The organism is Variovorax sp. VaC1 (assembly GCF_043658315.1).
Classification (GTDB): Bacteria; Pseudomonadota; Gammaproteobacteria; order Burkholderiales; family Burkholderiaceae_C; genus Variovorax.
Window position 1 is genome coordinate 113856 of record NZ_JBIGLT010000006.1, and the last position, 56381, is coordinate 170236.

The 56381-nt window shown below is 66.2% G+C and carries 51 protein-coding genes (2 of these 51 cut by a window edge); 29 read left to right on the forward strand and 22 right to left on the reverse strand.

Translation table 11 applies throughout. The features are described from left to right. The 3 genes in view from ACGLHS_RS23455 to ACGLHS_RS23465 are tightly spaced (each overlapping or abutting the next) and all read left to right on the forward strand, a layout consistent with a single transcriptional unit that may run on beyond the window. A protein-coding gene (locus ACGLHS_RS23455; RefSeq protein ID WP_093239205.1) for an inositol monophosphatase family protein crosses the window boundary here: on the forward strand, nt 1-1005 show its 3' portion. 81 nt of this gene lie to the left of the window's left edge; 1005 of the gene's 1086 nt are visible here — the last part of the coding sequence; its start codon lies off the left edge, out of view; its stop codon occupies nt 1003-1005. After that, nucleotides 1005-3257: an FUSC family membrane protein gene (locus ACGLHS_RS23460; protein WP_394483697.1), complete on the forward strand. Its 2253-nt coding sequence runs from the start codon at nt 1005-1007 to the stop codon at nt 3255-3257. The genes ACGLHS_RS23455 and ACGLHS_RS23460 overlap by 1 nt, the downstream gene beginning before the upstream one ends. Continuing rightward, entirely contained in the window at nt 3257-4342 is a 1086-nt protein-coding gene (locus ACGLHS_RS23465; RefSeq protein ID WP_394483699.1) for a mechanosensitive ion channel family protein, read from the forward strand. The genes ACGLHS_RS23460 and ACGLHS_RS23465 overlap by 1 nt, the downstream gene beginning before the upstream one ends. Before the next feature lie 313 nt (nt 4343-4655). Here the strand turns inward: ACGLHS_RS23465 and ACGLHS_RS23470 are convergent, their stop codons facing one another. Further along, nucleotides 4656-6023 carry an amidohydrolase gene (locus ACGLHS_RS23470; protein ID WP_394483701.1) on the reverse strand — a complete coding sequence of 456 codons (1368 nt, stop codon included), beginning with the start codon at nt 6021-6023 and terminating at the stop codon, nt 4656-4658. A gap of 215 nt (nt 6024-6238) precedes the next feature. On the opposite strand from ACGLHS_RS23470, the gene ACGLHS_RS23475 reads away from it, so the two are divergent. Together ACGLHS_RS23475 and ACGLHS_RS23480 are read left to right on the forward strand one after the other, a co-directional pair. Then, nucleotides 6239-7006, forward strand: coding sequence for a helix-turn-helix transcriptional regulator (locus tag ACGLHS_RS23475; protein WP_394483703.1), 768 nt, complete (start codon nt 6239-6241; stop codon nt 7004-7006). A 38-nt stretch (nt 7007-7044) separates the two neighbouring features. Then, nucleotides 7045-8739, forward strand: a complete 1695-nt coding sequence (locus tag ACGLHS_RS23480; RefSeq protein WP_394483705.1) for an amidohydrolase — start codon at nt 7045-7047, stop codon at nt 8737-8739. 36 nt (nt 8740-8775) lie between these two features. On the opposite strand, the gene ACGLHS_RS23485 is transcribed toward ACGLHS_RS23480, so the two are convergent. Beyond that, complete coding sequence (locus ACGLHS_RS23485; RefSeq protein ID WP_394483707.1) at nt 8776-9276, reverse strand: Lrp/AsnC family transcriptional regulator; 501 nt, start codon at nt 9274-9276, stop codon at nt 8776-8778. 162 nt (nt 9277-9438) lie between these two features. Between ACGLHS_RS23485 and ACGLHS_RS23490 the strand changes: the two genes are divergently transcribed. Together ACGLHS_RS23490 and ACGLHS_RS23495 are read left to right on the forward strand one after the other, a co-directional pair. Continuing rightward, a complete protein-coding gene (locus ACGLHS_RS23490) occupies nt 9439-10059 on the forward strand; it encodes a LysE/ArgO family amino acid transporter (RefSeq protein ID WP_093239198.1) in 621 nt (206 codons plus the stop codon). 50 nt (nt 10060-10109) lie between these two features. Further along, nucleotides 10110-10973, forward strand: coding sequence for a class I SAM-dependent methyltransferase (locus tag ACGLHS_RS23495; protein ID WP_394483709.1), 864 nt, complete (start codon nt 10110-10112; stop codon nt 10971-10973). A 12-nt stretch (nt 10974-10985) separates the two neighbouring features. Here the strand turns inward: ACGLHS_RS23495 and ACGLHS_RS23500 are convergent, their stop codons facing one another. The 4 genes from ACGLHS_RS23500 to ACGLHS_RS23515 form a co-directional block, all read right to left on the reverse strand. After that, nucleotides 10986-12224, reverse strand: coding sequence for a DUF418 domain-containing protein (locus ACGLHS_RS23500; protein ID WP_394484334.1), 1239 nt, complete (start codon nt 12222-12224; stop codon nt 10986-10988). Between the two features lie 38 nt (nt 12225-12262). After that, nucleotides 12263-13129 carry an SDR family oxidoreductase gene (locus ACGLHS_RS23505; protein WP_394483711.1) on the reverse strand — a complete coding sequence of 289 codons (867 nt, stop codon included), beginning with the start codon at nt 13127-13129 and terminating at the stop codon, nt 12263-12265. Continuing rightward, on the reverse strand, nt 13126-13731 hold the full coding sequence (locus ACGLHS_RS23510; protein WP_394483713.1) for a TetR/AcrR family transcriptional regulator: 606 nt from the start codon (nt 13729-13731) through the stop codon (nt 13126-13128). Before ACGLHS_RS23510 ends, ACGLHS_RS23505 begins: the two co-directional genes overlap by 4 nt. 158 nt (nt 13732-13889) lie before the next feature. Continuing rightward, nucleotides 13890-14423 (reverse strand): MarR family winged helix-turn-helix transcriptional regulator, encoded by a 534-nt coding sequence (locus ACGLHS_RS23515; RefSeq protein WP_394483715.1) that lies wholly within the window; start codon nt 14421-14423, stop codon nt 13890-13892. Nucleotides 14424-14563: 140 nt separating this feature from the next. On the opposite strand from ACGLHS_RS23515, the gene ACGLHS_RS23520 reads away from it, so the two are divergent. The 5 genes from ACGLHS_RS23520 (at nt 14564) to ACGLHS_RS23540 (ending at nt 21133) form a co-directional block, all read left to right on the forward strand. Continuing rightward, the gene (locus ACGLHS_RS23520; protein WP_394483717.1) at nt 14564-15562 is read left to right on the forward strand and encodes a Bug family tripartite tricarboxylate transporter substrate binding protein; all 999 of its coding nucleotides are present in this window, start codon (nt 14564-14566) and stop codon (nt 15560-15562) included. A 37-nt stretch (nt 15563-15599) separates the two neighbouring features. Further along, nucleotides 15600-16586, forward strand: coding sequence for a Bug family tripartite tricarboxylate transporter substrate binding protein (locus tag ACGLHS_RS23525; protein ID WP_394483719.1), 987 nt, complete (start codon nt 15600-15602; stop codon nt 16584-16586). Between the two features lie 20 nt (nt 16587-16606). After that, a complete protein-coding gene (locus tag ACGLHS_RS23530) occupies nt 16607-17923 on the forward strand; it encodes a sulfatase (protein WP_394483721.1) in 1317 nt (438 codons plus the stop codon). Nucleotides 17924-18047: 124 nt separating this feature from the next. Next, nucleotides 18048-19076 carry an SLAC1 anion channel family protein gene (locus tag ACGLHS_RS23535; protein WP_394483722.1) on the forward strand — a complete coding sequence of 343 codons (1029 nt, stop codon included), beginning with the start codon at nt 18048-18050 and terminating at the stop codon, nt 19074-19076. Between the two features lie 512 nt (nt 19077-19588). Beyond that, nucleotides 19589-21133 carry a DUF262 domain-containing protein gene (locus ACGLHS_RS23540; protein WP_394483724.1) on the forward strand — a complete coding sequence of 515 codons (1545 nt, stop codon included), beginning with the start codon at nt 19589-19591 and terminating at the stop codon, nt 21131-21133. 61 nt (nt 21134-21194) lie between these two features. Here ACGLHS_RS23540 and ACGLHS_RS23545 read toward each other — a convergent pair whose 3' ends face one another. The 3 genes from ACGLHS_RS23545 to ACGLHS_RS23555 all read right to left on the reverse strand — a co-directional run bounded on the left by ACGLHS_RS23545 (nt 21195) and on the right by ACGLHS_RS23555 (nt 24653). Continuing rightward, nucleotides 21195-21650 (reverse strand): hypothetical protein, encoded by a 456-nt coding sequence (locus ACGLHS_RS23545; RefSeq protein ID WP_394483726.1) that lies wholly within the window; start codon nt 21648-21650, stop codon nt 21195-21197. Next, nucleotides 21647-21880: a hypothetical protein gene (locus tag ACGLHS_RS23550; protein WP_394483728.1), complete on the reverse strand. Its 234-nt coding sequence runs from the start codon at nt 21878-21880 to the stop codon at nt 21647-21649. Before ACGLHS_RS23550 ends, ACGLHS_RS23545 begins: the two co-directional genes overlap by 4 nt. 388 nt (nt 21881-22268) lie before the next feature. Then, on the reverse strand, nt 22269-24653 hold the full coding sequence (locus ACGLHS_RS23555; protein WP_394483730.1) for a DNA polymerase II: 2385 nt from the start codon (nt 24651-24653) through the stop codon (nt 22269-22271). Between the two features lie 310 nt (nt 24654-24963). On the opposite strand from ACGLHS_RS23555, the gene ACGLHS_RS23560 reads away from it, so the two are divergent. Next, on the forward strand, nt 24964-25806 hold the full coding sequence (locus tag ACGLHS_RS23560; protein WP_394483732.1) for a dienelactone hydrolase family protein: 843 nt from the start codon (nt 24964-24966) through the stop codon (nt 25804-25806). 71 nt (nt 25807-25877) lie between these two features. On the opposite strand, the gene ACGLHS_RS23565 is transcribed toward ACGLHS_RS23560, so the two are convergent. Both ACGLHS_RS23565 and ACGLHS_RS23570 read right to left on the reverse strand, forming a co-directional pair. Further along, on the reverse strand, nt 25878-27104 hold the full coding sequence (locus ACGLHS_RS23565) for a PQQ-dependent sugar dehydrogenase (RefSeq protein WP_394483734.1): 1227 nt from the start codon (nt 27102-27104) through the stop codon (nt 25878-25880). 164 nt (nt 27105-27268) lie between these two features. Next, nucleotides 27269-28159, reverse strand: coding sequence for an NAD(P)-dependent oxidoreductase (locus ACGLHS_RS23570; RefSeq protein ID WP_394483736.1), 891 nt, complete (start codon nt 28157-28159; stop codon nt 27269-27271). Between the two features lie 91 nt (nt 28160-28250). Between ACGLHS_RS23570 and ACGLHS_RS23575 the strand changes: the two genes are divergently transcribed. Further along, nucleotides 28251-29132: a LysR family transcriptional regulator gene (locus ACGLHS_RS23575; RefSeq protein ID WP_394483738.1), complete on the forward strand. Its 882-nt coding sequence runs from the start codon at nt 28251-28253 to the stop codon at nt 29130-29132. Nucleotides 29133-29188: 56 nt separating this feature from the next. On the opposite strand, the gene acpA is transcribed toward ACGLHS_RS23575, so the two are convergent. Beyond that, the gene (gene acpA / locus ACGLHS_RS23580) at nt 29189-31327 is read right to left on the reverse strand and encodes an acid phosphatase (RefSeq protein WP_394484336.1); all 2139 of its coding nucleotides are present in this window, start codon (nt 31325-31327) and stop codon (nt 29189-29191) included. A gap of 308 nt (nt 31328-31635) precedes the next feature. Between acpA and ACGLHS_RS23585 the strand changes: the two genes are divergently transcribed. After that, a complete protein-coding gene (locus ACGLHS_RS23585; protein ID WP_394483740.1) occupies nt 31636-32982 on the forward strand; it encodes a cytochrome-c peroxidase in 1347 nt (448 codons plus the stop codon). Nucleotides 32983-32997: 15 nt separating this feature from the next. Here the strand turns inward: ACGLHS_RS23585 and ACGLHS_RS23590 are convergent, their stop codons facing one another. Beyond that, nucleotides 32998-33438 carry a MarR family winged helix-turn-helix transcriptional regulator gene (locus tag ACGLHS_RS23590; protein ID WP_394483741.1) on the reverse strand — a complete coding sequence of 147 codons (441 nt, stop codon included), beginning with the start codon at nt 33436-33438 and terminating at the stop codon, nt 32998-33000. 73 nt (nt 33439-33511) lie between these two features. Here ACGLHS_RS23590 and ACGLHS_RS23595 point away from each other — a divergent pair, with 73 nt between their 5' ends. From ACGLHS_RS23595 to ACGLHS_RS23605, 3 genes are all read left to right on the forward strand, one after another. Continuing rightward, on the forward strand, nt 33512-34669 hold the full coding sequence (locus ACGLHS_RS23595) for an FAD-dependent oxidoreductase (protein ID WP_394483743.1): 1158 nt from the start codon (nt 33512-33514) through the stop codon (nt 34667-34669). A gap of 101 nt (nt 34670-34770) precedes the next feature. Continuing rightward, a complete protein-coding gene (locus ACGLHS_RS23600) occupies nt 34771-35349 on the forward strand; it encodes a PadR family transcriptional regulator (RefSeq protein ID WP_394483745.1) in 579 nt (192 codons plus the stop codon). Nucleotides 35350-35360: 11 nt separating this feature from the next. Further along, the gene (locus ACGLHS_RS23605; RefSeq protein ID WP_394483747.1) at nt 35361-36197 is read left to right on the forward strand and encodes a siderophore-interacting protein; all 837 of its coding nucleotides are present in this window, start codon (nt 35361-35363) and stop codon (nt 36195-36197) included. A 133-nt stretch (nt 36198-36330) separates the two neighbouring features. On the opposite strand, the gene ACGLHS_RS23610 is transcribed toward ACGLHS_RS23605, so the two are convergent. The 4 genes from ACGLHS_RS23610 to ACGLHS_RS23625 all read right to left on the reverse strand — a co-directional run bounded on the left by ACGLHS_RS23610 (nt 36331) and on the right by ACGLHS_RS23625 (nt 40037). After that, entirely contained in the window at nt 36331-37863 is a 1533-nt protein-coding gene (locus tag ACGLHS_RS23610) for a DHA2 family efflux MFS transporter permease subunit (protein WP_093239165.1), read from the reverse strand. Next, on the reverse strand, nt 37860-38327 hold the full coding sequence (locus ACGLHS_RS23615) for a MarR family winged helix-turn-helix transcriptional regulator (RefSeq protein WP_093239164.1): 468 nt from the start codon (nt 38325-38327) through the stop codon (nt 37860-37862). Before ACGLHS_RS23615 ends, ACGLHS_RS23610 begins: the two co-directional genes overlap by 4 nt. Nucleotides 38328-38391: 64 nt before the next feature. Then, a complete protein-coding gene (locus ACGLHS_RS23620; RefSeq protein ID WP_093239162.1) occupies nt 38392-39369 on the reverse strand; it encodes a magnesium and cobalt transport protein CorA in 978 nt (325 codons plus the stop codon). Nucleotides 39370-39401: 32 nt separating this feature from the next. Beyond that, nucleotides 39402-40037 carry a hypothetical protein gene (locus tag ACGLHS_RS23625; RefSeq protein ID WP_394483750.1) on the reverse strand — a complete coding sequence of 212 codons (636 nt, stop codon included), beginning with the start codon at nt 40035-40037 and terminating at the stop codon, nt 39402-39404. 279 nt (nt 40038-40316) lie between these two features. On the opposite strand from ACGLHS_RS23625, the gene ACGLHS_RS23630 reads away from it, so the two are divergent. Genes ACGLHS_RS23630 through ACGLHS_RS23650 form a run of 5 tightly spaced genes read left to right on the forward strand, consistent with a single transcriptional unit; the run spans nt 40317 to nt 45378 of the window. After that, on the forward strand, nt 40317-40658 hold the full coding sequence (locus ACGLHS_RS23630) for a type II toxin-antitoxin system RelE/ParE family toxin (protein WP_394483752.1): 342 nt from the start codon (nt 40317-40319) through the stop codon (nt 40656-40658). Beyond that, nucleotides 40655-40987 (forward strand): helix-turn-helix domain-containing protein, encoded by a 333-nt coding sequence (locus ACGLHS_RS23635; RefSeq protein WP_394483754.1) that lies wholly within the window; start codon nt 40655-40657, stop codon nt 40985-40987. The genes ACGLHS_RS23630 and ACGLHS_RS23635 overlap by 4 nt, the downstream gene beginning before the upstream one ends. 32 nt (nt 40988-41019) lie before the next feature. Next, the gene (gene mutS, locus ACGLHS_RS23640; RefSeq protein ID WP_394483756.1) at nt 41020-43677 is read left to right on the forward strand and encodes a DNA mismatch repair protein MutS; all 2658 of its coding nucleotides are present in this window, start codon (nt 41020-41022) and stop codon (nt 43675-43677) included. A 28-nt stretch (nt 43678-43705) separates the two neighbouring features. Beyond that, complete coding sequence (locus ACGLHS_RS23645) at nt 43706-44545, forward strand: proteasome-type protease (protein ID WP_093239161.1); 840 nt, start codon at nt 43706-43708, stop codon at nt 44543-44545. A gap of 14 nt (nt 44546-44559) precedes the next feature. Next, a complete protein-coding gene (locus ACGLHS_RS23650; RefSeq protein ID WP_176801067.1) occupies nt 44560-45378 on the forward strand; it encodes an alpha/beta fold hydrolase in 819 nt (272 codons plus the stop codon). 48 nt (nt 45379-45426) lie between these two features. Here ACGLHS_RS23650 and ACGLHS_RS23655 read toward each other — a convergent pair whose 3' ends face one another. Continuing rightward, nucleotides 45427-46899 (reverse strand): amidase, encoded by a 1473-nt coding sequence (locus tag ACGLHS_RS23655; RefSeq protein WP_394483758.1) that lies wholly within the window; start codon nt 46897-46899, stop codon nt 45427-45429. A gap of 234 nt (nt 46900-47133) precedes the next feature. Between ACGLHS_RS23655 and ACGLHS_RS23660 the strand changes: the two genes are divergently transcribed. The 4 genes from ACGLHS_RS23660 to ACGLHS_RS23675 all read left to right on the forward strand — a co-directional run bounded on the left by ACGLHS_RS23660 (nt 47134) and on the right by ACGLHS_RS23675 (nt 51048). After that, nucleotides 47134-47514 carry a YciI family protein gene (locus tag ACGLHS_RS23660; protein WP_093239469.1) on the forward strand — a complete coding sequence of 127 codons (381 nt, stop codon included), beginning with the start codon at nt 47134-47136 and terminating at the stop codon, nt 47512-47514. Between the two features lie 109 nt (nt 47515-47623). Beyond that, nucleotides 47624-48223 carry a GNAT family N-acetyltransferase gene (locus tag ACGLHS_RS23665; RefSeq protein ID WP_394483760.1) on the forward strand — a complete coding sequence of 200 codons (600 nt, stop codon included), beginning with the start codon at nt 47624-47626 and terminating at the stop codon, nt 48221-48223. 261 nt (nt 48224-48484) lie between these two features. Beyond that, nucleotides 48485-49210: a response regulator gene (locus tag ACGLHS_RS23670; protein ID WP_394483762.1), complete on the forward strand. Its 726-nt coding sequence runs from the start codon at nt 48485-48487 to the stop codon at nt 49208-49210. Further along, the gene (locus ACGLHS_RS23675) at nt 49120-51048 is read left to right on the forward strand and encodes an ATP-binding protein (protein WP_394483764.1); all 1929 of its coding nucleotides are present in this window, start codon (nt 49120-49122) and stop codon (nt 51046-51048) included. The genes ACGLHS_RS23670 and ACGLHS_RS23675 overlap by 91 nt, the downstream gene beginning before the upstream one ends. Before the next feature lie 79 nt (nt 51049-51127). Here the strand turns inward: ACGLHS_RS23675 and ACGLHS_RS23680 are convergent, their stop codons facing one another. Then, nucleotides 51128-51952 (reverse strand): undecaprenyl-diphosphate phosphatase, encoded by an 825-nt coding sequence (locus ACGLHS_RS23680; RefSeq protein WP_093239153.1) that lies wholly within the window; start codon nt 51950-51952, stop codon nt 51128-51130. Between the two features lie 177 nt (nt 51953-52129). On the opposite strand from ACGLHS_RS23680, the gene ACGLHS_RS23685 reads away from it, so the two are divergent. Next, nucleotides 52130-53020, forward strand: a complete 891-nt coding sequence (locus tag ACGLHS_RS23685; RefSeq protein ID WP_093239151.1) for a hypothetical protein — start codon at nt 52130-52132, stop codon at nt 53018-53020. On the opposite strand, the gene ACGLHS_RS23690 is transcribed toward ACGLHS_RS23685, so the two are convergent. From ACGLHS_RS23690 to ACGLHS_RS23700, 3 genes are all read right to left on the reverse strand, one after another. Further along, a complete protein-coding gene (locus ACGLHS_RS23690) occupies nt 53006-53677 on the reverse strand; it encodes an aspartate/glutamate racemase family protein (protein ID WP_394483766.1) in 672 nt (223 codons plus the stop codon). The genes ACGLHS_RS23685 and ACGLHS_RS23690 overlap by 15 nt on opposite strands. A gap of 12 nt (nt 53678-53689) precedes the next feature. After that, nucleotides 53690-54604, reverse strand: a complete 915-nt coding sequence (locus ACGLHS_RS23695; RefSeq protein ID WP_394483768.1) for a transporter substrate-binding domain-containing protein — start codon at nt 54602-54604, stop codon at nt 53690-53692. Nucleotides 54605-54676: 72 nt separating this feature from the next. Then, nucleotides 54677-56011: an aspartate aminotransferase family protein gene (locus tag ACGLHS_RS23700; RefSeq protein ID WP_394483770.1), complete on the reverse strand. Its 1335-nt coding sequence runs from the start codon at nt 56009-56011 to the stop codon at nt 54677-54679. Nucleotides 56012-56148: 137 nt separating this feature from the next. On the opposite strand from ACGLHS_RS23700, the gene ACGLHS_RS23705 reads away from it, so the two are divergent. Beyond that, a protein-coding gene (locus tag ACGLHS_RS23705) for a MurR/RpiR family transcriptional regulator (protein WP_093239145.1) crosses the window boundary here: on the forward strand, nt 56149-56381 show its 5' end (the start). Its footprint extends 634 nt past the window's final position; only the first 233 of its 867 coding nucleotides appear in the window; it begins with the start codon at nt 56149-56151; its stop codon lies beyond the right edge, outside the window.

Here is a 56381-nt window from a genome sequence, read left to right on the forward strand (position 1 = left end):
GCCCTCGACGTCGAGGCCGTGCGCATCTCGCAAAAGCAGGTCAACGACTTCGTGACCGAAGTCGATCACGCCAGCGAGAAGGTCATCATCGAAACGCTGCTTGGCGCATACCCGGGGCACGGCATCCTGGCCGAAGAATCGGGCACCGAATACGGCGCCAAAGACTCCGATTTCGTCTGGATCATCGATCCGCTCGACGGCACCACCAATTTCATCCACGGCTTTCCGGTCTACTGCGTGTCGATCGCGCTGTCGGTGCGCGGCAAGATCGAGCAGGCGGTCATCTACGACCCGAGCCGCAACGACCTGTTCACCGCCACCAAGGGCCGCGGCGCCTACCTGAACGAGCGCCGCATCCGCGTGTCCAAGCGCACCAAGCTCAGCGAGTGCCTGATCTCCACGGGCTTCCCGTTCCGCACTGGCGACAACTTCAAGCAGTACCTGGCCATCATGGCGGACATGATGCCCCGCATGGCGGGCCTGCGCCGCCCCGGCGCGGCTGCGCTCGACCTGGCCTACGTGGCCGCCGGCTTCACCGACGGCTTTTTTGAAACCGGCCTGAACCCCTGGGACGTGGCTGCCGGCTCGCTACTGGTGACCGAGGCCGGTGGCCTGATCGGCAACTTCACGGGCGAGCCCGAGTTCCTCGATCAGCGCGAATGCCTGGCCGCTGCCCCGCGCGTCTACGGCCAGCTGGTGCCGCTGCTCGCCAAGTACTCGAAGTTCGCCAACGTCGACGACAAGCTGCGCGCCAGCGACCGCGTGCGCGCCGTATCGGCCTCGACCAAGTCGAGCACCGAAGACGCCTCGGTCGACCTCTATGCCCGCAGCACCGTGGTCGACTTCGCGGACGAAGCCGCCGAGGGCGACAAGCCCGCCGTGGCGGCCGCCCCCGCCGCGCCCCGCAAGCTCACGCGCATCCGCCGCGATGCACCTGCGGCACCCGGCGCAACTGGCGCACCCGGCACTGGCAGCCCCTTCGAGGGCGACGCTTCCGCCAAGTGATGGTGCTGGGGCCCCGCGCCGCCGCCCGGGTTCGCGCGGCTTTGCGCATTGCGCTGAGCCACTACGTCGCGAGCGGGCTCACCGTCGCGCTCGGGCTCCTGTTCATTTCGGGCGGGGTGCACCTCTGGCTGGGCACCCTGGCCGCCTCCGCGGCGGCCACCGGCGTGATCGTGACCGCGCCGCCCGACCTGCCCGGCCCGCGCCGCGGCAAGTTCTTCCAGATGCTGCCGGCGCCGCTCATCGGCCTGCCGCTCTTCTTTGCCGTGCAGATGCTGCACACCGCGCCGATCCGCCTCGGCCTGCTGCTGGTGCCGGCCACCTTCGTGGCCTTCCTGGGCATGGCCTGGGGCAAGCGGGGCATCCCGATCGCGATCGCGGTGATGTTCTCGATGATCTTCTCGATGGCCACGCAGGCGCCGCGCGACATGGCCGATGCCATCCAGCGCACCTGGCACTTCGGCCTAGGCGCGGGCCTGTACGTGATCTGGGCCACGCTCGCCAACCTCGCGCTCAACGGGCGCTTTCGCACCCAGTCGGTGGCCGACGTGCTCTATTCGCTGGCTGCGCTGATGCGCACCGAGGCCAGCCAGTTCCTGCCGCAAGACGAAACCCGCGACGTGCGCGACACGCCCGCACCGGTGCTCGGCCAGCTGCTGCGCGAGCAGGCCGCGCTGGCCGACCAGCTGCAGGCCACGCGCGACATCGTGCTCGAATCGCCGCGCACGCCGCGCCGTCAACGGCTGGCCGCGATGCTGGTGATCGTGCTCGAAATGCGCGACCAGCTGCTGGCCAGCGAGCTCGACCTCGACACGCTGCGCGCCCACCCCGCGCATGCCGAGGCGCTGATCGAGATGCGCTGCGTGCTCGAAGAACTCGCCGAAGAAACCATCGCGCTGGCCGATGCGCTGCTGATGCGCCGCACGCCCGCCGTGGTGCCCGACCGGCGTCCGCGGCTGGCGGCCATCCACGTGTCGGCCGACGACAGCGCAAACACCCTGGGCGGTGGCGGCGGCCACATCGGCCCGACCGCCGCGATGCTCGCGCGTGGCCTCGCGAGCCGCATCGGCCACATCAACGACGAAGTGCTGCGCCTGTCGGCCATGGCGCGCGGCGACGCCGAGCCCAACCTGGCCGTGGTGCGCGCCAACTGGCAGCTTTTCGTGAGCCCGACCGACTGGTCGTGGCGCCCCTTCCTCACGCTGTGGCGCTGGGACGCGCCGCCGCTGCGCCACGCGATTCGCGCCGCGCTGGCCATCGCGGCCGGCTACGCCATCGCGGTGTCGATGCCCTGGGGCTCGCACGACTACTGGATTCTTCTGACCATCGTGGTCGTGCTGCGCGGCAGCCTCTCGCAGACGCTGGAGCGGCGCAACGCCCGCGTCGCCGGCACGCTGCTGGGCTGCGTGCTCGCAGTGGGGCTGCTGTCGGCCCACCCGTCGGCGCTGATGCTGCTGGTGATCGTGACGGTGGCGCAGGCCATCGCGCACAGCTTCGCGGTGCGACGCTACCTCATCACCGCCGTGGCCGCCACGGTGCTGGGCCTCGTGCAGGCCCACATGCTGAACGTGGGCGTGGCGCCCATCTTCGCGCTGTTCGAACGCATCGCCGACACGCTGATCGGTGCCGCGCTGGCCTGGGGCTTCTGCTACGTGCTGCCCTCGTGGGAGCGCAGCCAGATTCCCGCGCTGGTGGCGCGCACGCTCACCGCCCAGGCACGCCATGCGCGGCTGGCGCTTGGCCTCGGCCAATTGCAGGCCATCGACAGCAGCCCTGAACTCGAATGGCGCCTCGCGCGCCGCGAGGCCTACGACAGCCTGTCGGCGCTGGTGCAGGCCACGCAGCGTTCGCTCTCCGAACCGCGCGCGGTGCAACCGCCGCTCGAGCCGCTCGAACATCTGCAGGCCCACAGCTACCAGTTGCTCGCGCAGCTCAGCGCCGTGAAATCGATGCTCGTGCTGCGGCGCGACCGCCTCACGCCGGGCGAGGTCGAAGGCCCGATCAGCCGCACCGCGCAAAGAATCGAAGCCGCCATCGGAACTACACCGACCACTGGCCCCTCTCACCCCGAGAGCGCCGGCTCCACCACCGTTGGTGGCCCGATTCCCCTGCCCGACCCGTTCGACAACGACATCAGCCCCTGGCTGCTGCGCCGACTCGATCTGGCAACGGCCCTCGCCACGCAGCTGCGCGACGACGCAGCGCGCATTCTTCAACCGCTGAACGAGACAACACCGCCCGCGACCACCGCTTGATGATCAAAGAGATACTTGCCCACCCCTGGTTCGGCACATGGGTTGCCGCCCTGATCGCAGTTCCCCTCGCCCTTCTCGCCCACCGCATCGGTGGCCTTGTATTGAGGCGGATCACCCGCCCGGCGCCGGCGATCCATGCGATGGTGGTCAACTGCAACGCGGCGGCGCGGCTGGTGCTCCCGCTGGTCGCGTTGCTGCTGGTGTGGCAGGCCGCGCCCGACGACCTTCACTTCATCGGTAACGTGCGGCATTTCAACGGCCTTCTGCTGATCGCCGCGACCACCTGGCTCGCGGTGAAAGCCATCAGCGGTTTCGCCGACGGCGTGCTCGCGCAGCACCCCTCGGACATCGCCGACAACCTGCAGGCGCGCCGCGTGCTCACGCAGACCCGCGTGCTGGCGCGCACCGCCATGACGGTGGTGCTGGTGGCCGGCGGCGCGATGATGCTCATGACCTTTCCGGGCGCGCGCCAGGTCGGCGCCAGCCTGCTGGCCTCGGCCGGCGTCATCGGCATCGTGGCCGGTCTTGCGGCCAAGCCGGTGTTCAGCAACCTCATCGCCGGCCTGCAGATCGCGCTGGCGCAGCCGATTCGCATCGACGACGTGCTGGTGGTCGAAGGCGAATGGGGCCGCGTGGAAGAGATCACCGGCACCTTCGTGGTCATCAAGATCTGGGACGAGCGGCGCCTGATCCTGCCGCTGACCTACTTCATCGAAAAGCCGTTCCAGAACTGGACCCGCCATTCGGCCCAACTGCTGGGCGCGGTCTTCATCTACGCCGACTACGGCATGCCGCTCGCGCCGCTGCGCGAAGAGGTCGAGCGCATCGTGAAGGCGGCGCCCGAATGGGACGGCCGCTTCTTCAACCTGCGCGTGACCGATGCGACCGAACGCACGATGCAGGTTCGCGTGCTCTGCACGGCCGCCACCTCGGGCCTGGCCTTCGACCTTCGCTGCACCGTGCGCGAAGGGCTGATCGACTTCATGCAGCGCGAGTACCCGCAGTTCCTGCCGAAGATGCGGATCGAGAGCGAGAACGGCATGCACGAGAAACGGCAGGAGCCGCAGCAGCAGCCGATGCTGTAGCTGTTTGTTGCCGCTCGATTCAGGGCGCGCTCACGCCGACGGCGTACTCCCCTCCGCGAATGCCCCCCGGGGCTGCGCCCCTCCTCCTTTATTTCGCTGCGGGGAGCACGCCGCCGGCGTGAGCGTTTTCAGAGCAGTCGTTGATCGGCTGCACACCAGCAGCGTGCCCCAGTGCGAATGGCACCGGGTGCTCCCCGCAGCGAAATAAAGGAGGAGCGAAGCGGGGGACATTCGCGGAGGGGAGCACCCGGTGTCATTCGCACGCGTCCTGAACGACAGCGCCCCGAAAAAGAGCGCAAAAAGACCGGCAGCCCTACTTGGCCGAAGCCATCATGTAGTCCACCGTCAGGTTCGCCAGCGCACGCACCCCGTTGACCAACGCCGGCTCGTCCACATAGAACTCCGGCGAATGGTTCGATGCGGCCTTCGTCACGTCCACCCCCTTGGGTGTCACGCCCAGATTGAAGAACAGCCCCGGCACGCGCTCCTGGTAGAACGAGAAGTCTTCCGACGCCGTGGCCTTCGGCCCAAGCATCCAGTTGCCCTCGCCCGCCACGCGCTGCAGCGTCGGTGCCATCTGCGCCGTCAACGCCGGCTGGTTGACCGTTGCGTTGTACAGCTCCACCACCTTGAACGTCGCCTCGGCGCCCGCACTCGCGGCAATCGACTCCGTCGTGCGCTTCATGCGCGCGTGGATGTCCTTCTTCATGCCTTCGTCGTAGGTACGCACCGTGCCCATCATCTCGACCTTCTCGGGCACGATGTTCATGCGGTTGCCGCCATGGATGGTGCCCACGGTGATGACCGACGGCTCCAGCATCGCGTTGACCTGGCGGCTCTGGATGGTCTGCAGCCCCATCACGATCTGCGAGGCCACCACGATCGGGTCGATGCCGCCCCAGGGCCGCGCGCCGTGCGTCTGGCGGCCCTTCACGTCGATCCAGAACTGGTCGGCCGCCGCCATCGCCGCACCGCTGCGCCAGGCCAGCTTGCCCGACTCGATGCCGCTGCTCACATGCAGCCCGAAGATCGCATCGACCTTCGGGTTGTCGAGCACACCCTCGGCCACCATCTGCTTGGCGCCCCACATGTTGCTGCCGTTGGGCTCGAAGTCGGCCGGGCTCTCTTCGGCCGGCTGGAAGATGAACTTGACCGAACCCGGCAGCTGGTCCTTCATGCCCGCCAGCACCTCGGCCGTGGCCATCAGGATGGCGACGTGCGTGTCGTGGCCGCAGGCGTGCATCACGTCGACCTCCTTGCCCAGGTACTGGCCCTTGGCCTTCGAAGCGAAGGGCACGTCGACGCGTTCCTTCACCGGCAGCGCGTCCATGTCGGCGCGCAGCGCCACCACCGGCCCCGGCTTGCCGCCCTTGAGCAGGCCGACCACGCCGGTCTTTGCCACACCCGTCTTGACCTCGAAGCCGAGCTTGCGCAGATGGTCGGCCACCAGCTTTGCCGTGCGGGTTTCGTAGTTGCCGAGTTCGGGGTGCTGGTGAATATCGCGGCGCCATGCGATCAGTTGGGCCTCGACCGCCTTGGCGCGCGTGTCGATCTGCGCCTGCAGCGATGCGGCGCCGCTGGCTTGCTGCGCACCGGCCGAAGCGGCGCACAGCGCCAACGCGGCGGCCAGCACGGGGCGCATCAGGCCCGCACGGTGCAAGGGTCGGGAAGTTTTTTTCATGTCTCTCTGTCTCCTGTTGAATGTTCTTTTGCGAGCCTGTGGCACCGCATGCGATGCACGCGCGGCCAAGGCCCGGGACTCTAGGTTGCGACACCCGCCGTGTATGTCCGCACAGATGGGGACACGGGAACCCGGCCGGCGCGCGCCATGGCATTATTTCGCCGGAGCGCTCGCGGCCATGACACCGACAAGACAAGCGCCGGAGACAACCACACATGACCAACGAATTGACGCTGCCCGTGCAGGACGCATGGCTGGGAGACGCCGTCCAGCACCTGGGCAGCTCCAGCTTTCATTCGCGCCTGCTCGAAGGCCTGAACGCCGCGCTGGGCGCCGACCACGTCAGCTACCTCTGCTACGACGGACACGGCCGCGTGCAGGCGGCGTCGGCGGCCAGCGTGCTCGACCAGCACCTGATCGAGTCGACCACCGAGATCTTCGTCAAGCGCTTCTACGAGCGCGACCCCAATTACCCGCTGATGTGCAGCGACGCACGCGGCGGTGCCTCCGATGGCAGGCCCGAGCTCCAGCTGCTCTGGATGTCGCCCGCCAGCATCGGCGACCCCGAATACCGCCGCCTCCTGTTCGACCGGCCCGGCTTCTCCAGCAAGGTGTCGCTGCTGCGCCGGTGGCGCGACCAGACCTGCTACCTCAACCTGTACTTCTCGCGCACGAAGGTGCAGCGCGACCGCACGGCGCGGCTGATGCGCTCGCACGCCTCGACGCTCATGGCGCTCGCGCATCGCCACGATGAGCTGGTGTCGCTGCACCGGCAGCCCGAAGCCAGCCACGCCCACCTGTGGCCCGAGCTGTCGCAACGCGAACGCGAGACCGCGCGGCTGCTGGTCGAAGGCTGCACCGCGAAAGAAATCGCGCGGCAGCTGTCGCTGTCGCCGGCCACCGTCATCACCTACAAGGAGCGCGTCTACGCCAAGCTGGGCGTGCAGAACCTGCGCGAGTTCCTGACGCTGGCCAGGCACTGAGCCGGCCGCTTTTTTCTTTCTTCTTCCATAACTACTACATGAAGACATCCATGAACAGATCCCTTCTCAAGCTGTGCGGCGCCCTGCCCATGGCCGCCGCCCTCGCGTTCGGACAGGCGCAGGCCGAGCCCACCGTCGTCGCGCCCGTCAAGGGCTACACCTTCGAGGGCGACAAGCTCGTCAGCTTCTCCGCCCTCGCCTTCGACAAGGGCCGCGTGCTGGGCGTGGGCGACGCCGCATCGATCGCCAAACAGTACCCCGATGCGCGCAAGGTCGACGGCCAGGGCCGCACGATGCTGCCGGGCCTGATCGACGCGCACGGCCATGTCTTTCGCATCGGCTTTCGCCAGAGCGAAGTGGTCGTGACCGAGACGCGCACGCTGACCGAGGCCCTGGCCAAGATCAAGGCATACGGACAGGCCAACCCCGCGCGCCAATGGATCATGGGCTCGGGCTGGAACCAGGTGATCTGGAAGCTCGACCGCTTTCCCACTGCGGCCGAACTCGACACCGCCATCGCCGACCGCCCCGTGACCCTGCGCCGCGTCGATGCCCACGCCATCTGGGCCAACACCAAGGCACTGCAGATGGCCGGCATCACGCGCGACACGCCCGACCCCGTGGGTGGGCGCATCGAGCGCGACGCCAAGGGCGAGCCCACCGGCATCCTGGTCGACAAGGCACAGCTGCTGCTGACCAAGGTGATGCCGCCCTACACCGATGCCGAGCGCCGCATCGCGCTCGACTCGGCCATGCGCCACTTCGCCTCGCTCGGCCTCACGGGCGTCGGCGACGCCGGCACCAGCGCGGACGAGGCACGCATCTACCGCGAGTTCGCGGACGCGGGCAAGCTCACGTCGCGCGTGTACGCCATGATCAACGACGTCGGCGACGACTACAAACAGCTCGCGCCCAAGGGCCCCGTCAAGGGCTATGCCGACGACCGCTTCAACCTGAGCGCCGTCAAGCTCTTTGCCGACGGCGCCCTCGGCAGCCGCGGCGCGGCCCTGCTGGAGCCCTACAGCGACGACCACAACAACAAGGGCCTGCTCTTCATGGACGACGCCGTGCTGCGCGGCAAGGTGCGCACCGCGCTCAAGGCCGGCTACCAGGTCAACGTGCACGCCATCGGCGACGCGGCCAACCGGCAGATCCTCGATGCCTTCGAAGCGGCCTACAAGGAAGACCCGAACGGCATGGCCCGGCGCAACCGCATCGAGCACGCGCAGGTGGTGTCGCTGCAGGACATTCCCCGCTTCAAGACCCTGGGCCTGATCGCATCGATGCAACCGACCCACGCCACCAGCGACATGAACATGGCCGAAGACCGCGTGGGCAAGGAGCGCATCAAGGGCGCCTATGCGTGGCAGACCTTCCTGAAGCAAGGCACGGTGATCGCAGGCGGCTCCGACTTTCCGGTCGAATCGGCCAACCCGTTCTACGGCCTGCATGCGGCCGTGACCCGCACCGACCACCAGGGCAAGCCCATCGCCGGCTGGCACCCCGAGGAAGCGATGACGCTGCCGCAGGCCTTCCGCGCCTTCACGCTCGATGCGGCCTACGCCGAACACCAGGAGAAATCCATCGGCTCGCTGGAGCCCGGCAAGTGGGCCGACTTCATCGTCGTCGACCAGGACCCGTTCACGATCGCACCGGGCGAGATCTGGAAGACGCAGGTGCTGGAGACGTGGGTGGCGGGCGAGCAGGTCTATCGGCAGAAGGCTGCGCGCTGAACAGCCGAGTCGGCGCCGACTGAACGGCTGAGCCTTTCAGTTCCGGCGCCCCTTGGCGCCGGCACGCGCCTCGGCATCGGCGGCACCGGCCGCACGACCGGGTGCTTCCACGGCCCGCGCCGGAATCGGCACCGACATCACGATCGAGGTGCGCGTTTCGCCCAGGTGGTTGATGCTGCCCACGAAATCCTCGAGGTGCTCGATGTCGCGCGCGATCACCCTGAGCACGTACGAGTCCTGCCCCGTCACGTGAAAGCATTCGAGCACTTCGCTCTTGCCCTTGAGCAGCTTGATCAGCCGCGCCTTCTCGGGCTGCAGGGTGTGGATGCCGATCAACGCCGTGACGGTGTAGCCCGCCTTGCGCGGCGGCACCACCGCGCGGTAGCCCTCGATCACGCCCGCCTCTTCCAACCGTTTTACCCGTTCCGAGGTCGAAGGCACCGACAGGCCGACCTGCCGCGACAGCGAGGTCAATGAGGTGCGTGCGTCTTCCTGAAGCACGTCGAGGATCTGCCAATTCTTGGGATCGATTTCCATGGATTTAAGGCAAGGGTTGGATATTTGCTTCCGATCTCAGGCAAACAGCGCGATCTGCCTGAGCTTCGCCATTTTCACCAACGAAACGTCTCGAGACAATTCGATGCCAGCCCGATCACCTCGGCCACCTCGACTGCTTCGATCACCTCTCGAACAACGCACATGGATCTCGCCCTCTTCCTCAAGTCCCTCGTCATCGGGCTGTCGATTGCCGCGCCCGTGGGGCCCATCGGCCTGCTCTGCATCCAGCGCACGCTGGCGCACGGCCGCACCATCGGCTTTCTGAGCGGGCTGGGCGCGGCGCTGGCCGACGCGTGCTACGGCGCCATCGGTGCGCTGGGCGTGTCGGCCGTCATCGCGTCGATGGTGGCGGCGCGCGTGCCGCTGGCGCTGGGCGGCGCGGCCTTCCTGGCGTGGATGGGCATTCAGCTTCTGCGCGCGCCGGTCGCCACGCAGGCGCGGTCGGCGCAAGACGCCACCACGCCGCTGAAGGCGATGCTGTCGGTGTTCGCGCTGACGCTGGCCAACCCGATGACGATCCTGTCCTTCATTGCGGTGTTCGCATCGGTCGCGACCGGGCACGTGGGCGGCACCGGCACCGCGACGTCGATGGTGCTCGGCGTGTTCCTGGGCTCGGCGCTGTGGTGGCTCGGGCTGTCGACCGGCGTGTCGATGGTCCGGCACAAGCTGAGCGCGCGAGCCATGCAGTCCATCAACAGGCTGTCGGGTGCACTGCTGCTTTGCTTCGCGGCGTACCAGCTCTCGACGCTGCTGACATCCTGAGCGCTCCCGGCGCAGAATCCGGCGAAGACCAACGCACCGGATTGGAAGCCATGACCGACCAGCAAGATGCAGCACCAGACAGCACGGCAGCACGCGTTGCCCTGTGGCGGGCCCTTCATCTGGAGGCCGACCCCGCGCCGCATGTGCTCGAAGACAGGATCGGCCTCGAACTCCTCGCCCCCGGCGCCGACTGGCGCAGCCGCGGCGACATGGACCCGCAGTTCACGCGGCCCTTTCGCGCGTCCATCGTGGCGCGGGCGCGCTTCATCGAAGACCTGGTGGTCGAACAGGCCGGGCGCGGGCTGGGCCAGTACGTGATCCTGGGTGCCGGCCTCGACAGCTTCGCGCAGCGCAGACCCGACCTTGCATCGCAACTCAAGGTGTTCGAAGTCGATCAGCCAGGCCCTCAGGCCTGGAAGCGGCAACGGCTGGTCGAGTTGGGTTTCGGCATTCCGGACTGGCTGCGCTTCGTGCCTGTCGACTTCGAGGCCGGAGACAACTGGAAAGACGGGCTCGTGGCCGCCGGCTTCGACGACAGCAAGCCGGCCATCGTGGTCTCGACGGGCGTCAGCATGTACCTCACCAAAGAGGCGAATGCGGCCGCATTGCGCCAGGTCGTCGCGGCCCTGGCTCCGGGCTCGACGCTTGCCATGACCTTCCTGCTCCCGCTGGAGATGGCAGACCCGGAAGTGCGCCCCGGGCTCGAGATGGCGCAGAAGGGTGCACGCGCGAGCGGGACGCCGTTCATCAGCTTCTTCACGCCGCCGGAAATTTTGGCGCTGGCCCGCGAGGCCGGCTTTGCGCAGGCACGGCACATCTCGGCGACCGATCTTGCGCAGCGCTACTTTGCTGGCAGGGCGGATGGCCTGCGCCCGCCCAGCAATGCAGAAGAGCTGCTGCTGGCGCACACGTAGGCGCGGCGCGACTCAGGATCGCGAAGGCGACGGGAGCCGCTCCCTGCGCCGCATCGCGGGCAGCTCCAGGTTCGTCAAGGCCCGCAGCAGCCACTCCACCGGCCCATAGGCAAAGCGCCCCATCCACCAGCGGCTGAGCGCCAGTTGCGCTCCAAAGATCGCGAAGGCGAATGCGAAGGTCGCCAGCGGCCCGACGGTGCCCATCAAGCGAAGGCCGTACGCCAGGAAGATCCAGGCACACACCAGCGACTGCAACAGGTAGTTCGACAGCGCCATGCGTCCGGCCGGCGCCAGCAGATTGGCCAATGCGTGGCCGTGCGGCGTCTGGAACAGCAACAGCATTCCCGCGCCATAGGCAGCGGTAAGGAACGGCGCCGTCAACAGCCCGAGCGACAGGCTGTAGATCTCGCGCACCGAGTCGTTCAGCCGCACCGATGGCCACGCATAGAACACCGCGCCCGGCACACCCACGATCGCGCCCCAGAGCAGCAGCCGCTTGAACAGCGCCCGATGGGCTTCGACGTGCGCAAGCAGCCCACGCCGGCCGGCGATGAAGCCCGCGAAGAACATCGCCAGCGCGGTGGGCGCCTGCACCAGCCCGATCACCACCCAGACCTGCGACAGCTCGCGCAGATGCCGTGCGATGACCGTGGCCGGCGTTCCACGGTAGGCCGCAAGGGCCGACACGGCTTCGGCGATCGCACCCCGGGTGTCTTGCGGAGCGCCCGAGAGCACCAGCAGATAGCCCACGCCGGCCCATACCAGCGAGGTCGTCAGCACGAGGCCGATGGCGCATCGCATCAGGAACACATCGCCCCGCCGCCGCAACACCAGCAGCACTGCGCCCAGCACCGCATAGGTGGTGAGGATGTCGCCGTGGTACAGCACCACCGCGTGCAGGATGCCGATGACCCACAGCCCCACCAGCCGCCGCAGCAGGCGCGGCACGAAGGGTTTGCCATCGCGCTCGGCCGACTGCATCTGCAAGGTGAAGCTGTAGCCGAAGAGGAACGAGAACAGCAGGTAGAACTTGGTCTCGAACAGCAGGCTGCGAACGTACAGGGCCGCGCGCTCGGCCACGGACTGCGCCATCGGATCGGGCACGCCCACGCCGTAATAGGACGAGGCAAAGCTCGCGATGTTGACGACAAGAATGCCCAGCAGCGCGAAGCCGCGCAGGGCATCGACCAGTTGCTGGCGATGGTTGGCAGACGCGCGCACGGGCGGCGCGGAAAGGTTCTGGGGCGACATGGTGTCTTCGGTCGAATGCGTCATGGAGGTCGTGTGGCTCATGCGGCGGTCAGGCCGCCGTCGATGACGAGCTCGCTGCCCGTCACGTAGCGCGATTCATCGCTGGCGAGGTACAGAATGCCGTTGGCCACGTCGACGGCCGTGCCCGCGTGGCCGAGCGGTGCGCCGGCCCGCCCCGCCATGCCGAGGACCGCGCGGCGCCAGAGCCGCTTCAGGCCAGCCACCATGCCCCCGCCGCCCGTCGGCTGCACGCGCGCATTCGTGCGCCAGATCGGCGTGTCGATGATGCCGGGGTGCAGCGAGTTGACGCGCACGCCATTGCGCGCGCGAGCGCACTCCAGCGCCACCGATTTCGAGAACAGGCGCACGCCGCCCTTGCTGGCCGAATAACCCGCAAGGCCCGGCGTACCGACGAGCCCGGCAACGGACGACACATTGACCACCGAGCCGCCACCCGAGCGCGACATCAGCGGCACGCCGTGCTTCACGCCCAGGAAAACGCCATCGAGGTTGACCGCGAGCTGTCGGCGCCATTCTTCGTGGCTCATCGCGAAGGTGTCGCCGGCCAGCGCGATGCCGGCGTTGTTGACCAGCACATGCAGCGCGCCGTGGGCCGCGATGACGGTGTCGATCACGTCGCGCCAGTCGGCCTCGCTCGCCACGTCGTGCGCCATGAACATGGCACGCCCGCCGGTGGCACGCGCCAGCCGCGCCGTTTCTTCACCGCCCAGGGTGTCGATGTCGGTGGCGACGACCGTCGCGCCTTCGGCGGCCAGCCGCAGCACTGTGGCGCGGCCGATGCCCGAAGCCGCCCCCGTCACCAGCGCCACCTTGCCGAACACGCGGCCGCTGGCGCGGTCCCAGACCGGACGTTCGGGCGGTGGCATGCAGACCACGGCGTTCATGCGGCGCTCCCAGGCTTGAGGAAGCGGCTCACGATCAGGCGCAGCATCGGCGCCTCGCGCTCGGGCTCGAAGCTCGCGTCGATGGCCAGCCGCGAGAACACGCCATCGATCAGTGCGGCGATCCAGCTCGCGGCCTGCGCCGGATCGAGTTGCGCATCGACCTGCCCGCGTGCCACCGCGCGACGCAACAGCGCGGCGATGGCGGCGCGCGTTTCTGCGTCGCTCGCGGCCGTCATGGCGCCGACGGTCGGGTTGCGCGCGGCCTCGGCGGCGATCTCCAGCGCCAGGCGCGCGTAGGCCTTGTCGGCCGCAAAGGCCATGACCACGTCGAGAAAGCCGAGCAGCGCCTCGAAGAGATCGGGCGCGTCTTCGAGCGTGGCGAAGTAGTCGGCGGCATCGCGCCGCTCTTCGTCGACGATGGCTTCGATGATCGCGCTCTTGCTGTCGAAGTAATGGAAGAGATTGCCCGGGCTCATGCCGGCCGCGGCGCAGATTTCTGCGGTGGTCGTGGCGTGGAAGCCGCGACGGGCGAAGCAGTCGCCGGCTGCTTCCATGATCTGGCGGCGCTTGGCCTGCTGGCGCTCGGGGTCAACTTTTCGCACGGGGTTGCTCGGGCTGGTGGGGCATGCCTCGATTATTAGACCAAGCGCTCGATCTATTATTAAGAAAACCTTCAGGCAGGACGGACACGGGGGTGGCGGCCGGCCGTTGCGCAGGCACGCGGTGTCGACTCACCCCGGGGCCCGCAATGGGCCTACCGTCAAGGCGACGGGGTCGAACGCGGATTGCCCGCGCCCCTGGCTGCGGCGCGCCGCCCCCGGTCTGCCTTGGGCAACACCGCCTCTTCGACCAAGCGCTCGGCGCGCGCCTGCAGGCGATGCAGCGAATCGTCGAAGCGCGCGGCATCGTCGGCGTCCAGCGCGCCCAGCAGCGCCGTATTGATCTGCGTGACCAGCGGAAAAAGCGCGTCGTACAGCGCCCTGCCCGCTTCGGTCAGGCCCAGCGCCACCTGGCGGCGGTCGCCCGCGCGGGCCACGCGCGAGACCAGTTGCTTGGCCACCAGCGAACCCACCGCCTTCGACGTGCGCGCCCGGTCGAGTTGGGCGTGCTCGGCCAGTTGCGACGAGCTCAGTTCGCCCCGGCTGGCCAGCACCGCGATCAGCCGCCATTCGCGCCGGGTGATGCCGAAGCGCCCCTCGCACAACCGGATCACCATGCTGCCCGCGACCGACAGCAGGCGCGACAGCCGGTACAGCAGCAGGTCGTCCAGCGGTCGGCGGGGGGCGTCGGTCATCGGGGCGAGGCCGGGTTAATCCGGTCAATGGTTGATTTGATCAATCGACTGTAGCGTCTACAGAATCGTCCGCAGCCGCGGCCACCCGCCGCGACGGCGCCGCACGAAAGAAAGCAACCGAGCCCCCGGAGACATCGCCCATGCCCCTGATTCCCGACCTGAACCGCCGCCATGCACTCGCCGCGCTGGGCGGCCTTGCCCTTGCGCCCGTCGCATCGCTCGCGCGGACTGAGCAGCCCTTCACGCCCGGCCAGCCGATCAAGGTGCTGATCGGCGTGCCCGCGGGCGGCACGCAGGACGTGCTGACGCGCGCCATCGCGCAGCAGGTGCGCGAGTCGCTGGGCCCGCTCATCATCGACAACCGTTCGGGCGCGGCGGGCCGCATTGCGGTCGAGGCCGTCAAGACGGCGCCGCCCGACGGCCACACACTGCTGCTGGGCACGGCCGGCATGATGACCATGTTTCCGGGCGCCTACCGCAACCTCTCGTACGACCCGATCAAGGACTTCGTGCCGATCATCAACGCGGCCCGCTTCGAGCTGGCCCTGGTCGTCAACAAGGACGTGCCCGTCAGCACGCTGGCCGAGTTCATCGCCTGGGCCAAGGCGCAGGGCGACAAGGTGAGCTTTGCCTCGTATGGCGCGGGCACGCCTTCGCACTTTCTGGGCGAGATGCTCAACCGCGCGGCCGGCCTGAAGATGGTGCACGTGCCCTACCGCGGCTCCACGCCCGCGCGGCAGGACGTGATGGGCGGCAGCGTGCCCGTGTACTTCGACACCATCGGCGGTGCGCAGCAGATGCTGCCCTCGGGCCGCGTCAAGGTGCTGGCGACCAGCGGCGAGAAGCGCTCGCCGCTCATGCCCAACCTGCCGAGCTTTGTCGAAGCCGGCTACAAGGACGTGGTCGCGACCGCATGGTTCGCCTACTACGCGCCGCTCAAGACGCCGCCGGCCACCATCGACAAGCTGCGCGCCGAATTCACCCGCGCCGTGAATGCGCGCGAGGTGCGCCAGCAACTGCTGCAGAACGGCATGTACCCCATTGCCGATGGCAGCGAAGCCCTGCTGAAGACCATGCGCGAAGACACCGCGCGCTGGACCGCCATCATGAAAGCCGTGAATTTCCAGGCCAACGATTGATTGATTGATCGAGATTGAACAAGGAGGAACCCTCACCATGCCGACCCCAGCCCCCATCACCCGCCGCCTTGCCACGCTGTTTGCCGCAGCGGGCCTCATGGCGTGCGTTGCCATCAACGCACACGCGGCACCGCTGCTCGACAGCCCGCTGCACATCGTCGTCGGCTACGCCCCCGGCGGTGCCACCGACCGCGTGGCGCGCGTCGTGGCCGACAAGCTCGGCGCCAAGCTGGGCGTGGCCGTCATCGTCGACAACAAGCCCGGCGCGGGCGGCCGCCTGGCGGCGCAGCAGGTGAAGATCACGCCCGCCAACCAGAACGTGCTGATGCTCGCCAACCCCGCCGTGATGGTGGTCGCGCCGCTCGTCTTCAAGGACAACAACTACGACGCCGAGCGCGACTTCGTGCCCGTGTCGCACGTCAACGACTACGACTTCGCGCTGTCCGTGTCGCCCACGCTGCCCGTGCGCGAGCTGAGCCACCTGCTCGCATGGATGCGCGCCAACCCCACGCAGGCCAACGTGGGCGTGCCGGCCACCGGCAGCCTGCCGCACTTCTTCGGCCTGATGATGGGCGAGAAGGCCAAAGTGCAGACCCAGGTGATCGGCTACCGCGGCTCGGCGCCGCTGCTGAACGACCTCATCGGCGGACAGGTGCCCATCGCCGTCGACACCGAAGACGTGGTGCTGCCCCAGCACACGGCCGGCAAGCTGCGCATCCTGGCGCTCTCGGGTGCCAAGCGCTCGCCGTTCGCGCCCGACATTCCGACCTTCAAGGAAGCCGGCCTCGACCTTGCCGCCACCGGCTGGAACACCTTTTTTGCGCCGACCAGCATGCCCAAGGACAAGATCGAGCGGCTGTCCACCGCCATCCGCGAAGTCATGCAAGACCCGGACACCCAGCGCAAGTTCAAGGACTCGGGCATGACGCCCGTGGTCAGCACGCAGGCGCAAACTGTCGCCATGCTCAAGGCCTACCGCGCACAGTGGGCACCCGTCGTGCAGAAGTCCGGCTACCAACCCTGAAGAACGAACGCGCCAGAGATATGACCAGACCCAACATCATCTTCATCGTGGCCGACGACCTCGGCTACGCCGACCTTGGCTGCTACGGCGGCCGCGATGCCGTGTTCGGCCCCGTGTCGCCCGTGCTCGACGGGCTGGCCGCGAACGGCCTGAAGCTCACCCAGGGCTACGCGAATTCGCCCGTGTGCTCGCCCACGCGGTTCGCGCTGATGACCGCGCGCTACCAGTACCGCCTGCGCGGCGCGGCCGAAGAGCCCATCCGCAGCAGCAGCCGCGGCAGCACCACGCTGGGCCTGCCGACCGACCACCCCACCCTGCCCTCGCTGCTCAAGGCCAGTGGCTACCAGACCGCGCTCATCGGCAAGTGGCACCTGGGCTACCCGCCCAGCTTCGGGCCGCTGCGTTCGGGGTACGACGAGTTCTTCGGCCCCATGTCGGGCGGCGTCGACTACTTCACCCACTGCGACTCCACCGGCCAGCACGACCTGTGGTTCGGCGAAGAAGACAAGAAGGAAGACGGCTACCTCACCGACATCCTTTCGAAGCGCGCCGTCGACTACGTGGAGCGCATGGCGAAGCAGGAGGCACCCTTCTTCCTGAGCCTGCACTACACCGCCCCGCACTGGCCCTGGGAGACCCGCGACGACGCGGAGAAGGCACCGGCCATCAAGGACAACCTGTTCGACCTGGCCGGCGGCAACATCCACGTGTACCGCCGCATGATCCATCACATGGACGAAGGCATCGGCTGGATCATGGCCACGCTGCAAAAGCACGGCATGGCCGACAACACCCTCGTGGTGTTCACCAGCGACAACGGCGGCGAGCGCTTCTCGGACAACTGGCCGCTGGTCGGCGGCAAGATGGACCTGACCGAAGGCGGCATCCGCGTGCCATGGATCGCGCACTGGCCCGCCGTGATCGCCAAGGGCGGCGAGAGCGCACAACTGTGCATGACCATGGACTGGTCGGCCACCATGCTCGACGCGGCCGGCGTGAAGCCCGATGCGGCCTACCCGCTCGATGGCGTGTCCCTCCTGCCCGTGTTGAAAGACGCGACGCACAGCTTTCGCCGGCCGCTGCACTGGCGCATGAACCACCGCGGCCAACAGGCGCTGCGCGACGGCGACTGGAAGTACCTGCAGGTCGATGGTAACGAGTACCTGTTCAACATTCCGGCGGACGAACGCGAGCGCGCCAACCTGGGCAAGAAGCAGCCCGAGCGCCTGGCCGCCATGCGTGCTGATTGGCTCGCATGGAATGCGACCATGCCCGCGATTCCGGACGATGCGACCGTGAGCCTGGGTTACTCGGTCAAGGACATGCCGCAGCGTTGAGACAGCACTGCGCGCTGGGCCCGCTCGAGGGCTGCGGCGCGCATGGCCGACAACGCGGGGATTTGGCAGAAAACGCCGTTGCACAGCTATATCGGCCAAGCAACCGCAAGCGAAACTGGCGCGCATGACAACCCATGCCGCTATGCAGCAGGCCACGCTGCTTGCCACTTCCTTGCCTCTCGGCACGGTGGACGCCCGCCCTGCCAGAGGGTCCATCAAGAACCTTCCCGTCAATCTGTTCGCGGCCGTGATGGGCCTCTCGGGCCTTGCCATGGGCTGGCGCTTTGCGCACACCGCATTCGGCGTCAGCCGAGTGGTCGCCGATGCGATCGGGCTCTTCGCCACCTTCTTGTTCGTCGTGCTCGCCATCGGATATGGCGCCAAGCTGCTGCGGCACCCGGCCGCTGTGAAGGCCGAGTTTCACCACCCGATCGCCGGCAATTTCTTCGGCACCATCGCCATTGCGCTGCTGCTGCAATCGGCCGTGCTGGGCGTGTACGACAGCACGCTCGGCCACGTGCTCTGGACCATCGGCACCGTCCTTACGCTCCTGCTGGCCCTGCATGTCGTCTCGCGGCTGCTCGGTGGCAACGGCGACCCAAAGCACGCGGTGCCTGCGTGGATCATTCCGGGCGTCGCCGCGCTCGACATCGTGGTCACGGGCAGCCACGTGCCCATGGCCTGGGCCGGCGAGGTGCTGCTGCTGTCGATTGCCGTGGGCTCGGTGCTCGCGCTCGTGATGTTCACGATGATCTGCACGCGGTTGATCCAGCACGAGCCGCTTGCGCCTGCGATGACGCCTTCGCTGATGATTCTTGTCGCGCCGTTCGAAGTGGGGTTCACGGCATACACGAACCTCACGGGGCGGGTGGATCAGTTCGCGGGGCTGCTGTTTTACTTCGGGCTTTTTCTGTTCGTGGCGCTTGCGCCGAAGGTGTTTCGCAGGAGCGTTCCGTTTGGGGCTGGATGGTGGGCGATCAGCTTTCCGCTGGCTGCGATGGTGAATGCGGCGTTGAAGTACGCGTCTGTGCATCCGACCTTGCCGTTGAGGCTGCTGGCGGGGGTGTCGCTGGTGGCTCTAACTGCGGCGCTTCTGGTGTTGATGGTTCGGACGCTGCATATTCTTTTCAATGGGCGGTTGCTGGCGAATTGAGGTGGCGAAGCGTGGCTCCAGGGTCTCGACCACGAGAGCACCGGGTTGTGCGTGGCGATGGATTGCGTGGTCACGATCTTCGAATGGGCGCAGCCGAGTGGGTCTGGCAACGCGGTTGTCTTCGACTGACGGCTCGGGATTGATTGCCGCCCTTTAGTCACGGCATTCGACTGTCGCCTCTGGGCCCGAAGCCGACGGTGGACTTCGGTCGCAGAGCGGTCATTGATTTTTTAGCGCGATTGGATCGCGCAGCCCGACCCGGGCTCTTGAGTGCCCGGTCCACGCCAGCTTGCAGGGTATAGTTTGCCCAATCAAGGTTTGCCGGGTTTCGCGGATTTTTATATTTGAGTGTTTGGACAGCAGAAGCGGTGAAGACCAAGCCTGCAAACCACTTTCAGGGGGAATGAGTGTCCAAAACATCCCGTACCACCTAGCTTATTCCGCAGGTTTTTCGGGATACATAGCGTTAGAGCGCACAAACACGATTCACCACGCACGAAGAGTAGCCATCAATGTCAAAAGTCAATTTAGACGCGCTTATCCCTCGTGAAGACTTTGAAGTCGAGGACGTCATCAGCTCTGGCAAGAAGAAGGAAGCAATCTCAATTGAGGACATCAAGAACGATTCGTTCTTCTTCACCAATCTACGGAAGCCTGACTTTCAGCGCGAGACGAATGAGTGGGAACCAGAGAAAGTTGCCGAACTTGTTCGCAGCTTCGTGAGCGGCGATCTGATTCCCGCAATCATTCTTTGGCGAAGTTCAGGTGGCTACCTATTCGTCATTGATGGCAGTCATCGATTGAGTGCTCTCGCGGCCTGGGTCAATGACGACTACGGTGACGGCATGGCCTCCAAGCTCTTCTACGATGGCATCGTCCCCGACGAGCAACTAGAAGTCGCGGATACGACGCGAAAACTAGTAGAGCGGACCGTAGGCCCTTACACAGATTTCAGACTGGCACTAACCAACCCAACAAAGGTAAAGTCAGAGATCGTGCAGTTCGCAAAGAATCTTGGCGCACTTGCAATACAACTCCAGTGGGTTGAAGGTGATGCACGTAAAGCGGAACAATCCTTCTTCAAAATTAACCAGCAGGCCGCGCCAATCGACAAGACAGAGCTGCGACTTCTCGAAGATCGAAGAAAGCCTACTAGCATCGCGGCCCGAGCCATCATCCGCAGCGGCAAGGGTCACAAGTACTGGTCCAATTTTGCTGCGGTAAGGCAGGACGAAATTCAGAAGCTTGCGGCTGAGATCAACCAAATCCTCTTTACGCCACCACTTCAGAATCCAATCAAGACATTGGACCTACCGCTAGCAGGAAAGCTTTACTCCGGTCAAACGCTTCCCCTCGTCGTTGACATGATCAGCATCGTGGTCGAAGACACTGCCAAAGGTGAAGATGACTCATCGGGCGAAAAGACGATCGCTGTACTCAAGAAGGTGCGTCGAATTGCATATGCGCTAAACAGCACCCATGCGTCATCGCTGGGCCTTCATCCTGCTGTCTATTTCTACTCGCAGGAGGGACGCTACAAGAGTTCTGCCTTTCTTGCGATGGTGAATTTCGTAGCCAAGTTGATTCAATCGAATCACATCAACGAATTCGTCGACGTTAGACGAGAGTTCGAGCGCTTCATTTTGGAATACGACTATCTCGCTCAGCAGATCAATCGCAAGCATCGAACCGCTCAACGCAGCTATCCATACGTCTCCAATTTCTTCGAGCATGTCGTGGAAGGTCTACGCCGCGCGGAGAAAGACACAGCAATCATCAAGAAGATTAGAAAACTCGAAGAGTTCAACTTCATCACTGATCAAAGGCCTCCTATCCGCAAGGGAAAGGCCGGTGAAAAATTTACTGGTGAAGCCAAGAGCGCCATCTATCTCAGAGAGGTTCTACAAGGCGCTCCCCGATGCAAGATTTGTGGCGCAGCAGTGCATCGCAACGCGATATCTATCGACCACGTGCATCGCAGGGCAGAGGGAGGAACCGATGACCTCGGCAACGGGCAGCTAACTCATCCCTACTGCAACACTGGCTACAAACACTAGGTGCGCTCTAACCCTTGAATCGAGTGGACGTGCCCCGGCAAGCCGGGTCACGCCTCTCATCTCAAACATTGAGCGGCTGCTTCTGGCCGCAAGACGCCTTTCTATACGAGACGACCGGTGTCCAAGAGGTATCCGACGAAGTCGTCGTGAAGACCTTCGCCAAGTCGGTGTCCGTGCTCATCAACCACATAGAGACGCCCCTTTTCCGCAAGGGATGTCCGCCATCCAGCGCCGTCAGGAACGAAACACACAGGCCACGTAAGCACTCCGAAAAGACCTTCGATACCGTTTCTTCGCTCACTCCACCGGCAACAAGCGCATTACGAATCTCGTGATATGGCTGTTCGGCTTCTACCCACTTAAGGTTTGCCTCCCGATCAGTAAGAGCCTTGGAGGCAATTGTGGTCCAGGACTCCATTGCCGTGGCCAAGTCCTCGAATAGGTCCGTTTTTTCGTCATGAAATTCCTTGTTGGGCGGCGCGACGAATGCCCGCTGTTGGCCGAATAAAGACTTCAAGGCCCGCGCCCGTTTTTTCTCGGTAGACCATCATTCGGCGGTTGCTTCTTGGGCTTTGGTGACGGAAGCTGTTCGTCGTTCTCCGAGTTCAGTGCCGCTGACAGATCAGCAGGGGGCAGTCGTTTCATCAGGGCCTCGACTTCCCGCGAATACCCACGATCGTTCGGCTCAACACCACGCTGCGCTTTCCTTTTGTATTGCTGCGCGAAAGCCGTCAGTTCAGCACTCATGCGGTTGGTACGTCGGGACATCAGTCAAATCCTAGCGAGCGTTGATTTAGAAGATGGTGGTTTGAACACCATGCATTCCGATCGTCCACTTCTGGCTGCCTTAGGTCTTCGCCAGAAGTGCATCTGCATCCCCGCTTCACCCTTCCAGTCCGCAAATACTGCGACCAGGTGGCGGTGCGTACCTTAGCAGCCGATGTGGTGCCAGTGACCGTCGTTGCTGAAGCAGGAAAGTGAACTTGGCGTAGTCGCTCTTCGCTTGACCATACCCAGTTGCCATCCGTCCGGCCATTCTTCAGCCAGAGAGAGGCTGGACAGTGGCCATTGATTGCCGCCAAGCGTGCGACCGCGAACAGCGCGGAGGGTCTTGAGAACTTCCACTCGACCTCAGCTAAAACAGCCCCCGCTGCGACGTCGTCAAAGCCATGAAGCTTTCTCCAATAGGCTGAAGAATGGCATCGGCAAGCGGCTGAAGCTGCTTGGTCAGATAGTGTTCGTAGTCAATGCGCGAATGGCGGGTTTCCAGTGGCTCTGGCCCGTTCTGGGTCATGACGTATTGAATCCAGCCGCCTTTCTGATACTGCTTGGGCCGGCCGACCCGCCCGTTGTGTTCGTCGGCGATGCGAGCGGCCCGGACCTGTGGGGGCACGTTGACCAGGTAGGCATCGAGTTGATGGCGCAGGCGCTTCCGGTAGACGAGCAGGTCATCCTTGGCGCCAGCCAGCGTCGATCTCGCGTAGTCGGTCACGAACTCCTTGTAGGGCTCGCCTTGAAAGATGCGTGACAGCAGCCCCTCCTGGAACTGGCGCGCCAAAGGAGTCCAGTCGCTGCGGGCCATCTCGAGGCCGCGGTAGACCATCTCCTCCTTGCCCGTGGCATCCGCACTCAGGCCCGCGTAGCGCTTCTTGCTGCCGACCTCCGAGCCGCGAATGGTGGGCATGAAGAACTTCCTGTAGTGGGTATCGACCTCGATCTCCAGAAAGCTCCGCAGGCCCTGCTCCTCTCGCAGCGTGCGCGCCCACCAGTCATTGATATCAACCGCCAGGCTTGCCGCGACGGCATGCGCCTCTTCGTTGGTGTGGGTACGCCTGAGCCAGATGAAGATGGAATCGGTGTCGCCGTAGATGGCTTCGTAACCTCGCTTCTCCACGAATTCGCGCGTGAGCCTCATCATTTCGTGCCCACGAAGGGTGACCGCGGACACCAGCTTGGGATTGAAGAACCGGCACTCGGACGCACCCAGCACGCCGGCAAAGGAGTTCATGAGCAGCTTCAGGGCCTGCGACAGCGGCTCGTTCTTCGCCCGCTTGGCCTCGTCCCGTGCGCGCCAAAGCGTGGTCACGATCTCCGGCAGGCAGTGCTTGTCGCGCGAGAAGACGGTCCCCTGTGGTCCCTTGACGAGCATGGTCGAGTCGCTGGCGTTCGTGCCCTCGACGAGGCCCACCGGATCGACAAGGAAGGTCCGGATGATCGAGGGGTAGAGGCTCTTGTAGTCCAGCACCACGACGGAGTCATAGAACCCCGGCTTCGAGTCCATCACGTACCCGCCGGGATAGGCCTTGCTCGGAATCTCGCCCACATTGGGCGCCACGTAGCCCAGGCGATGCATTCGCGGCAGGTAGTGGTGGCTGAACGCGGCGATGGAGCCGCCGAAGTGGTCGATCTGCAGGCCTGTGGTCTGGGCCCGCTCCATCGCGAATTGCAGCAGCTTCGCCTTGTCGAAGATGCGCAGGACCAGCTCGCAGTCGCGGATGTTGTAGAGCGCGAGCGCAGGCTTGTCTTCCTGGTACCGCCGTTCGATCTCGGCCATCTTGTCGTACTCGTCGCCGATGGCCTTGCCCTCGCCCAGCAGCGCTTGCGAGACAGTCTCGAGGCTGAAAGACGGGAAGCTCCACACCGCCGCCTTGAGTGCGTCGATGCCATCGATGATGACCCGGCCCGGCGTGGGCGCGAACAGGTAGCCCTGCTTGCCCGGATGGGTTCGCCATTCGATGGGGCGACGCTCCCGTCCCAGGAGGAGCTGCACGCCGCAGTCGTTGGCTGTCTTCTGCAGTACGCGCAAGTCGAACTGGATGACGTTCCAGCCGATGAGCACGTCCGGGTCGTTCCGCTCGAACCAGTCGTTGAGCCTCTCGATGATGGCCTTGCGGGTCGGGCAATAGACGAGCGAGAAGGCCATGGGCTCGTTCGGCTCGGTTTGCGGCTCCGGTGGCGCTTCGCCCAGCATGAAGACGACGCGCTCCTGCATGCCGTCCAACGCAATGGAATAGAGCGCTTCGTGCTGGCTGGTCTCGATGTCCAGCGACACGACCTTCAGCGTCGGCCGGAATTCGGGCGCGGGCTTGAGCCTACAGTCGACGATGGTGGAGCGCTCTGCGCGCCCTCCTTCCACCAGAACGCCGGCAGTGATGAAGCGTTCCATCAGGTAGCGGTCGTGTGGGCGCACGTCGGCTTCGAGCAGAGGAATGCCCTGAGCCTGGAGCGCGCGTGCCAACCGGCCGAGCTGGCGAAAGTGCTTCGCGTAGACACCGAAGACGGCTTCCTGATGGAAGGTCTTGAGCTCGAGCTCACGCAGCTGCATGCCCGGCATGGCCGCAAGATGAGCTTCGACTGCGGACCTGTGCCGGGTGGCGACGAACGCAACGCTGCTGCGGGAGGTCAGGACCACTTTTCTTGGCCCCGCGTCGGTTGCCAGCCAATACTCGATCTCCGTGCCGGCGGGAGCATCCCGCCAGTGGCGCGTGAGGATGAAGCCCTTGAGTTCAGTGGGTGTCACGGGAGCTTGGAGAGAGAGTCGGATAGAGCGGAGCGGCAGACTTGGGCATGGGCGATTTTCGCCTGCCGATGCTCAGCTGCTATCGGCGGGCGTTCTCGCTCGGAGTGGCATCAAGCGGTCGTTCGGCCCCGCGGGTTGCGCGCAATCGGGCGACTTCGTTCCCCATTTTTTGACCGAGCGGTTTGGAGTTCTTTGAATGCCTTTGAGACGCCGGCCATCAGGGGCAAAAACCCGCCCGCTTGCTAGCCGTCTCGATCCGTGGCACAAGCTCACGCTCGACTTGTTCCTTTCCTTATGAGGTAAACCCACCGTGTGTGATCTGAACGACCAGGAAGAACTCAAGAAGTACACCCGCCGCGACTTCGGTACGCTGGCCGCATCCGCCGGACTGCTGACCGCGTTGCCCAGTGTGGCCAACGCCGTGGCTGTTGCCGAGCGCGAGGTGAGCATCGCCACGGCAGATGGCACTTGCGACGCGTACTTTGTCGCCCCCACGTCGGGGCCGGCGCCCGGTGTGCTGGTGTGGCCCGACGTGTTCGGCCTTCGCCCGGCCTTCAGGCAAATGGGGCGGCGGCTGGCCGAATCAGGCTACAGCGTGCTGGTGGTGAACCCCTTCTACAGGCAAAAGAAAGCGCCCACTGCAGCGCAGGGCGGCCAGACGCCCATCGCCGAGGTGATGCCGCTGATGCAGGCCCTGACGCCGGCCATGCACCTGAGCGACGGCAAGGCCTTCGTGACCTGGCTCGATGCCCAGCGAGAGGTGGACAAGGCGCGCAAGCTGGGTACCACCGGCTATTGCATGGGTGGCCCCATCGCGGTGCGCACCGCCACCGCGGCCCTTGGCCGCGTGGGCGCGGTCGGAACCTTCCACGGCGCCGCCATGGTGACCGCAGCGCCCGACAGCCCCCATCGCCTGGTGGCCCAGACGCAGGCACGCTACCTGATTGCAGTGGCCGAGAACGACGACGCCAAGGACCCCGAAGCCAAGGTCGCGCTGCGCGCCGCGTTCGACAGCGCGAAGCTGTCGGCCGAGGTGGAGGTGTACCCGGCAGCCCACGGCTGGTGCCCGCCCGACACACGGGTCTACGACGCAACCCAGGCCGACCGCGCCTGGACGCGCCTGCTGGCGACATTCAGCACGGCACTGGCTTGATCGCAGCAATGCAAATCGGCTGGTGAACTTGCCCGGGCAGGCTGCAGCCCGCAGGCGGTGCCTCGACGTGACTACTTCGGCGTGAGCCGATACAAGCCGCCCTCGCGGTCGTCCTCGATCAGCCACAGCGCGCCATCCGGTGCCTGCTCGACGGCGCGGACGCGAAAGCCGACCGTCCAGTGCTCCGCCGGTGTCGCGATCGCGCCGTGCACCTCGATACGGTGCAGGGCACGGCTCACGAGGCCGGTCGCGAACGCCGAGCCCTTCCATTTCGGAAACATCGCGCCGCTGTAGAACATCAGGTTGCCGGGCGCGAGGACAGGCGTCCAATAGATCACGGGCTTGGCGAGGTCGGGGCGCGTGTCGGGGCTTGCAATGGGCACGCCGTCGTAGTTCACCGCATAGGAGACGAGCGGCCAACCGTAGTTCTTGCCCGGCTCGATCAGGTTGAGTTCGTCGCCACCACGCGGCCCATGTTCGAGCTCCCAAAGGCGGCCATCGGGCGCGAACGCAAGGCCGTAGGGCGTGCGATGCCCCGAAGACCATATCTCGGACGGCGTCAGATTGGGGCCATCAAAAACATAGGTGCGCACCACCGGCGCGGTCTTGGCGGCCTCCGTATCCCTTGGTGGATCGATCACCGGCACCGATCGTGCACCGGTCTTGCCCTCCATGGGGTTGCCGGGTGCGGGCTTGCCGTCGAGGGTCAGTCGCAGGATCTTGCCGGCCGGTTGGTTCGGGTCCTGCGCGGGGGTGAAGCGCTGCCGATCGCCGGCCGTGAGAAAGAGAAACTTCTGGTCCGGCGAAAAGGCCACGGCGGCGCCAACCTGGCCGCCCTTGCCCTTGATCGGGTCGTGCCAGATGACCTTCAGGTCCTCCAGCGAAGCAGTGCCGGCGCCGATCTTGAGCGTCGCACGCGCGAGCGCCAGGCTCGAGGTGCCCCGCTCTTGGCCGGGCTCCGAATAGGTCAGGTAGATCGCGCCATCGCTCGAATACGACGGGGACAGGTAAACGCCGAGCAGGCCGTTCTGGTTCTCGTACAGCACCGGCGGCACCCCGGTGACTTCGAGCTTCTGCCCGGACTGGGTCGCGAGGAAGAGCTTGCCGATTTTCTCGGTGATCAGCATGCGTCCATCCGGCAGGAAGGCGATGCGCCATGGCAAGTCGAACTGCGCGACCTTCGTGAGCTTGAACGGCGGCGATGGGGTCGGTGCCAGAGTTCCTGCGTTGATTTGCGCAACCACGGGCGTTGCACCGAGGAGCAACCAGGGGATGAGTCCGGACTTCAGGAGTTGCATGCTTCACTCGTCGGTTGGTGGTGCGAAGAGTATCCGGCGATCGTGAAGGGAGTGCCAGGCGCCGGGCTATCGGAGCGGCGAGCATCGAGCCCGACTCTCTGGGACGCCCGCCGGTGCGGCGCCAACGCGCTCGCAACCGGCGAAGAAGAAAACCGAAGGTGCCGTTACGCGTCGGCCGTCAACGGCATGCCGTCGCGCAGCACCTTGATCACACCGATCACATCTTCATCCGCTTGCCCGCGCCGCATGGCTTCGCCGAACACGACGCGGTTGGTACGCGCAGCCGGCAGCCACAAGCCAAGCGCCTCGGCCTCATCGCACACGAAACCGATGTCCTTGAACGCCTGGCTGATCGCGGCCTGCCGCTCGAAGTCATCCGTCAACAGCTTGGGCGCCTTCATGCGCAGCACGTCGTTGGCGAGCGGGCCGGCCTGCGCCATTTCGAGAAACTGCCGCAGGTCGAGCCCGATGGCGGCGGCGAAGTGCACGGCCTCGGTGATGGCCTCGAAGCTGGCGATCAACAACAGGTTGTTGGCCAGCTTCATCCGCATGGCGCCGGGCACGGCGCCGCAACGCACGGTGCGCTTGCCGATGGCGTCGAAGGCGGGTTGCAGTGCATCGAGCTGCACCGGGTCGGCCGCCGCGGCCAGCACGACGAGCTGGCCTGTCTGGGCCGGCGTCTTCGAGCCCGAGACGGGTGCCTCCACATAGCGCGCACCGGCCGCCACCACGGCACGTTCGAGCGCGATCGAATACGCGGGCGCCACTGTGGCCATGAGCACGAGGGTCTTGCCTTCGACGGGAATGCCGATGCGTCCGTCGGCATCGCGGCCGAGCACGGCGTCGATCTCCTTGTGGCCCGGCAGCATCAGGATGGTCGCGTCGCTGGCCGCGATGGCTTGCGCCGCACTGGCCGCAACCGCAATGCCCGCTTCGCGCAAGGGCTCGCAGCTTTCGGGGCGACGGCTGAAGACCGTCACGTCGAGCCCGGCCTTCTTCAGGTTGCGCGCGATGGGTTCGCCCATCACGCCGATTCCGATCACACCTATCTTCATGATTTCCTTTCAGGGGAGATCAAATCTAGGCGACTCGGCTGTTCTCATAAAATGAATTATTCAGAATGAATCGTTCGGACAAGGCGAATCGATGGAACTCTCCGACCTGCAGGTTTTCAAGGCGGTGGTGCAAACGGGCGGCATCGTTCGCGCGGCGGAGTCGCTGCATCGGGCGCAGTCGAGCGTCACCGCCCGTATCCAGGCGCTGGAAGAAAAATTGGCGGCGCCGCTGTTCATTCGCGAAGGCCGGCGGCTGCAGCTGGCGCCAGCCGGCCGCGTGCTGCTGCAGTACGCCGACCGCCTGCTCGACCTGGCGAAGGAAGCGACCGAAGCAGTAAAGCTCGACCAGCCTTCCGGCGTGCTGCGCCTGGGCGCGATGGAAAGCACGGCGGCAGTGCGCCTGCCGCAACCGCTGGGCGTGTTCCACGACGCGCACCCCGACGTGACGCTCGAGCTGTACATCGGCGACCCGACGGATCACACGCGGCAGGTGCTCAACGGTGAACTCGACGCGGCGCTCATCGCCATTCCGGCATCGGACAAGCGGCTGGCCTCGGTGCCCGTCTATGAAGAAGAGATGGTGCTGATCTCTGAAGCGAAGCATCCGCCGATTGCATCGCCGCGCGACATCGACGCGACAAAGGCGCTGCTGGCCTTTCATCCGGGGTGCCCGCACCGCAAGCGTTTTGAAGACTGGTTCGCGCGCTCGCGGGTGGCGCCACGGCAGATGGTTGAGATGGGCTCGTACCACGCGATCCTGGGTTGCGTGGCGATCGGCATGGGCGTGGCGCTGGTGCCGGCCAGCGTGCTCGGCACGTATGCCGAGCGCGCGCAGCTCGGGGTGCACACGCTGAGCCCGAAGTTCCGTCATGCGCAGACGCGGCTGATCTGGCGCAGGGATGCGCCGCAGGCGAAGATCGTGGCGCTCAGGAAGGTGTTGGTTGAGCAAGGTGGCAAGAAGGCTGCACGCTGAAATGAGAAAAGGGAGGCGAGTCCCGGACCCGCCTCCCTTCTTCGATCAACGAACGCTCAGGACTTCTTGCCGAAATCCAGTGCGCCGGTCAGGTCACCCATGGGGTGCGAGCCGTTCTTGGACAGCGCGGTGTCGCGGTCGTTCAGGCCCTGCAGCACTGGCAGCGACCAGCGGTGCGTGATGAAGCGCAACGTCGAGGCGGTGTCGTACTGGGTCTTGTCGACGAAGCCCTTTTTCGAGAACGGCGAGACGATGAGCGCCGGGATGCGGGTGCCAGGGCCCCAGCGGTCGCCCTTGGGCACAGCGGCGTGGTCGTAGAAGCCACCGTTTTCGTCGTACGTCACGATCACCAGCATGTTCTTCCACTGCGGGCTTGCCTGCAGCTTGGTCAGCAGATTGGCGATGTGCGCGTCGCCGTCGGCCACGCTGGCATAGCCCGCGTGCTGGTTCAGGTTGCCTTGGGGCTTGTAGAAGCTCACGGCAGGCAGCGTGCCAGCAGCCACGTCGCTGAGGAAGTCTTTGTCGAAGTCCTTCAGGTGAGCGGCACGGGCGTCCGGATGGGCAGACGGATCGAAGGCTGCGTAGTAGTTGAACGGCTGATGGTGGAACTGGAAGTTGGGCGTCTGCGCCGCGGGCGGCACGGCTGCCGGGAACTTACGGTCGCTCGTCGCAATGGCGGTGGTGTCCTTCCACGCGCCACCGTACCAGGCCCAGCTCAACCCCTTCGCCGTCAACAGGTCGCCGATGGTGGTCTGCGTCTGCGGTGGCAGGGTCGTGGCCTTGCTCGGGTCGGCGAAGAGCTTGCTGGTATCGCTGGCCGCGGATGCATTGCCGCTCGGCTGATAGGGCGGCTGCATGGTGTTGACGGCGTAGAAGTTGCCAGCGGCGTCCTTCGGCGTCAGCGTGCTGTCGTTCACATACGTCGGTGCGGCAGTGAGCACGGAGGCCGCTGCGTTGCTTGCAGGTGTAAGGCGCACGAAGTTGCCGTTCGAGTCCGTGTCGATGGCCGAGATCGAGGCCTTGGCCGGTGACGTGCTTGCATCGGCATTCGGGTACTGCGGCGCGCACGCGCACACCAGGTACTGGTGGTTCAGGAACGAGCCACCGAATGCACCCATGAAGAAGTTGTCGGCCAGCGTGAATTGCTGGGCCACCTTCCACAGTTGCATCTGGCTGCCGTCGTAGTAGCCCATGCTGAGGCCACCTGCGTCGGAGTAGGCGGTGAACTTGTCGTTCTTGCCGCCGTTGATCTGCATCTGGTTGTTGTAGAAGCGGTGAACCAGATCGCGCGAAATGACGGTCTGGTCGATCTTTGTGCCGGTGTTGAAGAAGCCGCCCGGAGCGTCGATCTGGAACATCTTGTTGGGCATGCCCACAGTCTGCTGCTGCGTGATCGTGACGGTCTGGCCACCCGCGGTGACACCACCCCAGACCGGCGGCAGGTTCGGCAGCGTGGAGCCGTCGAAGTCTTTCTGCGGCTCGGGCGTGGAGGTCGACGACGTGGGGTTCACGCCTGGAATGCCGTTGGCGCCGGGATACAGGCCGTACAGATTGTCGAAGCCACGGTTTTCCGCGTAGATCACGACCACGTTGGTGATCTGGTCGAGCGCGAAGCGGTTGCGCAGGGCAGCGATCAGATTGCCGCTGGTGCCGGCTTCGGCCACGGCCTCGGCGATGCGCTCGACGGACTGGTCGATCTCGGTCTGCAGCGCGGTCTTGACGGCGGCATCGCTGACCTTGTTGTGGTCAGCCAGCAGTTGGGCTTCGCTCACGCCGATGCGCGCAGCCAGCGCGGTGCGCGCGGCAGCGAGGTCACCACCGTTGGCGTCCATCAGCGCCACGAGTTCGGTACTGATGGCGCTCACGACACCGTTGGCGCCGGCCGGGGCACGGAACACCAGCGGCTGAGTCACGGCGCTTTCGGTGTTGGTGACCGGGTCGAAGCGCTTGCTGGATGTGCCGATCTCGACCACCACGGCGCCCTGGCCACTGAGCGTAAAGGCGCCGTTGGCATCGGTCGTCGTGCTGGCTTCACCGGCATCGCAACGGCCATTGTTGTTGGCGTCGATGCAGACCTTGGCGTTGCGGTAGTAGCTGCCGGTCACCACGCCCGAGGTGGACGCCGTATTCCCGCCACCAGAAGGCAAAGGGAAGAAGCTCGAGTTGCTGTCGCTGCCGCCGCAGGCAACGACCATCGCCGCCGCGGCAATGGCCGTGGGCCAGGGAGCCAGTTGACGTACGAGTTTGCGACCGCGTGCAGACACGCTGCTGCTTTGGGTAGGGGTCATCATGTGTGGAGTTATGAGATGTGGATGAGCCAGACCGGCGGTCAGGCGGCGTGATGCTCGGCGGACCCCGTGACAGCCATGTTGCAATTCGTCGTACATCGGACTTGCTAATTCAGGCCTAAGAAATCTCCGCTTTCGGTGTCACGCCGCTGACATGCACCAGACCTAGCCTCGATTTCTCCCCTCGTGGCCCCGCCCGCCGACTCCTGCTTCACGTGCTCCCGACGATCCGTTCTCTTCGCCGCCTGGCTTTGCTGGCCGCGTCTCCCCTGCTCTGTGGCCTGCTCGCAGCTTGTGACCGCGAAGCGCCGACACCCGGCTCCACGTCGCAGGTGCAACAGGCACCCACAACCGCCGCAGTCACGCCTGCACAGCCAGCATATGTCGGCGCGACCTATGCCACCGTGCCAGGCCGCCCGCAACCCAGCGCGGCACAACTTACCGACATTGGGCGTCGCATCTTTTTCGACGGAAGCCTCTCGGCTACGGGCACAGCCTCGTGCGCGAGCTGCCACGACCCGAAGCACGCATGGGGTCCACCCAATGCGCTCTCGGTACAACTCGGCGGTGCCGATGGCCGGCAGGAAGGTCCACGCGCCGCGCCCTCACTGCGCTATCTGGAAACGCTGACGGCGTTTTCAGAGCACCACCACGACAACGATGGCGATGACAGCATCGACGCCGGCCCCACCGGTGGGCACATGTGGGACGGTCGTGCCGGCTCGGCCCACGAACAGGCCGGCATGCCATTGCTGTCGCCTGCAGAAATGGGCAATGCATCGATCGAGGACGTGGCCGCAAAGCTCGAACGTGCGGCCTACGCAAGTGATCTGAGCAAGGCTTTCGGCGACGATGTTTTCAAGAATCCAAAGGCCGCGTTCGACGCGGCAGGCCTCGCGCTCGAAGTGTTCCAGCAGTCGCCACAAGACTTCTATCCGTTCACGAGCAAGTACGACGCGGTACTGCGCGGCCAAGCCAAGCTCAGCGTCGCCGAGGCGCGCGGGCTGAAGGTATTCAACGACGAGAGCAAGGGCAACTGCGCCTCGTGCCACATCAGCGAGCGTACGCAGGACGGCGCATTTCCGTTCTTTACCGACTTCGGATTGATCGCGCTCGGCGTGCCGCGCAACCGCAAGCTCAAGGCCAATGCAGACCCGGCGTTCCACGACCTCGGGCTGTGCGGGCCGTACCGCACCGACATGAAGGACCATCCCGAGTACTGCGGACTGTTTCGCACGCCCACCCTGCGCAACGTGGCTGTGCGGCAGAGCTTCTTTCATAACGGGGTTTTCCACACGCTGGAAGAAGCCATCCGCTTTTACGCACAACGCGATACCGCGCCGCAACGCTGGTACGCCCATACAGCCCAGGGCATCGTGCAGAAGTACGACGATTTGCCAGCCCAGTACCACGCGAACGTGAATACAGAGGCGCCGTTCGGGCAAAAGCGCGGTGAAAAGCCCTCGTTGACCGAAGCGGAGATCCGCGACGTGGCGGCCTTCCTGCGCACACTGACAGACGCGGACCAGAAGAACGCGCCGGTCACCACCGCAGCGCGATAGCCCGACGGCGGTGCCTCAACCGCCGCCCATGCGCTCGATGTTCTCGTTGACCCGAAGCAGCATCGCCGCCAGCTGCTCGACCTCGGCCTGAGAGAAACCCGCCAGCGCCTCCTGCGTGTGCGCGTCCATCAGCGCCTTCGCCTTCGGCAGACGCTTGGCGGCCAGCGGCGTCAGCGATATGAGGCGGCTGCGCTTGTCCGCCGGGTCGTCCACGCGCTCGACCAGACCGTCGCGCTCCATGCGGGTCAGCAGCTGGGCCATGCTGGGTTGCTCGACCTGCGCGATGCGCGCGAGCTCTGCCTGCGACAGCGCCTTGCGTATCTTGAGCGACACCAACACAGGCAACTGACCCACCGCAAAGCCGAGCTCGCGCAGGCGGCCGTCGACGATCCGCGCGAACCCGCGGTTGGCCTGGCCGATGAGCTTCAAGGGATTGGGGGCTTGGGGTTCTGTCATGCGCCGCATTCTATCTTCATAGGTTCCTATGCTAATATGAATAGGAACCTATCCTTTTACTGGAGCATCCAGAATGCACACACATCCACGCATTGCCATCATCGGCGCGGGCCCCGGCGGGCTCACGCTGGCGCGCATCCTTCATCTCGCCGGCATTCCCGCCACCGTGTTCGAGCGCGATGAAAGCCCGCTCGCTCGACCGCAGGGCGGCACGCTCGATCTTCACGAAGACTCCGGGCTGCTGGCGCTGCAACGCGCCGGGCTCGACGACGCGTTCCAACGCATCGCGCGCTACGACGACCAGGGCTCGCGCCTGCTGGACATGTCCGGCCACCTGCTGTTCGAAGAGGCCGACACCAGCGCCGGCAACCGCCCCGAGGTCGACCGCACCGCGTTGCGCGACATGCTGCTTGCCTCGCTGCCGGCGCAGTGCGTGCAGTGGGGCCGCGCACTGCGCGCGCTCAAGCGCCGGGACGATGGCTGCTGGCACCTCGACTTCGCCGAGGGCGAGGCCGGCCCCTTCGACCTGGTCGTCGGGGCCGACGGCGCCTGGTCGTGCGTACGCCCTCTTCTGTCGCGCTACAAGCCGCAGTACAGCGGCCTGACTTTCATCGAGTTCGGCATCGACGATGTGGATGCACGCCACCCGGCACTCTCGCGGCTGGTCGGACGGGGCAAGCTGGGGGTGGAAGGCGGTGGCAAGGAAATCATCGCGCAGCGCAACGGCAACGCGCACATCCGCGGCTACGCGATCTTTCGGGTGCCATCGGACTGGGCGGCGAAACGCTTCGACTTCGCCTTGCCCGCCTCGGTGCGAAGCGCGCTGCTCGAAGAGTTCGCCGACTATGACGATGCGATCACCGATCTCTTTCGCGCCAGCAACGACCTGTTCGTGGCACGCCCCATCCATGCGCTGCCGGTGGGCCATTGCTGGACCCACCGGCGCGGGCTGACGCTGCTGGGCGATGCCGCGCACGTGATGTCGCCCTTCGGCGGCGAAGGCGTGAACGCCGCGATGCGCGACGCGGTCGAGCTGGCCGCGTCGCTTGCCGGGGAAGACGATTGGGGAGGCGCCGTGGCCACTTACGAAACGCAGATGTTCGAGCGCGTGATCGATGCCGCGCAGGGTTCGGCCGAGGCGGCCGCCGTCCAGATGTCGCACATCGGGGAGGCGCTGGCGCTGGAGCATCTCCGACAGCACAGCAGCAACAACAGCAACGTCGCCGCCTAGCGCTCGTTCATCCCGGTGGAGGCACCTGGATGTCTATCGGTTTGACTTTATTTTAGATATATCTAAAATAATTCAGATACACATCAAGAAGGACTTCCACCATGAGACATTTCCACTCCAACCACCACCACTGCCACGCCGCCCGCGGCGAGCATGAAGACGGCCTGACCGGCGGGCGCGAGCACCGCGGTGGACGCGGTGGCGGCGGTGGCGGACGCGTGTTCGGCCACGGCGGCCTGCGCTTCGTGCTGCTGCAACTCATCGCCGACAAGCCGGCCCACGGCTACGAGCTGATCAAGGCCATCGAAGACCGCCTTGGCGGCAGCTATGCACCGAGCCCCGGCGTGGTCTACCCCACGCTCACGCTGCTCGAAGAACTCGGCTATCTCAGCGTGGAAACCGCCGACAACGGCGGCCGCAAGCGCTACAGCATCACGGACAGCGGCCAGGAATTCCTGGCGGCCAACCGCGAAATGGCCGACGCGATGATGGCCCGCATGACGGGCGGCGTCGACGGCGCCGGCCCGCGCGGCGGCCGCCCGCCGCAGGTCACGCGCGCCATCGAAAACCTCAAGCTCGCGATGCGCATGCGTCTGTCGGGACCGCCCCTCACCGAACAACAAGCCCACGATTTCGCCGCGGTGCTCGACAGCGCCGCCCAACAACTGGAACGCATCTGACATCTTCTGAAATGACCGACTTCACCACCACATCCACCACCATCCCCGACCGCATGCCGCGCCGGGTACGCCACGACCTGCGCTTTCGCCAACTCACGGTGAAAACCGCGCAGCGCGTGACGCCGCACCTGATCCGCATCACGCTGACGGGCGACGACCTCGCGGGCTTCACCAGCCCCGGTTTCGACGACCACGCCAAGATCTTCTTTCCCGATGCGGCCACCGGCCAGCTGACGCTGCCGACGGCCGGCCCCGATGGCCCCGTGTGGCCCGCCAGCGGCCGCCCGACCATGCGCGACTACACGCCGCGCCGCCATGACGCCAAGGCCGGCACGCTCGAGATCGACTTCGCGCTGCATGAAGCCGGCCCGGCCACGCAATGGGCCGAGCAGGCCAAGCCCGGCGACATCGTCGGCGTGGGCGGCCCGCGCGGCTCGTTCATCGTGCCGACCGCGTTCGACTGGCACCTGCTGATCGGCGACGACACCGCCCTGCCCGCCATCTCGCGCCGCCTGGCCGAACTGCCGGCCGGCGCACGCGCAGTCGTGCTGGCGGAGGTCGACAGCGAAGCCGACCAGATTCCGTTCGAGACGCAGGCCGAACTCACGCTGCAATGGGTGCACCGGCGCGGCGTCGAGCCGGGGCTGAGCCCCGTGCTGGTCGATGCGCTGAAGGCGATGAAGCTGCCGGCCGGCGACTTCCATGCATGGGTGGGCTGCGAATCGGCGATTGCCAAGGCGCTGCGCGCTCACCTCGTGGGCGAACGCGGTGCCAATCCGAAGTGGACCCGGGCGTCGGGCTACTGGCGGCGCGGCGCGGCGGCGACGCACGATTCGCACGACGAGTGATTCGTCTTGCTCCTTCCCCCTCTGGGGGAAGGTTGGGATGGGGGCAAGCGGCGTTGGTTCGGCGCAGTGCTTCATCGAACGCCGCTTGCCCCACCCCTGCCCTCCCCCAGCGGGGGAGGGAGAAAAACCCAGGTCAGTGCGGCACTTCGGCCGGACCTGACGCCGCGGCATCGCGCCGCGGACTCCTGATCAACAGCAGCAGCGGAATCGCCAGCAGCGTGATCACCATCATGATCGCGAAGTCGTCCAGGTAGCCGATCAGCGCGCCCTGCCGCGTGACCTCGGCGTTCAGCAGCGCGAGCCCGCTCATCGTGTCTGGCGACATCATCTGCGGCAACGTCGACAGCGCCTGATTGCCGGGCGCCACGGTCGAAGCGATCTGCGCATGTGCCTTGCTCGAGCCTTCGGTCAGCAGCGCCTGCACGATCGAGATGCCCACGCTGCTGCCGATGTTGCGCAGCAGGCTGAAGATCGGCGTGCCCTGGTTGCGCAGGCGTGGCGCCAGGGTGGCGAAGGTCGCGGTCGACAGCGGCACGAAGGTGAAGCCGATGCCCAGCCCCTGGATGAAACCCGACACGATGATCAGCGTGCTGTCCATCTGCAGCGTGAGCCGCGTCATCTGGTAGAGCGAGAAGGCCGTGAGGCCAAAGCCCACGGCCATGATGGCGCGCACGTCGATGCGCTGCACGAGGCGCCCGACGATGATCATCGCGATCATCGTGCCGACCCCGCGCGGCGCCGTCACCTCGCCGGTATAGACCACCGGGTAGCCCATCAGCCCCTGCAGGAAGTTGGGCAGCAGTGCCATCGTCGCGAACAGGATCATGCCGACGATGAAGGCAAACAACAGGCCGGTGACGAAGTTGCGGTCTTTCAGCAGATCGCGGTCGAAGAACGACACGCCCTGCACCGTCCACGTATGGACCACGAAGAAGCCGAAGGCCACCAGCGCGGCGGCGGCTTCGAGCTTGATCTCCCACGAGTCGAACCAGTCGAGCTGCTCGCCGCGGTCCAGGAAGAGCTGCAGCATGCCGATGGCCAGGCTCAGCGTGACGAAGCCGAAGATGTCGAGCTTCTCGCCCTGCGGCCGGCTCTCGGGCAGGTAGCGCGCGATGCCCCAGAAGGCGAAGATGCCCACCGGCAGGTTGATGAAGAACACCCAGCGCCAGTCGAAGTTCTCGGTGAGCCAGCCGCCCAGCAGCGGCCCGAGGATGGGCCCGACCATGATGCCGGCGCCCCAGATCGCCATCGCCTGGCCGACCTTCTCGCGCGGGTTGATGTCGAGCAGCACCGCCTGCGACAGCGGCACCAGCGCCGCACCGAAGATGCCCTGCAGCAGCCGCGCGCCCACGATGCCGACCAGCGAGGTCGCCATGCCGCACAGCGCCGAGGCCACCGTGAAGCCGATCACCGAGATGAGGAACACGCGCCGCCGGCCCCAGTGGCCGCACAGCCAGCCGGTCAGCGGCAGCGCGATGGCCGAGGCCACGATGTACGAGGTGAGCACCCAGGTGATCTGGTCCTGCGAGGCCTGCAGGCTGCCCTGCATGTGGGGCAAGGCGACGTTGGCGATCGTGGTATCCAGCGCCTGCATGATGGTCGCCAGCATGATCGAGATGGTGATCATGCCGCGGTGCGGCACCTTGGTTCCGGGGGCGACGCTCATGGCTTCGGCTCCCCGCCTGAGGTGATGTCCATCAGGCTGCCGCGCAATTTGGCGAGCATGCTCAGCAGTTGCGCCCGCTCGGGCTTCGACAGCACCGCCATGACGCGATCGTTGAGCCCGTCGCTGATGACCAGGGCTGCGTCGAGCGCCTTCTCGGCGCTGGGCTCCAGGTGGATCTTGTTGACGCGGCGGTCCGTGAGGCTGGGCTCGCGGCGGATCCAGCCGGCCGCGGCCATGCGGTCGCACAGGCCGGCCACCGCCATCGGGGTCAGATCGAGCCGCTGCGCGAGTTCAGCCTGCGACAGCGGCTCTTCGCCGTCGTGCATGGCCAGCGCGCCGAGCAGGCGGAACTGGGCGCTGGTCAGGCCGATGCGCGCACGCGCGAGGCGGTCGAACTCCTCGCCGTAGAGCTTGCCCACGCTCTTGAGGAGAAAACCGAAACGCTGGGTGAAGTCCCTTTTCATAAGGGACTTGATTATCTACATGTTTATTAGTTGAAGCTTAGCGACAACGACGACAAGCTCGTCGTCAAAGCCAGCCCGCACGCCTGAACCGGTAGTAGAGATAGCTGCAGGTCGTGACGATCAGCCCCAGCGCCACCGCGTAGCCGTAGCGGAATTTCAGCTCCGGCATGTTCTCGAAGTTCATGCCCCAGATGCCGGCGAAGGCGGTGCACACCGCGAAGATGCTGGCCCAGGCCGCCAGCCGCTTGGTGACTTCGCTCTCTTCGATGGTGACCATCGACAGATTCACCTGGATGGCCGTGCCGATGGTGTCGCGCATGGCATCGATCGAGCCATTGATGCGCCCCAGGTGGTCGCCCACGTCGCGAAAGTATTCCTGCGAACCCATGCAGATCTGCGGCACGCGGCCGCCGTGCATCTTGCCGGCCGCCTCCAGCAGCGGCGCCACCGCGCGCTTGAGGATCATGCTGCGCCGCTTCAGGTCATAGAGCTGCTTGATCTTGTCGCGCGCCGCGCCGCCCTGACCGAAGATCTGCTGCTCGATGGATTCCAGCTCGACCTCCAGCGCATCGATCACCGGAAAGTAGCGGTCGACCACTGCATCCATCAGCGCATACAGCACGAAGCCCGCGCCGTTGCGCAGCAGGTCCGGCTCACGCTCGCAGCGTTCGCGCACGCCCAGAAAGCCCTGCTTGCTGCGGTTGCGCACCGACAGCACGTAGTTGGTGCCGACGAAGACGTCGACCTCGCCCACGTTCGTGCAGTGCTCGCCTTCGGCCGAGGGCTCGACCAGATGCATGACGACGAAGAGCGAATCGCCGTACTCCTCCACCTTCGGGCGCTGGTGGCCGTGATGGGCGTCTTCGACCGCCAGCGGATGCAGGCCAAACTCGTGCTGCATCTCGGTCAGTTCCTCGTCCGAGGCATCGCTCAGCGCCACCCAGACGAAACAGCCCGGCCGACTGATGTAGTCGCTGATGTCCTCGACCGAAATGTCGGCGAGCTTGGCGCCGTTTTCATACGCCACGCAATTGATCAGCATCGGTACCCTTCCATGTTCAATCTCGACGTCGATCAGGCCGTCGCGCCGGAATTCGAAGTCGCGGCCAGTTGGGCCGTGGCGGCCAGCGATGCTTCGATGGTTTGCATTTCGCTCCTGAGCAGCGCGAGCCCTTTTTCAGCCAGCGCGGTGTGGCTCGCAACATCGGCCCACAGGCTGGCGGCCGCTTCGGCGTATGTCAGCGATGCGAAGCGGATGCGGCCTTTCGCGAGGTCCACGAAACGCGCCTCGCGCAGGGGGTCGGTCCGGTCCCAGGCGCCGCCGATCAGCACACGCTTGCCGCGCTTGATGCGAGGTTCGAGTTCGGCAAAGAAAGGCAGCTTGGCGGACACCCAACCCAGCATGCCGGTGTTGGCCGCGGTGTCGAAGGCAGATGGGGCGGTGTGTGCCTTCGCAAAGTCGCGCAAGGTGCCGAGGCTGTAGAGCGCCGGGTCCTTGGACCCGCCTGCGCCGCCGTCCACGGGCCGGATGACGGACGGGTTGCTGTTGTTGCCCGCGCGCCCCTCGGGCCGTTTCGACTTTCGCAGCTCCGCAAGCTGGGCCGGTGTGATGCAGAGGTACAACGCGGCAAGCTCTGCAGGCAAGGTGGCGGTGTCGGGCAGCGCGGCGGCATGCGCTTCAGGGCCTTTGAATTCATCCAGCTGGACCATGGGCGCCTTTTTTGTACTTCGCGCGGGGGTCGCGCCGGGGGATTTTAGAGCGCGCGATGCGGGCCGATGGGCTCGCCGCCGGCGAGCTTGGTGCCGGTTCTGCAGGCGGTGCAGTTGATCGGTATCGGTATCCCGCAAAGTTCACGGAACGGGGATCGAGATAGCGTCCCGCGGCACGCAAAGCGCCCGAGCCGTATCAACAATGCAGAACAGGGGGCGCCATTGCGCACAGGGTGCACCCGGCTTCGGGTATAAAATCTTATACAGGCAAGTGCCTCAATGGACGAGAAAGAAATCCGGTGGGTGGGCTCTTCTTATGTGGATCTGCTGGCCTTTCCCGTCGAACCGCGCCGTGCCGCCGGTTTTGAACTGGGCAAGGTCCAGGCCGGGCTGGACCCAACGGACTGGAAGCCCTTCAACGATGTGGGCGCCGGCACGCGAGAGATTCGGCTCAGGGATTCGAGCGGCATCTACCGCGTGATGTACATAGCCAGGTTCGAAGAAGCAATCTTTGTCCTGCATTGCTTTCAGAAGAAAACACAGGCGACCAGCCAGCAAGACAAGGCCATCGCGCAGGCGCGCTACCGCGCGGTGATCGAAGCAAGGAGGAATCGACCATGAAGACCGACACCGCCATCCACCACGTCACCAAGCCCGGTGCCAATCTCTTCCTCGAGTTGGGCTTTCCACCTGCCGAGGCCAGGCGCCTGCAGGCCGCGTCGCAAAAGCAGATCAACGACACCCGGCTACTGAAACAGCAACTCATGCAGGAGTTGTCGAACTGGATTGCGGAGCATCATCTGAAGCAGGCCGAAGCGGCCGAAATCCTGATGGTCTCCCGCCCTCGGGTCTCCGATGTGGTGAACAGGAAGACAGCCAAGTTCACCATCGACACGCTGGTCGAAATGCTCAGCCGCATCGGCAAGCCGGTCAAGCTGGTCATCGGCTGAGCGCCCCTCACCCGTCCACGATAATCGCCCGAGTGAAAACGACGACAGCCCCATCCTCTCCCTCGACCAGCGACTTCTCCGGGCACACGCCCATGATGGCGCAATACCTTGGCCTGAAGGCCAACCATCCGGACACCCTGCTGTTCTACCGGATGGGCGACTTCTACGAGCTGTTCTGGGCCGACGCCGAAAAGGCAGCGCGTCTGCTCGACATCACCCTCACCCAGCGCGGCCAGTCTGCCGGGCAACCGGTGGTGATGTGCGGCGTGCCCTTCCATGCGGTCGACACCTACCTCGCGCGGCTCATCAAGCTGGGCGAATCGGTCGCCATCTGCGAACAGGTGGGCGAGGTCGGCGCGAGCAAGGGGCCGGTCGAGCGCAAGGTGGTGCGGGTGGTCACGCCCGGCACGCTGACCGACTCGGAACTGCTCAACGACAAGAGCGAATCGCTGCTGCTCGCGGTGCATGCGGGCACGCGCAATTTCTGCGGGCTCGCGTGGCTCAGCGTGACCGGCGCCGAACTGCGGCTGGCCGAATGCCCGGCCGATGCGCTCGAAGCCTGGATCGCCCGCATCGCGCCGAGCGAACTGCTCTACAGCGCCGAGGTCACGCCCGCCTTCGAGCAGCGCCTGAAGGCCGCGCGTGCCGCCACGCCCTTCACGCTGTCGATCCGCCCCGCGTGGCAGTTCGATGGCGGCCTGGGCGAACGCAAGCTCAGCGAGCAGATGGGCAGCAACAGCCTGGCCGCCTGGAACGCCGAATCGCTCACCAACGCGCATGCCGCGGCCGCCGCGCTGCTGGGTTACGCCGAGCACACGCAAGGCCGCGCGCTGTCGCACGTGCAGCGCCTGTCGGTCGAACGCGACGGCGACCTGATCGAGCTGCCGCCCACCACGCGCCGCAACCTCGAACTGGTGCAGACGCTGCGCGGCGAAGACTCGCCCACGATGTTCTCGCTGCTCGACACCTGCATGACAGGCATGGGCAGCCGCCTCGTGAAGCGCTGGCTGCTGTCGCCCCGGCGCGACCGCACCGAGGCGCAGGCGCGGCTCGAAGCCATCGGCGCGCTGCAGGCCACGGTGCTCGGCGGCACGGCCGCACCCTGGCGCACGCTGCGCGAGCAACTCAAGAACACCAGCGACGTGGAGCGCATCGCCGCCCGCATCGCGCTGCGGCAGGTGCGGCCGCGCGAACTGCTGGCGCTGCGCCTGGCGCTTTCGAAAGCGGAGCAGCTCGCCCCCCTTCTTCCCGCGTCCGCCGCGCTGCTGGCGCAGATTGCCGAGCGGCTCGCGCCGCCCCCGGGCTGCGCCGACCTGCTGACCAGTGCGATCAAGCCCGACCCGTCGGCGCTCGTGCGTGACGGCGGCGTGATCGCCACCGGCCACGACGCCGAGCTCGACGAGCTGCGCGCCATCAGCGAGAACTGCGACGACTTCCTGCTCAAGCTCGAAGTGAGCGAGCGCGAGCGCACCGGCATCAGCAACCTGCGGGTGCAGTTCAACCGCGTGCACGGCTTCTACATCGAGGTGACGCAGAGCGCGCTCTCGAAGGTGCCCGACAACTACCGCCGCCGCCAGACGCTGAAGAACGCCGAGCGCTTCATCACGCCCGAGCTGAAGGCTTTCGAAGACAAGGCCCTGAGCGCGCAAGACCGCGCGCTGGCCCGCGAGAAGTGGCTCTACGAGCAGCTGCTCGACGCGCTGCAGCCCTCCGTGCCCGCGCTCACGCAGCTGGCCGGCGGCATCGCCACGCTCGATGCGCTGTGCGCACTGGCCGAGCGCTCGCACACGCTGCACTGGCGCGCGCCGACCTTCGTGGCGCATCCGTGCATCGAGATTTCGCAGGGCCGCCACCCGGTGGTCGAGGCACGGCTGGCCGAAAAGTCGTCGGGCGGCTTCATCGCCAACGACACGCAGCTCGGACCGCAGCAGCGCATGCAGGTCATCACCGGCCCGAACATGGGCGGTAAGTCGACCTACATGCGGCAGGTGGCGATCATCGTGCTGCTGGCGTCCATCGGCTCGCACGTGCCGGCCGCTGCCTGCCGGCTCGGCCCCATCGACGCGATCCACACCCGCATCGGCGCGGCGGACGACCTGGCCAACGCGCAGTCGACCTTCATGCTCGAGATGACCGAGGCCGCGCAGATCCTGCACAGCGCCACCGCGCAGTCGCTGGTGCTGATGGACGAGATCGGCCGCGGCACCAGCACCTTCGACGGGCTGGCGCTGGCCGCAGGCATCGCGGCGCAGCTGCACGACCGCAGCAAGGCCTTCACGCTGTTCGCCACCCACTACTTCGAGCTGACCGAGTTCCCGGCCACGCACCACGGCGCGGTGAACATGCACGTGAGCGCCACCGAAGCCGGCCGCGACATCGTGTTCCTGCACGAGATGCAACCTGGCCCGGCCAGCAAGAGCTACGGTATCCAGGTGGCGCGGCTTGCCGGCATGCCGGCGGCGGTGGTCAACCACGCGCGGCAGGCGCTCGAAGCACTTGAATCGCAACATGCGCAAACTCGTGCACAGGTCGACCTGTTTGCGCCCCCTCCGGTGGCCGAAACACCGCTGACCAGCGCCGTAGAATCCGCGCTGGCCGCGTTGGACCCCGACACCATGAGCCCGCGCGAGGCCCTCGACGCGCTCTATGCCCTCCAGAAACTGAACACGCGTGAACGCAGTGCCGCCTGAGCGGGCCTGATTCATGCGAGACGAACTCATGACTTATTGCGTAGGCATCAAACTCAACGCCGGCCTGGTGTTTCTCTCCGACTCGCGCACGAACGCGGGCGTGGACCACATCAGCACCTTCCGCAAGATGATCGTCTACGAGCAGCCGGGCGACCGCGTCATGGTGCTGCTGTCTTCGGGCAACCTGAGCATCTCGCAGTCGGTGCGCGAGATCCTCCAGATCGAGGAGCTTCGTGAAACCCGCGAAGACGGCACGCAGGGCGAGCCCATCACGATCTGGAACGCCAAGAGCATGTTCGATGCCGCGCGCGTGCTCGGCTCGGCGGTGCGCCATGTGTACGACCGCGACGCCGAAGCGCTCAAGCATGCGGGGCTGGACTTCAACGTGTCCTTCATCTTCGGCGGGCAAGTCAAGGGCGAAGGCATGCGCCTCTTCCTGGTCTACGCGGCCGGCAACTTCATCGAAGCCACCACCGAGACGCCCTACTTCCAGGTGGGCGAGTCGAAGTACGGCAAGCCGGTGCTCGACCGCGTGCTCACGCCCGAGACGCCGCTCGACGAAGCCGCCAAGTGCGCGCTTGTGTCGATGGACTCGACCATGAAGTCGAACCTGTCGGTTGGCCTGCCGCTCGACCTGGTGGTGTACGAAGCCAACAAGCTCGAAACCGACCGCGTGATCTGCATCGATGCCGACAACCCCTACTACCGCATGATGCACAACAGCTGGGGCCAGAAGCTGCGCGAGGTGTTCGACAGCATCGAAGACCCGGTGTGGGACGACAGCGCCACCGAGCATCCGCTGAAGATGCCCGCCACGCGGCACAGCCCGCTGCGCAAGATCTCGACCCCCGACGAAAAGCTCATCTGAGCGCGGCACCGGCCATGGCCATGCCGCCCGTCGTCTTCTCGCACGGCAACAGCTTTCCTGCGAGCACTTACCGCGTCGTCCTCGACAGCCTGCGCAACCGCGGCTTCGAGGTCGATGCCATCGAGAAATTCGGTCACGACCCGAAGTACCCCGTCACCGACAACTGGCCGCACCTGGTACAGCAGCTGGCCGACTTTGCAAAGCAGCGCGCCGACCGTGCGGGCGGCCCGGTGTTCCTCATCGGCCATTCGCTCGGCGGCTTCCTGAGTTTGATGTGCGCCGCGCTGCACCCGACTCTGGCCAAGGGCGTGGTGCTGATCGATTCGCCCATCCTTGGTGGCTGGCGCGCCAACACGCTGAACGTGGTGAAGCGCACGCCGCTCATGAAGAGCATTTCGCCCGGCGCCATCAGCCGCAAGCGCAAGAACACCTGGGCGCACCGCGAGGCGGTGTTCGAACATTTCCGCAGCAAGAAGGCCTTTGCGAAGTGGGACGAGCAGGTGCTGCACGACTACATCGACCACGGCACCTTCGATGGCCTGAACGCCGGCGAGGACAGCCGCGAGCTGAGCTTCGACCGCGACGTGGAAACCGCGATCTACAACACCCTGCCCCACAACCTGGGCGCGCTGCTGCGCAGCCATCCGCTCAAGTGCAAGGCCGCCTTCATCGGTGGCCGCCAGTCGGCCGAAATGAAGCGCGTGGGCATGGCGATGACCCAGCAGGTCACCAAGGGCCGCATCGCGATGCTCGACGGCAGCCATCTGTTCCCGATGGAAAAGCCACTCGCCACGGCTGCTGCCGTCGAGGCCGCGCTGCGCAACCTGCTCTGAGCGGCGGCCCCTTGGGGGGCCTCGTCAGGCCACCATCGTGGCCATCCATCACCCCTGGGTCACGTGCACGCCCGGCCGCAGGCCGGCATTCCACTTGCCATCGAGCGCCCGCTCGATCTGCGCAGCCAGCTGCAGCAGCAAGCCATCGTTGGCTTGCGCTGCCTGCGCCTGGATGCCCAGCGGAAGCCCGTTCTCCTGGCTGGCCATCGGCAGCGAGATGCCCGGCAGCCCGCACAGGTTGGCCAGCGGTGTGTACGCGAAGTTGCGCCACAGGTTGGCGAACCAGTCATGCACCGAAGGGTTGGTGCTGGTCGTGAGGTATTCAGTGGTGCCGACGCGGGGCGTGGGCAGCGCGGTGATCGGCGTCAGGATGATGTCCCAGCGCTCGAAGAAATCGCCGAAGGCGCGCGAGGTGGTGTTGAACACCGCCTGCATCTTCGCGCGCTCGGTGTACGAGGTATGCAACCCCGCCTCCCATATCTTGATGTTGATGGGCTCCAGCAGCGCGGGCGGTGGTGTTTCAAGCCCCAGCCGCGCCAGCTGGCCCGCGATGACCTGCGCGAAGTTGCTGATGTAGCAGGTGGTCTGGGCCGCGAACGCGGTCTGGAAGTTCACCTCGGGCAGCGCCCATTCGACATGATGGCCCAGGCCTTCGAGAAAGCGGCCGACGCGTTCCAGCTCGGCCACGAAATGCGGCGTGGCGCGAAAGTCGCCCCATTCGTGCGACAGCGCAATGCGCAGGCGGCCGGGGTCGCGGCGGATCAGTTCGCTGTAGGGCTCGGCCGGCGACCAGAAAGGCATGAACTCGCCGGGCGCTCCGCCACGGCAGCTGTCGACAAAAGCCGCCGTGTCGCGCACGGTGCGGCTGTGGCAGCCCTGGATCGACACCAGCCCCGACAGGTCCGAAAGGCCCGGCGCGAGCGAGAACACGCCGCGCGACACCTTCAGGCCGATGTTGCCGTTGACGCCCGCCGGAATGCGGATGGAGCCACCACCATCGGTGGCGTGCGACAGCGGCAGCACACCGGCGGCCACCACGGCGGCGGTGCCGGCCGAGGAGCCACAGGTCGTGTAGTCGAGGTCCCAGGGGTTGCGGGTAACGAAGAGCGTGTTCTCGACCGAGCTGCACACGCCGAACTCGGGCGTGGTGCTGCGGCCCACGATGTTGAGGCCGGCCTTGCGGATCTTGCCGGTGAGAAAGCTGTCGGCCGGGGGGCGATGGCCCTGCATCAGCAGCGAGCCGAACTCCTGCAGCCGGCCCTTGAGCGTCGGGCCCAGGTCTTTCATGAGGTAGGGCACGCCGGCGAACGCGCCATCGGGGTTCATGCCGTCCTTCAGCGGGTCGGCCACCACGTCGTCGAAGACCTCGACCACGGCGCTGGTCTGCGGGTTGACCTTCGCGATGCCGGCCGCGGCCTGCGCGGCCAGTTCGGCGGGCGTCACGTCGCCCTTGCGGACCCGCTCGGCCAGTGCCACGCCATCGTGCGCGGTCCATTCTTCCCAGCTCATTGCCAGCGTCATCTCGGTGGATTCCTTTGTTCCTTGGGGTGTTGCGGATGTGTTCGGGGTGCGTTCGCCCAGCGTAGCCGCACCCGGCAAAGCCGTCGTGGCCGTGCGGAGACGTCACACCAATGCAGTCGGCCAATGCAGTCGGCCAATGCGGCGGCGCAAGCGCACTGCGCACGGGCTCCCTTTTGCCGAACGCATCGGCGCGCCGCATACTCGTGCGGCGTCGGATGCAACACAAGGAAGACCATGCTCTATGCCATCCTGATCTACGGTTCGGAGTCTGCTGCGGCCGCCTGGGCACCCGGTGTCGAAGAAGACCTGCTCGAGCGCCATGCCGACCTGCGCGACGACCTGCAGACGCAAGGCCGGCTCGGCACGGTGCTGCGGCTGATGCCCGATGCCGCCACCACGGTGCGCCGCGCCGGCGACACCCATCCGCTGGTCACCGACGGCCCCTTCGCCGAGACGAAGGAACAGCTCATGGGCCTCTACGTCGTCGAATGCGAAACCGTCGAAGAGGCCACGCATGCCGCGCACCGGCTGGCCTTCGAGACGGGCGTGTTCGAGATCCGGCCGATCACCTGGTACGACCCGGGCGCGATCCCGGCGCGCATCCCGCAGGTCTGACCGAAGCGGCTGAATGCGCACGGAGCGCCGTGCGGGCGGCATCGCGCGGGGCGCAGCCGGCGCTCCCTAGAATCGCGCGGGTCATCAAAGAAGAACCCGCCCCACCCGCATGCCGCTGCCCGAGTCCCTGTCCACACCCGCCCTTGTCGACGCGCTGATCGTCGATCCGTTCTACCTGGCGATCTCTGTCGATTTCGAGAACGACCTGCCCGCTCGCAAGGCGGTGCTGGCGGCGTACTTCGGGTACTCGCTGGGCGAAGCCGGCCGGACCGGGCGTTGCGAAACGCTGGAAGACCGCGAACTGGGCGCCGCGGCATGGCTGCTGCCACGGAGCGCGCAGGCAGACGCGCAGGAGTCGGCCGCCAAAGACGCGTTTCTGTCGCGCACGCTGGGCCCGCGCGGCTACGCGAACTACCACCGCATCGTCGACTTCATGGGCCCGCACGCGAGCGCCGCCGTGCCGGCGCAGGCCTGGTACCTGTCGATCCTCGGCATCTCGCCCGCCGCGCAAGGGCGTGGCCTGGGTGCGAGGCTTCTGGCGCCCACGCTGGCCGAGGCGGACGCGGCAGGCGTCGCCTGCTACCTCGAAACCTTCACGCCGCGCAGCGTGGCGTTCTACGAGCGCATGGGCTTCCAGCGCAAGGCCGCGCCCCTGGAGCCGGTCACGAACTCGGTCTACGAGATCATGTGCCGGCCCGCCAAGGGTTAACCCGTTCCGCCTTCAAAACCAGGGCCGGCGGGGCCAAAACACCGGTGGCGCCAGCCTTGCCCTGCGCCGTGCGATTTCCGGCGCAACCCCCATGCGGGGCGCGATATTCCAGAAAAGCCGATGCTTCTTGCCGATTCGGCATGGCTTGCTGTCTTGTAAATGTCGCAACGATAGATACAAATTGAAATACTCGCAAACAATCCCCGAAAATAAGTAAAAACGTCCAACGCGCCGCGACAGACAGATCCAAAATGCCGCCACATGTCATCTCTCCAGATCGAAGAAGCTGAACCTGTTTCACTGAGCCCTGCGCTCGTGATCGAGGACGATCCGGCGATGCAGGATCGCCTGCGCTATGTGCTGTCCACGCTCGGCTGCGACGACCAGCTGATCGCGGTCGCGGACAGCGTGGCCGGGGCCAAGCTGCTGCTCGAGCAACATCACTACGGCATCGTGCTGGTCGACATCGGTCTGCCCGACGGCAATGGCGTGGAGCTGATCAGCTGGCTGCAGATTCGCCGCCCGGGCGTCCCGGCGGTGGTGATCTCGGCCTGGCGGACCGAAGAAATCATCTTTGCGGCGCTGCGGGCCGGCGCCATCGGCTACCTGCTCAAGGAGCGGGACGACCTCGAACTGAGCATCGCGCTGCGCAGCATCGAGCAGGGCGGCGCATCGATCGACCCATCCATCGCGCGCCGCATCATCGCGTGGCTCGCCACCACACAGGGCCCCACGCGCGCTGCCGCCGTGCTGCCGGACGAAAGCGGCACGGAGCCCGCCTCCGCGCCGGCCACCGCCCTGACGCCGCGCGAACGCAAAATCCTCGAACTGGTGGCGCAAGGGCTGAGCAACCGCGACATGGCCGAAGTGCTGTCCATTTCCAGGTTGACCGTTGAATGCCACACCAAGAACATCTACCGCAAGCTGGCCGTCAACTCGCGCACCGAGGCGGTCTTCCAGGGGCGAAAGCACGGCTTGCTGCACTGATCGGCGCCTGCTTCTTCTCATTTTTTCTTCTTCTCGCGGCCGGCCCGGCGCTGGCACAACCCGCACCAGCACCCGCGCCCGCACTCCATGCCGAAGCCGCGCGCGGCACCGGCTGGGACGATGCGGCACCGCCCACCGAAGGCTGGACACCGGTCACCCTGCCCGACAGCTGGGCCGAGCGCTGGCCCGATTTCGACGGCGTGGTCTGGTACCGGCTCACCTGGGAGCAACCGTCGCCGGTCACTGAAGCCGGCCTGATGCTGCACTACCTGAACATGGCCGGCGAGGTGTCGCTCAATGGCGTACCGATCTCGCGCGACGACAGCCTGGTCGAGCCGCTCACGCGCGGCTGGAACACGCCGCGCTACTGGCTGCTGGCGCCGCCGCTGCTCAAGCCCGGCACCAACACGCTGCTGGTGCGGGTGTCGGGCCTGTTCGCCTACCAGGCGGGGCTGGGGCCGGTCAGCCTCGGCGCGCCGGCCGCGCTGCAGGCCGAGTTCGACCACGAGCGCCTGGTGCGCCGCGACCTGCAGGTGCTGGGCCTGGCGGTCAGCGCCGCGGTGTCGGCCTTTTTTGCCGCGCTGTGGGTGCTGCGCCGGCGCGAGACGGCCTACGGCTGGTTCGCGATGATGTCCGTGCTGTGGCTGCTGTTCGGCTACAACCAGATCGCGATCAGCCCCTGGCCCTTTGCCAGCAATCACAGCTGGCAGGCGATGAACACGTCGCTGCTGCTGGTGTTCGACGTGTCCTACATCGTCTTCGCGCTGCGCTTCTGCCAGCGGCGCATGCCACGACTGGAAGCCGCCGCGCTGCTGGTCGCCACAGCCGGCGTGCTCGACCTGTGGCTCGCGAGCGGTCCGGGCCTGACAACGCACCGCGCCATCTGGACGCTGGTGGGCGGGCTGACGGTCATTGCCGTGAACTGCAGCTCGATCATTCACGCCCTGCGCCACCGCGACAGCCCGATGCGCTCGCTCGCGCCCTTCATGGCGGTGTCGGCAGTCACGGCCGGGCACGACCTGCTGGTGTTCACGCAGGTGATCGACAGCAACATCTACTACACGACGATGTCGTCGTACGTGCTGCTGCTGGGCATGGCCCTGACGCAGGCGGCGCGCTTCGTGCAGAGCCTCAAGCGCATCGAGAACTTCAACACCGAGCTGATCGAGGAAGTGAATGCCGCCAAGGCCGAGCTGGCCGCCACGCTCGCGCAGCAACATGCGCTGGAGCTGGCGCACGCGCGCATCGGCGAGCGCGTCAACCTCGTGAGCGACCTGCACGACGGGCTGGGCGGCATGCTGGTCGGCAGCATCGCGACGCTGGAGCGCCGGCCCGAAGAACTGTCGGCACCGCAGCTGCTGGCCATGCTCAAGAGCCTGCGCGACGACCTGCGGCTGATCATCGACGCCACCGGCCGGGGCGATGGTGCCCTCGCCTTCGGCGAGCTGCTGGTGCCGCTGCGCCACCGCATCTCGCAGCTGCTCGATGCCAACGGCATCGACTGCCGCTGGCAGGTATCGGGCATCGACACGCTGGAGCTGTCGCCCTCGCACAGCCTGGAGCTGCTGCGCTTTCTGCAGGAGGCTCTGACCAATGTGCTGAAGCACAGCGCGAGCCGCCGCGTGGACGTGGCCGTGCAGCGCGCGGACGGTGAGCTTCGGTTGAGCGTGCGCGACGACGGGCGCGGCTTTGCGGTCGATGCGGCCCACAGCGCCGACGGGGCGGGCCTGCGAAGCCTGCGGGCCCGCGCCCGTCGGCTCGGCGCCGAGCTGCAGCTCGACTCCCGCCCGGGTGACACGCACGTGGCGCTGCGGATGCCGCTCGCGCCGGTGGCCTGAGGTCGCCCAGGCCCTTGTTCAGGCCGGGGACCGCACCCGCGATCCGCCGGCGGTCAGCGGGAAATCAACAGCCGGTCGATCAGTCGGCCCAGACCACCAGCCCGCTCCACGCCGTCGCCAGCACCACGATGCCGAAGGCGATGCGGTACCAGGCGAACGGAATGAAGTTGTGGGTGCTGATGTACCTCAGCAGCCAGCGCACGCACAGCCACGCGCTGACGAACGAAAACACCAGCCCCACCGCGAACAGCGGAATGTCGGCCACCGACAGCAGCGCACGCTCTTTGTAGAGGCTGTACACGCCGGCACCGATCAGCGTCGGGATCGCCAGGAAGAACGAGAAGTCGGTCGCCGCCTGCCGCGACAGGCCCAGCAGCATGCCGCCGATGATGGTCGAGCCGCTGCGGCTGGTGCCCGGGATCATCGCGAAGCACTGCACCAGGCCGACCTTGAGCGCGTCCCACGCCGTCATGTCGTCGACATGCTCGACGCGCACCGAGCCCGGTGGCCGCTTTTCGGCCCACAGGATGATGAAGCCGCCGATGATGAAAGTGCTCGCCACCACGGTCGGAATGAACAGGTGCGCCTTGATCGCCTTGCCGAACAACAGCCCCAGCACCACCGCCGGCAGGAAGCCGATGAAGATGTTCAGCGCCAGTCGCTGCGCCTTCGGCTGCCGGGGCAGCGCGACCACGGTCGACTTGATCTTCTGCCAGTACACCAGGATCACCGCGAAGATGGCCCCGGTCTGGATGGCGATGTCGAAGACCTTGGCCTTGTCGTCGTCGAAGCCCAGCAGCGAGCCCGCAAGAATCAGGTGGCCGGTCGACGAGATCGGAAGAAATTCGGTCAGCCCCTCCACGATGCCCATGACGGCGGCCTTGACCAGCAAAACGATGTCCACGCGTACTCCTTGAAAGACCGGCGATTATCGCGAGGCCACAAGTCAGCCCGCATTCAGGTGCGGGCGAAAAACCGACACATGCGGCCCGCAAGATACCCAGTTCAGGTGATGTTCGGTCGCTACGCTTTGACACATATTCCGGCGTGACCATTCATCTGCGTCCGAAGGAGTTTTGCAATGCGAACGTTCACCCCCGGGGATGGGCATGAAGAGCATGTGTCGACCGCCGACGACCACGGCAAGGACCGCCGCAAGAACGCCCGGGAAATCGAGATCGACCAGCACGCCTCGCTGAAGCGGGTGGCCGAGGCCACGGGCGCCTCGGCCCACGAGCTGCAGCAGTTGATGCAGCGCCTGCTCGACATCAACCGCGGTGGCACGAGCGCCGGCATCGTCGCGCAGGGCCACATCGCGGCCGACCGGATGGAATCGGCCATGCAGGCGCTGGACCTGGGCGACGGCAGCGTGGCCGAGCAGCGCGCCGACGCGATACAGAGCATCGACTTCTGGCTGCTGGAGCCGCTCGACCCGGCGCACGACAAGAAGTGGTACGCCCGCTGGAAGTTCTGGAGCTTCATCCTGGGTGCGCCCGGGCCGGAAGCCTCGCTCACCCTGCAGGGCCTGGCGCTGCGGCCCAGCGAACCGGGCGATGCGCATGCCGACCTGGTGGCCAAGGCGCGCAAGGTGCTTGAAAGCTGGCGCCGCACTTCCGACCCGCTGTTCTGGTCGGCCGTCGAATGCTATGTGCGGCAGCACTCGTTCTCGCTCGAAACGCAGGCCTACCTGCTGCACTGCATCGCGGTCGTGTTCGGCGGCGACTCCATGAAGCTGTCGAACGCGCAGAGCGAACAGCTCACGGGCATTCTTGCCAACACCTATTGCGATGCGCTGGGCACCTCGGCAACGCTGCCTTCGTCGGACATCTACCGGCGCCTGTCGCAAGGCCTCGAAGCGACCGACCGCGAAACCGGCCTCACGCGCATGCTGGGCCGCGGCGATGCGGCCCAGATCGCGATGACCGCCCTGTTCTCGATCATCGAAGGTCCGAACCGGTCAGGCCTGCGCTGAACCTTGCGCGGTGCGCCGGCGCAGCGCGCGCACCGCGCTGTCGACCGTGGTCAGCACCGGCAATCCGCTCGCCTGTGCGCAGGCGTCGCGTGCCCGCGCCATGCTGAACTGCGCCAGCGCGATGCGCGTGCAGCCGCGCTCGCGCAGCGCCACGGCCTGCGCCGCGATCAATGCGTCGTGCCGTTGCGTGTCGCCGGCGTTCAAGGCGTCGAGTGCGCCTTCGGCCAACGCCAGTTCAAGTGCCGTACCGGCCGGAAACTCGGGCGGCATCGACGCCAGCGTGGGCGCGAAGGTGGCGATCAGCCCCAGCCTGCCCTGCCCTTGCGCTGGCCCCTGCGTGGCCTCGTCGACCATCGCCTCGTTCGGCTTGAGCACCGGCATGCCCGCATGCCGCCGCGCCACGGCCTCGATGCAGGGCCCGAAGGCCGAGCAGGTGAAGAGGATGCCCTGCGCGCCGGTGTCGACCGCGTACTGCGCCAGCCGCTGGAAGCGCTCGTGCATCGCCGCGTCCAGCCCTCGCCCGTTGCGGGCGAGGTCGGCCGAGAGGCTGTCGTCGAGCAGGTTCATGCGCAGCGCCTCGGGCCAGTCGCGCGCAAAGGCTTCGTTGATGGGCGCGACGGAATGCGAAAGCGCGTGGATCAGGGCGATGCGTGTCATGAAGCGAGCGGCTCAGATGCCCTTGGACGACGGGTTGGCAAACGCGTCCTTCGTCTCGGCATTGAGCGGGTAGTTGATGTTGATGCCCTTCGGCGGAATCGGCGAGGTGAACCACCTGGCATAGAGCTTTTCCATCTCGCCCGACTTCATCATGCCCGACACCACGCGGTCGACCAGCGCCTTGAAGGCCGGGTCATCCTTGCGGAACATCAGCGACTGGTTCTCGGTGCGCAGGCTCTCGCCGGTGATGATGAAGTCTTTCGGGTTGCGCGCATTGGCGATCTGCCCGGCCAGCAGGATGTCGTCGAGCACGAAGGCCTGGGCACGGCCGCTTTCGACCAGCAGGAACGAGTCGCTGTGGTCCTTGCCGGCGAGGTTGTTCACCTCGAGGCTGCGGCCCCGGTCAGCCTCGCGCAGCAGGCGGAACGAGGTCGTGCCGCTGGTGGTGGCCACCGTCTTGCCCTGCAGGTCGGCAATGCTCTTGATGCCCGAATCGGCCTTGACCAGCATGCGCACGTTGTAGCGGAAGATGTCCGGCGAAAAGGCCACCTGCTTCTGGCGCTCGACCAGGTTGGTGGTGGAGCCGCATTCGATGTCGACCGTGCCGTTCTGCACCAGCGGGATGCGGTTGGCCGAGGTCACGGCCTGGTACTTGATCTCGATGGCAGGCATCTTCAGCTCGGCCTTGGCCGCCTCGACGATGCGCTTGCAGATCTCGATGCTGTAGCCCACGGGCTTGAGGTTGCTGTCGAGGTACGAGAAGCCGAACGACGATTCGCGGTAGCCGAAGGTGATGGCGCCGCTGGCCTTGATCTTGGCGAGCGTGTCGCTCTCCTGGGCCTGGGCCGCCACGTGCGGCAACAGGAAGGCGAAGGCGACCGCGAGAGCGGCAGCACCGACGGGAATCGGCAGACGAAGCTTGGGCATGAAAGCGCTCCTGGGAACGGCGGTTGAAGAAACGGGGACGAAAGAAGGGGTGCGGCGCCGGGCGTTGAACGCTCAGCGCGCGGCGGCCCGCGTGACCGCATCGATGGAGGCCGCTAGGCGCGCGGCGATCTCCTTCAGGTCTTGCCGCGTGGCGATGAAGGGTGGCGCCAGCAGCACGTGGTCGCCCTGGCGGCCGTCGACCGTGCCGCCGAAGGGGTAGCACAGCAGGCCGCGCGACATGGCGTCTTTCTTGACCGCGGCGTGCAGCTTCAGCGCGGGATCGAAAGGCGCCTTTGTTGTGCGGTCGGCCACCAGTTCGATGCCCCAGAAGAAGCCACGGCCGCGAATGTCCCCCACATGCGGGTGCGCACCCAGCGCCTCGGCCAGCATCGCGCCGAAGGCGATGCCGTCGTCGTGCACCTTGGCGACCAGCCCGTCGCGCCGGATCACCTGCTGCACCGCAAGCGCAGCCGCGCAGGCCATCGGATGGCCGAGGTAGGTGTGGCCATGCTGGAAGAAGCCGCTGCCCTTCGACATCGCCTCGACGACCTTGCCTTGTGCCAGCACCGCGCCGATCGGCTGGTAGCCGCCACCCAGGCCCTTGGCAATGGTGATGAGGTCGGGCACCACGCCCTCTTGTTCGCAAGCGTGCAGCGTGCCGGTGCGGCCCATGCCGCACATCACCTCGTCGAGGATCAGCAGCACGCCGTACTTGTCGCACACCGCGCGCACCGCCTTGAAGTAGCCGGGCACCGGCGTCAGCACGCCGGCGGTGGCGCCGCCGACGGTCTCGGCCACGAAGGCGATCACGCGGTCGGCGCCTTGCGCCACGATGGCGGCCTCCAGCTCGGCCGCCAGGCGAAGGCCGTATTGCTCGGCGCTTTCGTCGGCACCCTGCTCGCGGTACGGATAGCACGGCGACACATGCGTGGCCGGCACGAGGATCGGCGCGAAAGGCTCGCGCCGCCAGGCATTGCCGCCCACCGCCAGCGCGCCCAGCGTGTTGCCGTGGTAGCTCTGGCGGCGCGCGATGAAATGCGTGCGCTGCGGCTGGCCGATCTCGACGAAGTACTGGCGCGCCATCTTGAGCGCGGCCTCGACCGCCTCGGAACCGCCGCTCACCAGGTACACGTGGCTCATGCCTTCGGGTGCCGAGCCGATCAGCTCGTCGGCCAGTTGCTCCGCCACCTCGCTGGTGAAGAAGCTGGTGTGCGCGTAGGCCAGCCGGTCGAGCTGGGCGTGCATGGCGGCCAGCACCTCGGGGTGCGCGTGGCCGAGCGACGACACGGCGGCGCCGCCCGAGGCGTCGAGGTATTCGCGGCCTTCGGCGTCGCGGATGAACATGCCGTGGGAGCCGGCGGCAACGGGCGGGGTCTGGCGAAGGTGGCGGTGAAAGACGTGCGTCATGGCGGAGAAATCTCGGAACGGATCGTGGAACTAACGTTTCCATAGAATTATTTCTTGGAACATTTGTTCCGTCAACTGTTCCGTTGCGATCGCTCCGGTACATTCGTTCCAACGACAGCCAGAAAAGAGACACCGCCATGGGCGCCAGAGAACAGATCCGCCAGCGTTTCAACGAACTGAGCCCCGCGCTGCAGCAGGTGGCGCGCTACGTGCTCGACCATCCGAACGAGGTGGTCACCGGCTCGATGCGCAATGTCGGCACGCGCGCGCAGAGCACGCCCGCCACTCTGGTGCGGTTTGCGCAGCACCTGGGCTACGAAGGCTGGCCGCAGCTGAAGGAATCTTTCGCCGCCGACATGGGGCTGGGCAC

Bases quoted from the DNA above. Each gene is read 5' to 3' on its own strand.
- ACGLHS_RS23460 (WP_394483697.1), top strand. From the start codon at position 1,005: ATGGTGCTGGGGCCCCGCGCCGCCGCCCGGGTTCGCGCGGCTTTGCGC.
- ACGLHS_RS23465 (WP_394483699.1), top strand. From the start codon at position 3,257: ATGATCAAAGAGATACTTGCCCACCCCTGGTTCGGCACATGGGTTGCC.
- ACGLHS_RS23470 (WP_394483701.1), bottom strand. From the start codon at position 6,023: ATGAAAAAAACTTCCCGACCCTTGCACCGTGCGGGCCTGATGCGCCCC.
- ACGLHS_RS23475 (WP_394483703.1), top strand. From the start codon at position 6,239: ATGACCAACGAATTGACGCTGCCCGTGCAGGACGCATGGCTGGGAGAC.
- ACGLHS_RS23480 (WP_394483705.1), top strand. From the start codon at position 7,045: ATGAAGACATCCATGAACAGATCCCTTCTCAAGCTGTGCGGCGCCCTG.
- ACGLHS_RS23485 (WP_394483707.1), bottom strand. From the start codon at position 9,276: ATGGAAATCGATCCCAAGAATTGGCAGATCCTCGACGTGCTTCAGGAA.
- ACGLHS_RS23490 (WP_093239198.1), top strand. From the start codon at position 9,439: ATGGATCTCGCCCTCTTCCTCAAGTCCCTCGTCATCGGGCTGTCGATT.
- ACGLHS_RS23495 (WP_394483709.1), top strand. From the start codon at position 10,110: ATGACCGACCAGCAAGATGCAGCACCAGACAGCACGGCAGCACGCGTT.
- ACGLHS_RS23500 (WP_394484334.1), bottom strand. From the start codon at position 12,224: ATGTCGCCCCAGAACCTTTCCGCGCCGCCCGTGCGCGCGTCTGCCAAC.
- ACGLHS_RS23505 (WP_394483711.1), bottom strand. From the start codon at position 13,129: ATGAACGCCGTGGTCTGCATGCCACCGCCCGAACGTCCGGTCTGGGAC.
- ACGLHS_RS23515 (WP_394483715.1), bottom strand. From the start codon at position 14,423: ATGACCGACGCCCCCCGCCGACCGCTGGACGACCTGCTGCTGTACCGG.
- ACGLHS_RS23520 (WP_394483717.1), top strand. From the start codon at position 14,564: ATGCCCCTGATTCCCGACCTGAACCGCCGCCATGCACTCGCCGCGCTG.
- ACGLHS_RS23525 (WP_394483719.1), top strand. From the start codon at position 15,600: ATGCCGACCCCAGCCCCCATCACCCGCCGCCTTGCCACGCTGTTTGCC.
- ACGLHS_RS23530 (WP_394483721.1), top strand. From the start codon at position 16,607: ATGACCAGACCCAACATCATCTTCATCGTGGCCGACGACCTCGGCTAC.
- ACGLHS_RS23535 (WP_394483722.1), top strand. From the start codon at position 18,048: ATGACAACCCATGCCGCTATGCAGCAGGCCACGCTGCTTGCCACTTCC.
- ACGLHS_RS23540 (WP_394483724.1), top strand. From the start codon at position 19,589: ATGTCAAAAGTCAATTTAGACGCGCTTATCCCTCGTGAAGACTTTGAA.
- ACGLHS_RS23550 (WP_394483728.1), bottom strand. From the start codon at position 21,880: ATGAGTGCTGAACTGACGGCTTTCGCGCAGCAATACAAAAGGAAAGCG.
- ACGLHS_RS23565 (WP_394483734.1), bottom strand. From the start codon at position 27,104: ATGCAACTCCTGAAGTCCGGACTCATCCCCTGGTTGCTCCTCGGTGCA.
- ACGLHS_RS23570 (WP_394483736.1), bottom strand. From the start codon at position 28,159: ATGAAGATAGGTGTGATCGGAATCGGCGTGATGGGCGAACCCATCGCG.
- ACGLHS_RS23575 (WP_394483738.1), top strand. From the start codon at position 28,251: ATGGAACTCTCCGACCTGCAGGTTTTCAAGGCGGTGGTGCAAACGGGC.
- acpA (WP_394484336.1), bottom strand. From the start codon at position 31,327: ATGGTCGTTGCCTGCGGCGGCAGCGACAGCAACTCGAGCTTCTTCCCT.
- ACGLHS_RS23590 (WP_394483741.1), bottom strand. From the start codon at position 33,438: ATGACAGAACCCCAAGCCCCCAATCCCTTGAAGCTCATCGGCCAGGCC.
- ACGLHS_RS23595 (WP_394483743.1), top strand. From the start codon at position 33,512: ATGCACACACATCCACGCATTGCCATCATCGGCGCGGGCCCCGGCGGG.
- ACGLHS_RS23600 (WP_394483745.1), top strand. From the start codon at position 34,771: ATGAGACATTTCCACTCCAACCACCACCACTGCCACGCCGCCCGCGGC.
- ACGLHS_RS23605 (WP_394483747.1), top strand. From the start codon at position 35,361: ATGACCGACTTCACCACCACATCCACCACCATCCCCGACCGCATGCCG.
- ACGLHS_RS23610 (WP_093239165.1), bottom strand. From the start codon at position 37,863: ATGAGCGTCGCCCCCGGAACCAAGGTGCCGCACCGCGGCATGATCACC.
- ACGLHS_RS23615 (WP_093239164.1), bottom strand. From the start codon at position 38,327: ATGAAAAGGGACTTCACCCAGCGTTTCGGTTTTCTCCTCAAGAGCGTG.
- ACGLHS_RS23620 (WP_093239162.1), bottom strand. From the start codon at position 39,369: ATGCTGATCAATTGCGTGGCGTATGAAAACGGCGCCAAGCTCGCCGAC.
- ACGLHS_RS23625 (WP_394483750.1), bottom strand. From the start codon at position 40,037: ATGGTCCAGCTGGATGAATTCAAAGGCCCTGAAGCGCATGCCGCCGCG.
- ACGLHS_RS23630 (WP_394483752.1), top strand. From the start codon at position 40,317: ATGGACGAGAAAGAAATCCGGTGGGTGGGCTCTTCTTATGTGGATCTG.
- ACGLHS_RS23635 (WP_394483754.1), top strand. From the start codon at position 40,655: ATGAAGACCGACACCGCCATCCACCACGTCACCAAGCCCGGTGCCAAT.
- ACGLHS_RS23645 (WP_093239161.1), top strand. From the start codon at position 43,706: ATGACTTATTGCGTAGGCATCAAACTCAACGCCGGCCTGGTGTTTCTC.
- ACGLHS_RS23650 (WP_176801067.1), top strand. From the start codon at position 44,560: ATGGCCATGCCGCCCGTCGTCTTCTCGCACGGCAACAGCTTTCCTGCG.
- ACGLHS_RS23655 (WP_394483758.1), bottom strand. From the start codon at position 46,899: ATGACGCTGGCAATGAGCTGGGAAGAATGGACCGCGCACGATGGCGTG.
- ACGLHS_RS23660 (WP_093239469.1), top strand. From the start codon at position 47,134: ATGCTCTATGCCATCCTGATCTACGGTTCGGAGTCTGCTGCGGCCGCC.
- ACGLHS_RS23665 (WP_394483760.1), top strand. From the start codon at position 47,624: ATGCCGCTGCCCGAGTCCCTGTCCACACCCGCCCTTGTCGACGCGCTG.
- ACGLHS_RS23670 (WP_394483762.1), top strand. From the start codon at position 48,485: ATGTCATCTCTCCAGATCGAAGAAGCTGAACCTGTTTCACTGAGCCCT.
- ACGLHS_RS23675 (WP_394483764.1), top strand. From the start codon at position 49,120: ATGCCACACCAAGAACATCTACCGCAAGCTGGCCGTCAACTCGCGCAC.
- ACGLHS_RS23685 (WP_093239151.1), top strand. From the start codon at position 52,130: ATGCGAACGTTCACCCCCGGGGATGGGCATGAAGAGCATGTGTCGACC.
- ACGLHS_RS23690 (WP_394483766.1), bottom strand. From the start codon at position 53,677: ATGACACGCATCGCCCTGATCCACGCGCTTTCGCATTCCGTCGCGCCC.
- ACGLHS_RS23695 (WP_394483768.1), bottom strand. From the start codon at position 54,604: ATGCCCAAGCTTCGTCTGCCGATTCCCGTCGGTGCTGCCGCTCTCGCG.
- ACGLHS_RS23700 (WP_394483770.1), bottom strand. From the start codon at position 56,011: ATGACGCACGTCTTTCACCGCCACCTTCGCCAGACCCCGCCCGTTGCC.